This is a genomic window from Patescibacteria group bacterium, assembly GCA_041653535.1.
Classification (GTDB): domain Bacteria; phylum Patescibacteriota; class Patescibacteriia; order JACRDY01; family JACRDY01; genus JBAZFH01.
Map to the genome: position 1 here is coordinate 1 of JBAZFH010000004.1, position 57397 is coordinate 57397.

The 57397-nt window shown below is 39.9% G+C and carries 62 protein-coding genes and 3 tRNA genes (1 of these 65 cut by a window edge); 15 read left to right on the top strand and 50 right to left on the bottom strand.

Annotated features, from left to right (window positions below; translation table 11 throughout):
• Nucleotides 1-330, top strand: a 330-nt coding sequence (locus WC310_04230) for an adenylyltransferase/cytidyltransferase family protein (GenBank protein ID MFA5358994.1), incomplete at its 5' end; no start/stop codon positions are given.
• A 41-nt stretch (nucleotides 331-371) separates the two neighbouring features.
• Here WC310_04230 and WC310_04235 read toward each other — a convergent pair.
• Genes WC310_04235 through WC310_04260 form a run of 6 tightly spaced genes read right to left on the bottom strand, consistent with a single transcriptional unit; the run spans nucleotide 372 to nucleotide 7746 of the window.
• Entirely contained in the window at nucleotides 372-1478 is a 1107-nt protein-coding gene (locus WC310_04235; GenBank protein MFA5358995.1) for a glycosyltransferase family 1 protein, read from the bottom strand.
• Nucleotides 1479-1480: 2 nt separating this feature from the next.
• A complete protein-coding gene (locus tag WC310_04240; GenBank protein MFA5358996.1) occupies nucleotides 1481-2488 on the bottom strand; it encodes a rod shape-determining protein in 1008 nt (335 codons plus the stop codon).
• A gap of 2 nt (nucleotides 2489-2490) precedes the next feature.
• Nucleotides 2491-4353 (bottom strand): DUF4012 domain-containing protein, encoded by a 1863-nt coding sequence (locus WC310_04245; GenBank protein ID MFA5358997.1) that lies wholly within the window; start codon nucleotides 4351-4353, stop codon nucleotides 2491-2493.
• On the bottom strand, nucleotides 4343-5152 hold the full coding sequence (locus WC310_04250) for a glycosyltransferase family 2 protein (GenBank protein MFA5358998.1): 810 nt from the start codon (nucleotides 5150-5152) through the stop codon (nucleotides 4343-4345). Before WC310_04250 ends, WC310_04245 begins: the two co-directional genes overlap by 11 nt.
• A 15-nt stretch (nucleotides 5153-5167) precedes the next feature.
• Nucleotides 5168-6220 (bottom strand): glycosyltransferase family 2 protein, encoded by a 1053-nt coding sequence (locus WC310_04255; GenBank protein MFA5358999.1) that lies wholly within the window; start codon nucleotides 6218-6220, stop codon nucleotides 5168-5170.
• Nucleotides 6217-7746, bottom strand: coding sequence for a glycosyltransferase family 2 protein (locus WC310_04260; protein MFA5359000.1), 1530 nt, complete (start codon nucleotides 7744-7746; stop codon nucleotides 6217-6219). The genes WC310_04255 and WC310_04260 overlap by 4 nt, the downstream gene beginning before the upstream one ends.
• A 287-nt stretch (nucleotides 7747-8033) precedes the next feature.
• Here WC310_04260 and WC310_04265 point away from each other — a divergent pair, with 287 nt between their 5' ends.
• The 3 genes from WC310_04265 to WC310_04275 all read left to right on the top strand — a co-directional run bounded on the left by WC310_04265 (nucleotide 8034) and on the right by WC310_04275 (nucleotide 9669).
• Nucleotides 8034-8723 carry a pseudouridine synthase gene (locus tag WC310_04265; GenBank protein MFA5359001.1) on the top strand — a complete coding sequence of 230 codons (690 nt, stop codon included), beginning with the start codon at nucleotides 8034-8036 and terminating at the stop codon, nucleotides 8721-8723.
• Nucleotides 8724-8800: 77 nt separating this feature from the next.
• Nucleotides 8801-9199, top strand: coding sequence for a hypothetical protein (locus WC310_04270; GenBank protein ID MFA5359002.1), 399 nt, complete (start codon nucleotides 8801-8803; stop codon nucleotides 9197-9199).
• The gene (locus tag WC310_04275; protein MFA5359003.1) at nucleotides 9196-9669 is read left to right on the top strand and encodes a macro domain-containing protein; all 474 of its coding nucleotides are present in this window, start codon (nucleotides 9196-9198) and stop codon (nucleotides 9667-9669) included. Before WC310_04270 ends, WC310_04275 begins: the two co-directional genes overlap by 4 nt.
• Before the next feature lie 188 nt (nucleotides 9670-9857).
• Here WC310_04275 and WC310_04280 read toward each other — a convergent pair whose 3' ends face one another.
• From WC310_04280 to WC310_04290, 3 genes are all read right to left on the bottom strand, one after another.
• A complete protein-coding gene (locus WC310_04280) occupies nucleotides 9858-10412 on the bottom strand; it encodes a hypothetical protein (protein ID MFA5359004.1) in 555 nt (184 codons plus the stop codon).
• 19 nt (nucleotides 10413-10431) lie between these two features.
• Entirely contained in the window at nucleotides 10432-10680 is a 249-nt protein-coding gene (locus tag WC310_04285) for a GIY-YIG nuclease family protein (GenBank protein ID MFA5359005.1), read from the bottom strand.
• Nucleotides 10681-10921: 241 nt separating this feature from the next.
• Complete coding sequence (locus WC310_04290) at nucleotides 10922-12163, bottom strand: replication-associated recombination protein A (protein ID MFA5359006.1); 1242 nt, start codon at nucleotides 12161-12163, stop codon at nucleotides 10922-10924.
• Between the two features lie 135 nt (nucleotides 12164-12298).
• Between WC310_04290 and WC310_04295 the strand changes: the two genes are divergently transcribed.
• The 3 genes from WC310_04295 to WC310_04305 all read left to right on the top strand — a co-directional run bounded on the left by WC310_04295 (nucleotide 12299) and on the right by WC310_04305 (nucleotide 13518).
• A complete protein-coding gene (locus tag WC310_04295; protein MFA5359007.1) occupies nucleotides 12299-12466 on the top strand; it encodes a hypothetical protein in 168 nt (55 codons plus the stop codon).
• A 426-nt stretch (nucleotides 12467-12892) separates the two neighbouring features.
• Nucleotides 12893-12968, top strand: a tRNA-Pro gene (locus WC310_04300).
• A gap of 91 nt (nucleotides 12969-13059) precedes the next feature.
• Entirely contained in the window at nucleotides 13060-13518 is a 459-nt protein-coding gene (locus WC310_04305; protein MFA5359008.1) for a hypothetical protein, read from the top strand.
• 226 nt (nucleotides 13519-13744) lie between these two features.
• Here WC310_04305 and WC310_04310 read toward each other — a convergent pair whose 3' ends face one another.
• The 3 genes from WC310_04310 to WC310_04320 form a co-directional block, all read right to left on the bottom strand.
• Entirely contained in the window at nucleotides 13745-14107 is a 363-nt protein-coding gene (locus tag WC310_04310) for a hypothetical protein (GenBank protein ID MFA5359009.1), read from the bottom strand.
• Nucleotides 14108-14132: 25 nt separating this feature from the next.
• Nucleotides 14133-15485 carry a hypothetical protein gene (locus tag WC310_04315; GenBank protein ID MFA5359010.1) on the bottom strand — a complete coding sequence of 451 codons (1353 nt, stop codon included), beginning with the start codon at nucleotides 15483-15485 and terminating at the stop codon, nucleotides 14133-14135.
• 85 nt (nucleotides 15486-15570) lie between these two features.
• Nucleotides 15571-15852, bottom strand: a complete 282-nt coding sequence (locus WC310_04320; GenBank protein ID MFA5359011.1) for an HU family DNA-binding protein — start codon at nucleotides 15850-15852, stop codon at nucleotides 15571-15573.
• A 318-nt stretch (nucleotides 15853-16170) separates the two neighbouring features.
• Here WC310_04320 and WC310_04325 point away from each other — a divergent pair, with 318 nt between their 5' ends.
• Nucleotides 16171-16671, top strand: a complete 501-nt coding sequence (locus tag WC310_04325) for a GreA/GreB family elongation factor (protein MFA5359012.1) — start codon at nucleotides 16171-16173, stop codon at nucleotides 16669-16671.
• Nucleotides 16672-16740: 69 nt separating this feature from the next.
• On the opposite strand, the gene WC310_04330 is transcribed toward WC310_04325, so the two are convergent.
• The 3 genes from WC310_04330 to typA form a co-directional block, all read right to left on the bottom strand.
• The gene (locus tag WC310_04330) at nucleotides 16741-17292 is read right to left on the bottom strand and encodes an NYN domain-containing protein (protein ID MFA5359013.1); all 552 of its coding nucleotides are present in this window, start codon (nucleotides 17290-17292) and stop codon (nucleotides 16741-16743) included.
• Between the two features lie 299 nt (nucleotides 17293-17591).
• On the bottom strand, nucleotides 17592-18989 hold the full coding sequence (locus tag WC310_04335; GenBank protein ID MFA5359014.1) for a DEAD/DEAH box helicase: 1398 nt from the start codon (nucleotides 18987-18989) through the stop codon (nucleotides 17592-17594).
• Nucleotides 18990-19128: 139 nt separating this feature from the next.
• Nucleotides 19129-20943 (bottom strand): translational GTPase TypA, encoded by a 1815-nt coding sequence (typA, locus tag WC310_04340; protein MFA5359015.1) that lies wholly within the window; start codon nucleotides 20941-20943, stop codon nucleotides 19129-19131.
• A gap of 236 nt (nucleotides 20944-21179) precedes the next feature.
• Between typA and WC310_04345 the strand changes: the two genes are divergently transcribed.
• The gene (locus WC310_04345; protein MFA5359016.1) at nucleotides 21180-21533 is read left to right on the top strand and encodes a hypothetical protein; all 354 of its coding nucleotides are present in this window, start codon (nucleotides 21180-21182) and stop codon (nucleotides 21531-21533) included.
• Between the two features lie 15 nt (nucleotides 21534-21548).
• Entirely contained in the window at nucleotides 21549-21794 is a 246-nt protein-coding gene (locus tag WC310_04350; GenBank protein MFA5359017.1) for a hypothetical protein, read from the top strand.
• Nucleotides 21795-21871: 77 nt separating this feature from the next.
• Here the strand turns inward: WC310_04350 and WC310_04355 are convergent, their stop codons facing one another.
• The 17 genes from WC310_04355 to WC310_04435 all read right to left on the bottom strand — a co-directional run bounded on the left by WC310_04355 (nucleotide 21872) and on the right by WC310_04435 (nucleotide 37452).
• On the bottom strand, nucleotides 21872-23329 hold the full coding sequence (locus tag WC310_04355; protein MFA5359018.1) for an ATP-binding cassette domain-containing protein: 1458 nt from the start codon (nucleotides 23327-23329) through the stop codon (nucleotides 21872-21874).
• A 343-nt stretch (nucleotides 23330-23672) separates the two neighbouring features.
• Entirely contained in the window at nucleotides 23673-24212 is a 540-nt protein-coding gene (locus WC310_04360; protein ID MFA5359019.1) for a CxxC-x17-CxxC domain-containing protein, read from the bottom strand.
• 13 nt (nucleotides 24213-24225) lie between these two features.
• A complete protein-coding gene (locus tag WC310_04365) occupies nucleotides 24226-24672 on the bottom strand; it encodes a response regulator (protein ID MFA5359020.1) in 447 nt (148 codons plus the stop codon).
• Between the two features lie 17 nt (nucleotides 24673-24689).
• Nucleotides 24690-25844 (bottom strand): HAMP domain-containing sensor histidine kinase, encoded by a 1155-nt coding sequence (locus WC310_04370; GenBank protein ID MFA5359021.1) that lies wholly within the window; start codon nucleotides 25842-25844, stop codon nucleotides 24690-24692.
• A 3-nt stretch (nucleotides 25845-25847) separates the two neighbouring features.
• The gene (locus WC310_04375) at nucleotides 25848-26264 is read right to left on the bottom strand and encodes a DUF4395 family protein (protein MFA5359022.1); all 417 of its coding nucleotides are present in this window, start codon (nucleotides 26262-26264) and stop codon (nucleotides 25848-25850) included.
• Between the two features lie 30 nt (nucleotides 26265-26294).
• Entirely contained in the window at nucleotides 26295-27626 is a 1332-nt protein-coding gene (locus tag WC310_04380) for an aminotransferase class V-fold PLP-dependent enzyme (GenBank protein ID MFA5359023.1), read from the bottom strand.
• Nucleotides 27627-27956: 330 nt separating this feature from the next.
• A complete protein-coding gene (locus WC310_04385) occupies nucleotides 27957-28958 on the bottom strand; it encodes a hypothetical protein (protein ID MFA5359024.1) in 1002 nt (333 codons plus the stop codon).
• A 181-nt stretch (nucleotides 28959-29139) separates the two neighbouring features.
• Nucleotides 29140-29706 (bottom strand): hypothetical protein, encoded by a 567-nt coding sequence (locus WC310_04390; GenBank protein ID MFA5359025.1) that lies wholly within the window; start codon nucleotides 29704-29706, stop codon nucleotides 29140-29142.
• 376 nt (nucleotides 29707-30082) lie between these two features.
• A complete protein-coding gene (locus tag WC310_04395; GenBank protein MFA5359026.1) occupies nucleotides 30083-30655 on the bottom strand; it encodes a hypothetical protein in 573 nt (190 codons plus the stop codon).
• A gap of 207 nt (nucleotides 30656-30862) precedes the next feature.
• Nucleotides 30863-31138, bottom strand: coding sequence for a hypothetical protein (locus tag WC310_04400; protein MFA5359027.1), 276 nt, complete (start codon nucleotides 31136-31138; stop codon nucleotides 30863-30865).
• A 64-nt stretch (nucleotides 31139-31202) separates the two neighbouring features.
• Nucleotides 31203-31544 (bottom strand): hypothetical protein, encoded by a 342-nt coding sequence (locus tag WC310_04405; protein MFA5359028.1) that lies wholly within the window; start codon nucleotides 31542-31544, stop codon nucleotides 31203-31205.
• Nucleotides 31545-31550: 6 nt separating this feature from the next.
• Entirely contained in the window at nucleotides 31551-32462 is a 912-nt protein-coding gene (locus WC310_04410) for a hypothetical protein (protein ID MFA5359029.1), read from the bottom strand.
• Nucleotides 32463-32523: 61 nt separating this feature from the next.
• Nucleotides 32524-32982 (bottom strand): hypothetical protein, encoded by a 459-nt coding sequence (locus WC310_04415; GenBank protein ID MFA5359030.1) that lies wholly within the window; start codon nucleotides 32980-32982, stop codon nucleotides 32524-32526.
• A gap of 232 nt (nucleotides 32983-33214) precedes the next feature.
• The gene (locus tag WC310_04420) at nucleotides 33215-33742 is read right to left on the bottom strand and encodes a hypothetical protein (GenBank protein MFA5359031.1); all 528 of its coding nucleotides are present in this window, start codon (nucleotides 33740-33742) and stop codon (nucleotides 33215-33217) included.
• A gap of 562 nt (nucleotides 33743-34304) precedes the next feature.
• Complete coding sequence (locus WC310_04425; GenBank protein MFA5359032.1) at nucleotides 34305-35060, bottom strand: hypothetical protein; 756 nt, start codon at nucleotides 35058-35060, stop codon at nucleotides 34305-34307.
• Nucleotides 35061-35074: 14 nt separating this feature from the next.
• Complete coding sequence (locus WC310_04430) at nucleotides 35075-37093, bottom strand: serine protease (GenBank protein MFA5359033.1); 2019 nt, start codon at nucleotides 37091-37093, stop codon at nucleotides 35075-35077.
• Nucleotides 37090-37452: a hypothetical protein gene (locus WC310_04435; GenBank protein ID MFA5359034.1), complete on the bottom strand. Its 363-nt coding sequence runs from the start codon at nucleotides 37450-37452 to the stop codon at nucleotides 37090-37092. Before WC310_04435 ends, WC310_04430 begins: the two co-directional genes overlap by 4 nt.
• A gap of 149 nt (nucleotides 37453-37601) precedes the next feature.
• Here WC310_04435 and WC310_04440 point away from each other — a divergent pair, with 149 nt between their 5' ends.
• A complete protein-coding gene (locus tag WC310_04440) occupies nucleotides 37602-38915 on the top strand; it encodes a recombinase family protein (GenBank protein MFA5359035.1) in 1314 nt (437 codons plus the stop codon).
• 88 nt (nucleotides 38916-39003) lie between these two features.
• On the opposite strand, the gene WC310_04445 is transcribed toward WC310_04440, so the two are convergent.
• From WC310_04445 to WC310_04460, 4 genes are all read right to left on the bottom strand, one after another.
• Nucleotides 39004-39077: transfer RNA gene (locus WC310_04445), tRNA-Trp, on the bottom strand.
• A 122-nt stretch (nucleotides 39078-39199) separates the two neighbouring features.
• Nucleotides 39200-39364, bottom strand: coding sequence for a 50S ribosomal protein L33 (gene rpmG / locus WC310_04450; protein ID MFA5359036.1), 165 nt, complete (start codon nucleotides 39362-39364; stop codon nucleotides 39200-39202).
• 41 nt (nucleotides 39365-39405) lie between these two features.
• Nucleotides 39406-39481 (bottom strand) — tRNA-Thr (locus WC310_04455).
• A gap of 158 nt (nucleotides 39482-39639) precedes the next feature.
• Complete coding sequence (locus tag WC310_04460) at nucleotides 39640-39882, bottom strand: hypothetical protein (GenBank protein MFA5359037.1); 243 nt, start codon at nucleotides 39880-39882, stop codon at nucleotides 39640-39642.
• 265 nt (nucleotides 39883-40147) lie between these two features.
• Here WC310_04460 and WC310_04465 point away from each other — a divergent pair, with 265 nt between their 5' ends.
• Nucleotides 40148-41482, top strand: a complete 1335-nt coding sequence (locus WC310_04465; GenBank protein MFA5359038.1) for a sulfatase-like hydrolase/transferase — start codon at nucleotides 40148-40150, stop codon at nucleotides 41480-41482.
• A 49-nt stretch (nucleotides 41483-41531) separates the two neighbouring features.
• Here the strand turns inward: WC310_04465 and secF are convergent, their stop codons facing one another.
• Together secF and secD are read right to left on the bottom strand one after the other, a co-directional pair.
• Complete coding sequence (gene secF / locus WC310_04470) at nucleotides 41532-42563, bottom strand: protein translocase subunit SecF (protein ID MFA5359039.1); 1032 nt, start codon at nucleotides 42561-42563, stop codon at nucleotides 41532-41534.
• A 6-nt stretch (nucleotides 42564-42569) separates the two neighbouring features.
• Nucleotides 42570-44291, bottom strand: a complete 1722-nt coding sequence (gene secD / locus WC310_04475; protein ID MFA5359040.1) for a protein translocase subunit SecD — start codon at nucleotides 44289-44291, stop codon at nucleotides 42570-42572.
• Nucleotides 44292-44432: 141 nt separating this feature from the next.
• Here secD and WC310_04480 point away from each other — a divergent pair, with 141 nt between their 5' ends.
• A complete protein-coding gene (locus tag WC310_04480) occupies nucleotides 44433-44804 on the top strand; it encodes a hypothetical protein (GenBank protein MFA5359041.1) in 372 nt (123 codons plus the stop codon).
• 36 nt (nucleotides 44805-44840) lie between these two features.
• Here WC310_04480 and WC310_04485 read toward each other — a convergent pair whose 3' ends face one another.
• The 12 genes from WC310_04485 to WC310_04540 form a co-directional block, all read right to left on the bottom strand.
• On the bottom strand, nucleotides 44841-45713 hold the full coding sequence (locus WC310_04485) for an 8-oxo-dGTP diphosphatase (protein ID MFA5359042.1): 873 nt from the start codon (nucleotides 45711-45713) through the stop codon (nucleotides 44841-44843).
• 232 nt (nucleotides 45714-45945) lie between these two features.
• The gene (locus WC310_04490; GenBank protein ID MFA5359043.1) at nucleotides 45946-46257 is read right to left on the bottom strand and encodes a hypothetical protein; all 312 of its coding nucleotides are present in this window, start codon (nucleotides 46255-46257) and stop codon (nucleotides 45946-45948) included.
• Nucleotides 46254-46721 (bottom strand): NUDIX domain-containing protein, encoded by a 468-nt coding sequence (locus WC310_04495; GenBank protein MFA5359044.1) that lies wholly within the window; start codon nucleotides 46719-46721, stop codon nucleotides 46254-46256. The genes WC310_04490 and WC310_04495 overlap by 4 nt, the downstream gene beginning before the upstream one ends.
• A gap of 5 nt (nucleotides 46722-46726) precedes the next feature.
• Nucleotides 46727-47497 (bottom strand): hypothetical protein, encoded by a 771-nt coding sequence (locus WC310_04500; protein ID MFA5359045.1) that lies wholly within the window; start codon nucleotides 47495-47497, stop codon nucleotides 46727-46729.
• Nucleotides 47498-47531: 34 nt separating this feature from the next.
• Nucleotides 47532-47798, bottom strand: a complete 267-nt coding sequence (locus WC310_04505) for a DUF3850 domain-containing protein (protein MFA5359046.1) — start codon at nucleotides 47796-47798, stop codon at nucleotides 47532-47534.
• 1 nt (nucleotide 47799) lies between these two features.
• Nucleotides 47800-50526: a preprotein translocase subunit SecA gene (secA, locus tag WC310_04510; protein MFA5359047.1), complete on the bottom strand. Its 2727-nt coding sequence runs from the start codon at nucleotides 50524-50526 to the stop codon at nucleotides 47800-47802.
• Between the two features lie 71 nt (nucleotides 50527-50597).
• Entirely contained in the window at nucleotides 50598-50930 is a 333-nt protein-coding gene (gene raiA, locus WC310_04515) for a ribosome-associated translation inhibitor RaiA (protein ID MFA5359048.1), read from the bottom strand.
• An 18-nt stretch (nucleotides 50931-50948) separates the two neighbouring features.
• Nucleotides 50949-51911, bottom strand: a complete 963-nt coding sequence (gene murB, locus WC310_04520) for a UDP-N-acetylmuramate dehydrogenase (GenBank protein MFA5359049.1) — start codon at nucleotides 51909-51911, stop codon at nucleotides 50949-50951.
• Between the two features lie 6 nt (nucleotides 51912-51917).
• A complete protein-coding gene (locus WC310_04525) occupies nucleotides 51918-52172 on the bottom strand; it encodes a hypothetical protein (GenBank protein MFA5359050.1) in 255 nt (84 codons plus the stop codon).
• Nucleotides 52169-53470 carry a UDP-N-acetylmuramate--L-alanine ligase gene (gene murC, locus WC310_04530; protein ID MFA5359051.1) on the bottom strand — a complete coding sequence of 434 codons (1302 nt, stop codon included), beginning with the start codon at nucleotides 53468-53470 and terminating at the stop codon, nucleotides 52169-52171. Before murC ends, WC310_04525 begins: the two co-directional genes overlap by 4 nt.
• The gene (locus WC310_04535; GenBank protein MFA5359052.1) at nucleotides 53471-53932 is read right to left on the bottom strand and encodes a hypothetical protein; all 462 of its coding nucleotides are present in this window, start codon (nucleotides 53930-53932) and stop codon (nucleotides 53471-53473) included.
• A gap of 74 nt (nucleotides 53933-54006) precedes the next feature.
• Nucleotides 54007-54714 (bottom strand): methyltransferase domain-containing protein, encoded by a 708-nt coding sequence (locus tag WC310_04540; GenBank protein MFA5359053.1) that lies wholly within the window; start codon nucleotides 54712-54714, stop codon nucleotides 54007-54009.
• 98 nt (nucleotides 54715-54812) lie between these two features.
• Here WC310_04540 and WC310_04545 point away from each other — a divergent pair, with 98 nt between their 5' ends.
• On the top strand, nucleotides 54813-56369 hold the full coding sequence (locus WC310_04545; protein ID MFA5359054.1) for a tRNA uridine(34) 5-carboxymethylaminomethyl modification radical SAM/GNAT enzyme Elp3: 1557 nt from the start codon (nucleotides 54813-54815) through the stop codon (nucleotides 56367-56369).
• A 23-nt stretch (nucleotides 56370-56392) separates the two neighbouring features.
• A protein-coding gene (gene glyA / locus WC310_04550) for a serine hydroxymethyltransferase (GenBank protein ID MFA5359055.1) crosses the window boundary here: on the top strand, nucleotides 56393-57397 show its 5' portion. 240 nt of this gene lie beyond the right edge of the window; 1005 of the gene's 1245 nt are visible here — the first part of the coding sequence; it begins with the start codon at nucleotides 56393-56395; its stop codon lies off the right edge, out of view.

Here is a 57397-nt window from a genome sequence, read left to right on the forward strand (position 1 = left end):
AAAGTCATGATTTTTGGCACGTTTGACCATCTGCACCCGGGTCATTTGGATTTTTTTACCCAAGCAAAAACTTATGGCGACTATCTGATTGTAGTTGTTGCTCGCGATATCAATGTCAAAAAAATCAAAGGTCATAATCCCGACAAAAATGAAAACGTTCGCCTGCGTGAAGTCCATGCAGTCAAACCGGTCGACAAAGCCGTTCTTAGTGTAAAAAAACAATCAATCAAAAACCCCCTCTGCATGGTGGGGTTTTTTCGTTGGCTTGGCAAACGCCCGCCTGCAACGCTATGCGCGAAGTATTGCGGGCAGGTGAGTTTGCCGTTTTGACGCACTCTCGTGCCTGCCTTGCCGATAGGCGGGCGTCAATCCTATAATTTTTCTATTTCTTTCCAGGTTGCTTCTGCGGTTTTTGACCAGCTAAAGTTTTTCACTCTTTCTAGTCCCCTGTTTTTTAATTCCTCTGCCAAAGTCCGATCAGTTAATATTTTGTTTATTGCTTCGGTGATTTGCTCTGTGTTTTGTGGGTCAACTAGTATAGCGGCGTTGCCTGCTACTTCTGGACAAGCGGTGGTGTTTGAAGTAATTACCGAGCAGCCACAGGCCATGGCTTCTAGTATCGGAATACCAAAACCTTCATAAAAAGACGGAAAAACAAAAGCGCTGGCTGCGTTCATTAGATACGGCACATCTTCTTCTTTTATCCAGCCGGGAAGAATAATATGATCTTTGGCCGGTGAACTGTCTAAGGCGTTTTGGATATATTGATAACCGCGGCCGGGTTTACCGACGAGTAGGAGCTGGGAATTGCGATCTGGGAGCTGGGAAAAGGCGTTGATAATGCCGTGGGTATTTTTTTTGTATTCCAGGCGGCTGATCGACATGATAAACGGTTTGGTCACGCCGTATTTGGCAAGCACCGCTGATGTTTTTTGTTCGTCGTTTATCAGCTGATAGCACTTTGCGTCATAGGCAATAGGAATAACGGCAATTTTATTTTGTGGTACATGATAGTATTTGATAATGTCGTTTTTGGAAACTTCTGAAATAGTGATGATTTTTTTGACAAACATTTTTTGCCACCAAGTGGTGAGGTTTAGATAAAAGCGTCCTTTACGAGTGTAGGCGCGAGGAAAAACTTTGTAGGCGACATCGTGAATAGCCACTACGGCTTTGCCGCGAGAAAGAAAAGGAATGACGTGCGCCGGAATAAAATAAATATTGGGTTTATGCAGTAGCAATTCGACAGACAGGCGAAAATGCGTCCATAAAAACTTGGGTGGCCAGACCAAAATCTTGCTTTTCCAATTTGCCGGCAGTATAGCCAAGTCCCCTGTTAGCGGAGTATCTGAATATAAAACGACCTCCACGGTAGGAGGAATAATTTTTTTAAATTCTTGGATCACGTGCCAGGCGTACCATTCGACTCCGGTTTTTTGGGAACGATTAGCGCGTGAGGCGTCGATTCCGATTTTCATAATTATTTTGTCGCTAAGATACTACGTTTATAACTCTCGAGATTCTCTAGGGCAATACCGGTGCCGCGAGCAACACAAAGTAATGGTTCGTCTGCCACATAAGCAGCAACTCCGGTAGCGCGAGAAACTAACTGATCGATGTTACGTAGCAAGCTAGTACCGCCGCTCATAATAATACCTTTATCAATAACGTCGGCGGCCAGTTCAGGCGGGGTTTTATGCAAGACGTCTTTGACCGCGGCAATAATACCTTCTAGTTCGTTTTGGATAGCGTCAGTAACGTCGTCAGAGGTAACAGTAATGGTTTTAGGTAAACCCGAGACCATGTCGCGACCGCGGATCTCCATCTGAAGACGTTCTTCCATGTATAAAGCCGAACCAATTTGGATCTTTATATCTTCAGATGTTCGCTCGCCTATCGCCAGACCGTATTTTTTTCTAACGTGTTCAGCGATAGCGGTATCCAACTTATTTCCGCCGACACGCACCGAAGTGGAAGCAACGATACCGCCCAAGGAAATAACCGCCATTTCAGAAGTACCTCCGCCAATATCTATAATCATATGACCTGATGCGGAGCCGATAGGAATATTGGCACCAATAGCAGCTACCACCGGCTCTTTAATAATATAAGCAGCACGGGCTCCGGCGGCAATTGTCGCGTCGATAACAGCTCTTTTTTCTGTTGAAGTAATGCCGGCCGGAACTGCTACCATAACTTCCGGACGAAACAAATGTACTCCGCCCAAAGCTTTATTGATAAAATAACGTAGCATCGCTTCAGTGGTGCGATAGTCGGCAATCACCCCGTCTTTGAGCGGACGTTTGGCGATTATAGTATCTGGCGTGCGACCAAGCATTTCCTTTGCCTCAATACCAACGGCAAGAATTTTTCTATCAACCTGCGAAACAGCAACAACGGAAGGTTCATTAATGATAATTCCTTTTTTTGGAATATGTACTAAAACATTGGTCGTGCCCAGATCAATGCCTATTTTCTTGATTAACATAGTTATTTTTGCAGTGATAAATTATTTATTTTCACACTTCTGTCGACTATCAAATCGGTTTCTGCTACCTTTTCTAAGTTACCCAATTTTACTCTAATACTCAGTTTGTGTCCAGTTGTGCCAGGTTGTTTTTGAACAAATAATGTGTACGACCCGGCTGTCAGCTGGTCTTTGATTCGTGGCGGTAGTTTATATTCAAAAATTAAAGATTTGGTCTCGCCTGGTTTAATATAAATAAAAGCGCCAAAAGAGGTTTTATTAAATTCATTGGTAACATCCACTACTCCGGTTTTTCCCGGATCATCTCCACGGTCATTGGTTAACGCGCCGCTGGAGCTGATTAACTCACTACCGGCGGGAACGTAGAGCCTGGTATAGGTACGTAAGGCAGTAGTGCGATAGTCAACTTTTCCATTGTTTGTATAACTGATCGTGGCAATAGATATTAAATTACCAGACTGATCCTCTCTTAAAGTATAATTTATTTTTTTATCAACAATACGGTCGGTTTTTAGAGCCACCATATTAGCATCAATAAACATCAGATAGTCGCCATCGGTTTGTTTAATTTCCCCCGTCCAACCGTTGCTATTATAAATACTTTGTAGATTTTTATTTTGGTCAAAAAGTAAAACGTGTTTTTGTATTAAATTATTTTGAGCGTAGCTCAAAATTTCAAGCCATTTGTCGATCGGCAAGCCGGCAAGTTTGGCGATAAGTTCTGTAGACAGTTCTTCAACAATATCTTTTCGGTTTTCCTTTTTTAATCCCCTTTCAATATAATTTTGTTCGACCTCATATTGCAACAAATCTCCAAAATTAGCGGAATTAAAAACCAAATCTTTGGTTTTTATCGGTCCGGTAATATCAAGTAGCCCAGCGACAAAATCTTGATCAAAAGCAATCACGCCACTAGGGTTTTCTTTACCTCTTTCTTGTTTATAAAACCAAAGCAATTTTTCCGCTGCCGCAGGGAAATCCGGATACCAGTTGGCATCGCGAAAAAACCATTTTTTAGCCATAAAATCCTTAATTGGTTTTGGCGGTTCAATATTAAGATAATCAGCGGCTTCTTTGTCTAAAGCATAAGAGTCGGAAGTGCTGAGACTTGTCAATAATCCGTCTCTGACTTTGGCAATACCGTAAACGCCGATAAATCCCCCTGTTGGTCTTAGCTCGTCGTTATTTTGCATGATTAGCAAATAAGTTTTTGGCGCATCATATCCGGACATTAGAGGTAAGGCTTTGATTAAAGAATCGGTAATTTGCAGCGACGGATTGATCAGGGGTAAAAAATTATTTATTTTTTTTGATAATTTTTCTAATGGTAAGACCAAATTGCTTTGTTTGACGCTTTGCAGCGCAGCGACTGAAGATTTTATTTTGGGATCCAAATCTTTAATCATCGGCAGTGCCAAAGATAGGTTTTGCAAAATTGCTTCTTTTTGTCTGCCGTTTAATTGTTGGTAGGTGTTTCCTTTCGGTACGATCCGTCTCAACTCTTGAACAATAGGTAAAAGATTTTTGCCTGAATCAATCAAGTATTCACCGGCAACGACTATTTGAGAGGCAAAAACATAATTGTCGCGCAAAACAGGAATTCCTTCCATCCAAGCGGTTTTATCCAGAGAAGAATGGATAATTTTCAGATCTTGAGAAATATTATTTATAGATTTTTCCGCGGTGGAAAAATCTTCACTAATAATATCATTTTGTAATTTTAACAGATCACTTTCCAGACTTGGCAGCTGGTCGTTGATACTTTCTATCGGTTGATAAACTTTATAAACAACGCCAACAAAGGCGATTATGATAATTGCCGAAATAACAACCAGGTTAATAATAAATATTTTTTTACTTTTCATGATTTGGTTTCGGCGCGCCGAAATATTTAGCAAAATATTTAATCCAGCTTTTTATATGTTCACGTACGACTCTGCGAGTAATGCCAAAAATTAAAGATGTTTCCGCCGAAGACCTCTGATGATAATGTACAATTTCCGTGCCAGCAAAATAAACCACTTTGTAACCAGCCTCCCAGACACGACGGCAATAATCAACATCGTCAAAATACATAAAAAATCTTTCATCCATCAGTCCGATTTTTTCTTGAGCTGATTTGCGCAACAACCAACAGCCACCTAGCGTCCAGTCAACTTCTCTGTTTTGAGTATGGTCCCAATCCATCATTAAGTAATGAGCAACCTTTTTTTTAAGCCAAGGCAGTTTCCCCAAAATAGTTCGGCGATAAAACGGTATAAAAAACGTGGGAAAACGATAGCAAGAATATTGAAGCGAACCGTCGGGATTGATCAGTTTTGGTCCCAAAATACCAATTTGCGGGTGCTCATCCATATAGTTGATCATTTTACCTATTTCATTAGTTAAAATAACAATATCAGGATTAAGGATCATCAAATAACGACCTTTAGCGGCTTTTATTCCCAGGTTTACACCACCGCCGTAACCGAGGTTTTTTTGCGACTGGATAAATTTAACGCTAGGAAAGTATTTTTTAATCATTTCCCCGGTATTATCACCCGAAGCGTTATCAATCACAATAACTTCATGCTCAAAATCTAACTGTAACAGTATTATCCCCTTCAAACATTGCTGCAATAGTCCCATTGATTTGTATTTTAATATTATGATTGATAATTCCATATTTTAATTTATATGTTACCTAAACCATGGTCTGATATCTCTTGCCGTTATTTTTCTGATTTTTTTTATTTGACGACGTTTGGCTAAGGCTGACGGTAAGAGAATAAAAACCTGACCGATAGTACGCAGTGTAAATGTTTCTAAAAAAAGAATATACAAAAACTTTTTTACTTCATAAAAGAGTATCCATGGCAGATGCAATATCCAGTTACTAAAATAATCATTTTTCAGAATCATCAACCAATGATTGCGAAAAGAATATTGGTTGACTATTTTTGATTTACGTCGTCGGTCGCGAATAGTTGTTAAGTTATTAGCTTTAGCGTGTCCAAAACCGCTTCGGTGATGAGAGCTTTCTGCCGTCGGAACATACAATGCTGGCCAAGCAGCAAGCTGCAATCGCCAAGCCAGATCCACGTCCTCTTTGTACATAAAAAAATCTTCGTCAAAGTATTCGAAATACTCAAAACTTACCGCAAATTTGTAGCTTTCCCTGGCACGATTATTACGCAACTTCACTTCTTCCAAGGCGGATCGACGATACAAAACAAGACTGCCGGAAATACCGAAAACCATTTCCTGTTTATTATATTTATTCGTGTCCTGCTCGCCGGCTCCACGATCGACAAATCGCCGTGCTTTGCTTGCCGTTATACCAGTAGTGTCGATAATTTTTGACCCTGACGTTTCGGAATTATTTGATTCATTATTTATTTTTATTACTTTACCGCCAAAACTGCCATAACGAGGGTGGGTATCGGCTGTTTTAACTATTCTTTCTAAAAATTCTGGCTGCAATATAACGTCTTGGTTAACGAGCAGTACATATTCGCTATCCCAAAATTTAATCGCCTGGTTATTAGCTTTGGCAAAACCCAAATTTTTAAAATTTTGCAAAACAGTAATATTGGGATAATTTTTTTTAATATGTTCCAGTGTCCCATCAGCTGAAGCGTTGTCAACAACGATTATTTTAAAATCTTGAAAAGTTTGATTTAAAACAGATCTTAAACATTCATCAATATAATGGATAGCGTTATAAGTAACAATATTTATTGATATTTTCATAAATTGTGTTTTTTGGGACTAACCCAGAAGCCCAAACGATATTTACCGCCGAGCATCAGACGGGTTTGGGCGTCGATCGCCGGTATCGAACCGAATAAAATCAAAGTGATCGGCAGCAAAACCCATTGTAAAACCATGATCAAATATTTATGACGTGGCGTCTGATCCGGTCTGGGTGGCAGCATAAGCAAATTGGAAATAATCGAAATAAACATGCCGATCATTGCCAGCCCCATTAATTTTTCCATAACAAAAGGGGCGTTTTGAGCAAGAACAGTCGCTTTTTCCTGTCCTTTTGTCAGATACAGCGGCAAACGTCCTAAAATAGTAATAAGTATCGGAACAGTCGCCCAAGAATACATGCCTTCTATCTGATTCCAGATTAAACGGAATCTGGCGCCAAATGGTATTAGGTTTTTTTTCTTTTTTTCTTTAAAATGCCAAAGCATGTACGGGATGTGTTCCGCGCCCCAAGCCCAGCGGCGCTGTTGTTTATATAAACTTTTCAGACTCTGCCACCAAGAATCGCAAGAAACGGTAGTCATTGATACCGGAACAAAAATCGGCGTAACCGAATAATTTCCGTTATAACGCAGGAAACCTTGCAGATAAATCCTGGAGTCTTCAGTAACAATATCTTTTTCCCAAAAATCAACATCAACCAGCATCTGCCAGCTCATTGAATGAGAGGAAAAGGTAAAAAGTCTTTCCGGTCGCATCAATTCGGTCATCAACCAAAAAGTTGTACCAAAAGAAGATATGCGGGTTATCGAGTCGGATTGCCAGATGTTGTTATTGTACAAAGCAATCGGTTGATAGCTGGTTTTCAACCTGTCAGGATGGGTCAGGTATTTGTAAGTAAGGCAGGAAAAGTATTGGGTATGAGCGCAAGTGTCAATATCAAAGGAAGAAACAATAATGTCTTGGTAATCAATGTGCAGTTCTTGATCAATGATTTTTTTTATTTCATGACCGGCGTAGTTGATATTCGACCCTTTGCCCGGCACTTCATCTAACAGATCGACTGGATGGATCGTATAAATAAAACGAAAAAAATTATCGCCAAACTCTTTTTTTATCATCTCGGCTTTTTGAGTAAACGCTTCCCTGCCAACGCGTTCTTCTCCCGCTAAAACAACAATAAATCTATCAAGCGGAAATTTTGTTTGCACTAAACTGGAAAAAGTATTGCGTAAAACCTCAATTGATTCGTTATAAGTGGGCAAAAATATAACATGGTAGATTTTACGCCAATCCGAAATTTCCGCTTCCAGTTTTTTTTGCCAGTCGATTCGGATATCCCGACGATAGTTTTTCCATGATAAAGAAATGTAAAAAATAAAATAACAGACCCGAAAAAGCCAATAAAGATCAAAAACGATAACAAAATAAATAACCCAAAGAGGCCGAACAAAAGATAAAAATATTGCCAAAATAATCGTTATCCAGGTCAGTGTGCCGGGAATAAATTCGTAAAAACGAAATCTGGCGTTGCGTCTTAGTTCGTTTTGATTGCTAGATGCCATAGTAATTAGAATTCTAGCAAAAAATTAGCCTAAAATCAACCGTAAAAGCTGTCTAATTTTTGTTTAAATTTAAACAAAAAGAAAAAGGGCAGACCTTTTTCATCTATTTTGCAGGAGGGGTAAGCCACAACTGATTCAGCGAGTAACGCCAAGAATCTGGCGAGTGCAAAATAGTGTTGGGGGGTGAAAGTTGGTCTGCCCTAAGTGTTTTAATTCGTGCCTTTACCTGAGTATATTTAATAAACATAACCGTGTCAATGTTTTTCTTTTTTGCTATAATAAGACCTATGGAACAAATTAGATTACAAAAATTTCTTTCTACTGCCGGCGTCGCCTCCCGACGAGCTGCTGAAGAGCTGATAAAAAACGGCAAAGTCAAAATAAATGGCATCCTGGCGCAAATTGGTCAAAAAATCAATCCTGATAAAGATAAAGTTGAGGTAAATGATAGTTTGATTACCGCCGCGGAAAAAATGATTTATTTGGTTTTAAACAAGCCAACCGATTATACCACTACTCGGTCGGATCGTTTTGCCAGTAAAACGATTTATGATCTACTACCCAAAGATCTGAAAAATAAAGTTTGGCCGATCGGTCGTCTGGACCGTGACTCTTGCGGACTGATTATATTAACTAACGATGGTGAGCTGACACAACGTCTCACCCACCCCAAATTTGAGCACGAAAAAGAATACTTGGTAAATTTTCGTGGCACTTTGGACGAAGACAAGATTGCTCACCTGGAAAAAGGCGTGATGTTTCGCGGAGAGAAATCCGCTCCTTGCAAGGCAGAGTTGCTTAACAAAAGTGAAGTGAAAATAATCCTCAAAGAAGGTCGCAAACGACAGATTCGCGATATGCTCTCTGCCGTGCATGTGCATGTTACTTTTTTGCGTCGAGTCCGCGAAGGTAGGCTGACAATAGACAGAGTACCGGTAGGAAAATATAAGATAATTAGTAGAAAAAACATCATTTAATTAATATTTTCTTAAAGATTGACAAAAAGTTTTGTCTACTGTAAGTTGCAAATGTACCAACAAAAAAGGAGCAAACAATGCCTGAATACAATCTTGACTGGAAAGAAGAAATGACTCCTGCCAACGTCGAAAAGATTGGTGCCATGCTGCGTCAGTTACTACGGAATAAAACATACGTTTTTGTTTTTTGCAGCGAGATTATTGACTACAAGCCATTAGTTACGGTTGGCTTGCGCTTGGCAGGTGGCGACGCCGGTATCAAATGCTTTGCTTATCCGGAGAAAAATCTGGCATCCATCAGTATCGCCGACACTGGCGGAGTCTTTACGTGCCAACTAGTTCAAAATTTGGAAGACAAAATCACTTTCAAAAAACCCGTCTTCCACTTTGAAAGAAACCAAGTTACGGTGACCCATCGCGCACCCAGCGGCAATCTGATTTATTGGGTTATCGCGGTTCAACCGGATATGATATGATGCATTACGTAACTGGTGATGCGACTGCACCTCAAGGACAGGGACCAAGTGTTATCGTTCATGTTTGTAACGACATTGGTGCTTGGGGTGCGGGATTTGTCCTGGCGATATCCGCCAAATGGTCGGAACCCGAGACCCAATATCGGGCTTGGCACAAAGAAGGCGGTTCTGTCCCCTTTGAGCTAGGCGCGACGCAAATTGTCGCCGTGGAAAAAAATCTCTGGGTGGCAAACATGATCGGTCAGCACAAGATCAAACCGAGAGACGGTGTCCCGCCTGTCCGCTATGAAGCAATCAAGCAATGCCTGAATACCGTGGCGATTTTCGCGAAGGAACAAAAAGCTTCGGTCCACATGCCGCGTATCGGCTGCGGTCTGGCCGGTGGCACTTGGGCCGAAATCGGTCCAATCGTTGAAAAGACTCTTGTTGCGCAAGGCGTTGACGTCTACGTCTATGATTTACCAAAATAAAACATTCTAAAAACCCCGCCATGCGACGGGGTTTTTTCGTTGTCATCCTGAACGAAGTGAAGGATCTCTCCAGAAAAGAAATAAACACGAATATTAAATAAAACGTAATCATCGATGATTACGTTTTATTGTATTTTTTCCTTCGTGGGTAATCAAGAGGGATTCTTCGCTAACGCTCAAAATGACATCTACTTGACGATAATAAAACTATCAACTAGCTTGCCAAAAAGATCAATATCGCTCTCTGTCGCGCTATTAACATAAACATTGATTACCTCATCGCCCTTTTTGAGTATTACCGAGTTGCCAACTACTGGCGATCCCTGGTATTTAGTGCGAATCGCCGGTATGCCATTTACAGTGATATTATCTCGAGACAAATAGTTTATAGCTACGTTGTCTTGCATGTAGCCGAGATATTCATCAGGCGTGCCAGTAAAACTAGACACCTCTACCCCGCCAAGACCAGCTTGACCATTAGCGTCAATCCCAAACAAAGAGTTTTTAGCATTGTACTGGTTAACCGCTGCTTTCCAGGCGGCCGGATATTTGAAACTATATCCGCCGGTAGGGTTGGTAAAAGTCTGCCAGCCTTCATAACCCGGAGCTGGTACGACTGGTTCATTAACATCTACGGTTGCGATATTAGCATTTAGTGTAGCTGTAGGAGCACTGGTTAGCGAACAGCCAGCGAGGACGAAGGTCAGACTCGCCAAAGTGAGGATAAGAAATGTTTTTTTCATAAAGTTATGGTTAATGTTTTTATTTAAAACTTTTTATCAATTCCAGTTTGTCCGCTCTGGGCAACTTCTTTATTCTAGCTTCCTCGCGCGAAGCCGTGGATCTATTGCGAAATTTCCTAGAGTAAACCAGTTTGATCGGTCGGCGGGCGCGAGTGTACTTGGCGCCAAGTCTAGAGCTGCGGTGCTCGGCGACTCTCCGCTCCAGATCCGTAGTGATCCCGGTGTAGAGGGTTTGGTCGGAGCATTTGAGGATGTAGAGGTGGTACATAGATTCAATATTTCACTTAACGGGCGGCGGCTGATCCGAAGTGGCGAGGCCGCTTTAGCGGCCGAGACATTTCGGATAGGCGCTGTTGTGCGAAGTCGCGGAGCGACGAGCCAACAGAGCGCCGTCAGGCGCCGCCCGTTGTGCCGAAGGAGCGCAGCGATTTCGGCACAACTAGCTACTATCTGCAGTGTTTGGGTGATAAGTGCCGTTTTTGGTGTGTTGTGCGCAGTAAACGTACTTTTTACTTTAAATATTTCTTCCCCTTCAACCTCTTCGGCAAATAGTCCTGGATGTCACCGGCATATCCAAAATTGGGATTATATTTGTAGTCTTTACCGTAACCTAGACCCTTCATTAGTTTAGTCGGCGCGTTGCGCAAATGCAAGGGCACTGGGTCGTTTTCACCCTCTTTGATATCTTTTTGTACTTCCATATACGCTATATAGAGGTCATTACTTTTTGGCGCGCGGGCTAGGTACACCGCGGCTTGGGCTAGGATCACGTTACACTCCGGCATACCGATGAAATGACACGCTTGATAAGCGGCAACGGTCTGGGGTAGCGCTTGCGGATCGGCCATACCTATGTCTTCGGAAGCAAAACGCACTAGACGGCGCGCGACATAGAGCGGATCTTCGCCGGCCTCAAGCATGCGACCAAGCCAATAGAGACTGGCGTCGGCATCTGACCCGCGCAGACTTTTGTGTAGGGCAGATATTATATTGAAATGCTGCTCCCCTGCCCGATCGTACAGCAGATGCGAGCGCTGCAGCGAATCTTTGATTTTATCTTTATCTAGGATAATTTTTTTGGTCTGGTCTTGGCTGGTGACGGCTAGCTCAATAGCGTTGTAGGCGGTGCGAGCGTCACCATCCGCCATGGCAGCGAGATATTTGATAGTTTCGGCGTCAACCTTGATCTGGAGCTTGCCGTAACCTTTTTCTTCATCTTTGATTGCTCTGACTATCAGATCGGCGATATTTTGGCCGGTGAGTTTTTCGAGGACAAAAACCCGGCAGCGGGATAGGAGCGCCGAGTTTATCTCGAAAGACGGATTCTCGGTTGTTGCTCCGACTAGGATAATCGTCCCGTCTTCGATATGCGGCAGAAGCGAGTCTTGTTGCGATTTACTCCAGCGATGGATCTCGTCGATAAAGAGAATGGTTTTGCGATTGTAGAGTTTAGCGTTGTCGTTAGCTTTTTTCACCACCTCGCGCAGTTCTTTGACCCCGGTGGACACAGCGCTAAACTGGATAAAGTCGGAGTTGGTCATCTTGGCCACTATTCGCGCCAGAGTGGTCTTACCACACCCAGGCGGACCCCAAAACACCATAGAGGGCACTCTATCGGCTTCTAGGGCGAGTTTAAGCACCTTACCATTAGCGAGCAGGTGTTCCTGACCGGCAAAGTCGGCTAGATTCTCCGGCCGCATTCGGTCGGCCAGAGGGGCATGTTTTTTGAGATTTTGGTCAAATAAATCCATATTTTTGGTTAACCCACGTGCATCTATTGTATTCCTTTCAGGTGGTTTAGTAAACCTATAAACTAAATCAAATATTGACAAATAATCAAAAACGGCTTAAGGTTAAAAATCAATCACAAAAAGGAGGTAGCAATAATGAAATCTGAAGTGATTGGCGCTAGTGGTGATGACGATCTCAGAACTAAACTGGATAACTTTCTTGCCACTGTTGAACCGCAAAAAATCCATTCCACCAACTTGGCGTCTATGACGTTCCCAAACACCGGCGGAAGCATTTTGGTCATGACTATCATCTACGAATAAGCGTTCAGCCCACAAACATTAAACCCCAGAGAAAAGCTGGGGTTTTAAATTTACTTAAATATAAAAAAGAACCGCCCAAGCGAGCAGTTCTGATTGTTTGTTGTAGTGACGACTTAGGGCACCATCACTTTGGTTTTGGGCAAAACGCCGAACCTGTCGCCTGTGGTCAGGTCGGTGGCGTTGATGCCGGACGCTTCTTCGGTCTGATTGCGATGACCTTCTTTCATGCACTCGTAGTCGTCGAGCTAGAAGATCGCTTTTTCGGGCAACTCGCCAAACGGTATTCTGTTGGTCATGCCTTGATCCCCCTTTGTTTTTTTCAAATCTATTTGCTGGTCACTCTACTTTTTATTGCCGGTTTTGTCAACTATACGACCGCAACTTGTTTTTTCTGGCGGTATTTGTTATTCTTTTGCCATATTACAGCGGGGTGTAGCGCAGTTGGTAGCGCGCACGCTTCGGGAGTGTGAGGCCGGGGGTTCGAATCCCCCCACCCCGACCAAAAAAGGTCGTCATTTGAGACGGTCTTTTTTGTTTGGCTGACAAAGTGCTATAATATACGCAGGTGTTTTTTAAAATAAATTAATAAAAATATGATTAAAACAATCAAAATTTTAATTATTATTGTGTTGCTGATTTTTGTCTTGGCGTTAATCTGTCTTAGCTATGTTTATTTTGCCAAACAGCAAGAGACTAATTCCAATAATAACTTGACCGAGGTTGATTCAACCCTGGTTCCCCGCGAAGAGCTTTTTACCAAGTATTTCGTGCAATCAACGCTAACCAAGGAAACGTACACTACTGATGAAAATATTGAAGTTAACTGGCAGCTGCAAAAAAACCTGCCGATCACAACGAAATTTTTGGTAAAACTGGTTGATAAAAATCAGGGAATATTCATTTCCGAAACAGAAGCACTTGATTTAACGAAATACAACGGCGCGAAAATAAAAAATCCGGGAAAAGCTGGCGAATATGAAGCCTGGGTTTATTTGATTGAAGATGGTAGTGTTCAACTTCTTGCCCAGGTATTACCTTTCTCGGTGAAATAGATTGTCATTTCGAACCCTTCGCTTACGCTCAGGGTAAACTCTGTGAAGAATCCAATCCTGCTGTCATCCTGAACGAAGTGAAGGATCCCTCTTAATTACCCACGAAGGAAAAAATACAATAAAACGTAATCGTCGATGATTACGTCTTATTTAATATTCTTGTTTATTTCTTTTCCGAAGGGATCCTTCGCAGGCTCAGGATGACAGCAAGGGAAAAAGCTGTTTCCTACCTCAAAAACCCGCACCATTTGATATTCATAATCGAAAAAACCACCGCTAAAATCAAAACCAGAAGATAATGAATTAACGCCTGTTTTTTTCTGCTAGCCAAAGGAAAGCTAATAAGTGTCAAAACGTAAATACCTAAAATAATTGACACTTCGTATTTAAACCGGTTCCAAATAGTGCCGTCAAAAAATAACACCAGTGATCCGGCGAGATAAAAAAGCCCGGAAAGGACGCCGATCCAATAATACTTTTTTGACAAAAAAGCGTATTTGCCACCGGTAAAACTATCAACGGCAATAGCGGCAATAGCAAGCGCCAGCAGAAAAAAACTGCTGATAATCAAAATGCCAACAACAGACATATTTTTTTTATATTAATTAATCGGTTTATAGTAGTACAACACCTTTTTCTTCTTTTGTTTCTCGTTTAAAGATAATCTGTTCTATGCGGTAGGTGCCAAATTTTGGCGCGTCCAAAAATCCTTCAAAAGCGGCTTCGGCTAACCAACCGGAGTAAATCCAGTCAAAAAGCCACTGGTGAGTATATTTCGGGTCAAGCTGATCCAATCCCCCGCCAATAGTTTCCAACCAGCGTTGGTTAAATTTTTCCTGCGAGCCGATGGGTGGCGCCATGATAATAGGAATTCCCAGTCCGGCATAAAACGCCAGCTCGCTCGGTTTGGTCCACAAAATATCGGTATCGCGCAACAGTTGGTTAAACTTTTCAAAATAAGCATTTTTATCAGGCGCGTAGATAATATTAACATTCTTACCTAAAAGTTTTTTTAGCTTGGTTTTTTCAATGTATTTTTTAAAAAAACAATAAACATCGTTACGAACTCCGGCAACTAAATTAATTTTTATTTTTTGCTCAAATAAATCTTTTTCCAGGCTTTTAAGGATAACTAAACCCAGATCTCGCTGAGCACCGGCGCCGCCGACGGCAAAAGTCAAAGTAAGTAGCTTGCTTTTAAAAGATTTGTTCCCGTCGTGATCTATATAACGAACTAAACTTTGGTGGTATTTATTAATAAAAGTGTGCTTGGGGTCTAAATGATGAACACGCTCCCAAAGATCCTTTTTAAGTATCGACATGTCTCTGCCGCCGATATTTTCCTTGGGCAATGGAAATCCGGTCAGAATAATATTTTTTGCCGGTACGCCGTATAGCTTGAGCCTTTCCGCTACCCTGGTATTGGAAGCCAGATATTTGATTCTGGTTTTTTGCGGTATTAGCGGCGCCCAAACGCGGCTGATATCGGCATCACAAAGCATACAATAGACCTCGCCCTTATATCCGTGTTCCTCGGCAAAAAAAGCCGGCACAAAAAAACTGGTAAGTAACGGCAATTCGGATTTTTGGTTTAATATTTTGATCAAATCCTCCCCCCAGCCATTTTTTATCATTCGATAGATTTGTCTGAGTTGAAAATTTGGTGCGGAAAGATCGCGTTTGGGATAAAAATTTTCAATTTTTTGAAAAGCATTGTCGTAAAAATCAAAAATTGTTTCGCCAATAATCGGAATTTGCTTAGCCCGAGAAACCAATTCATAAAAAGCTCTGCTGCCTTCCCATTTTCTTTTATCCGATCTAGGTATACCCGGATAGTCATTAGCAATAATAATTCCGTCTTTAGCTATTGATTTGAAAGGGTAGGCTGCACGTTGATGACCATAACCCATATTGACGGCTATTACCCACGCTTTATCTCTGTTTTGTTTTTGTTTTTTGCTAGACATATTCAAAGTGCCTATATTATATCATAAAAAATTACAAAAAGCCCCGTCGGATGACGGGGCTAAAAATTTACAGTTTTAACCTAGTTTATAGAATTGAATCTTTGGCAGCTTTAGAAACGCGGAATTTTACTACAGTGCGAGCGGGAATCTGAATGGTTGCGCCAGTGGCTGGATTGCGTCCCTGACGAGCTTTGCGATGAAGCTTAACAAGTTTGCCAATACCCGGAATAACGAACTCTCCAGCACTCTTTACCTGGCTGTATGCCAAGTCGACCATAACGTCAAGAAAATTAGCGACGTCCTTTTTTGCCAAACCGGTTTTTTCCGCTAAAACCGCTAGTGTTTGGCTTTTAGTCATTTTTGCCATAACTTTTTTGTTAATAATTAATTTCTTATTTAGCTGTGGATATTATAGCAAGTTATTAAAAAAAACACCATATTATTGGGGATATTTAATAATTTAAAATTTGCTCAAGAACCTGGCGGCTAAATAACATAAATATGACTTAGCAATATTTTATTTAAATTTAGACCTTTTATTTAATAAATACAATTTTTTTAAGAAAAATCTATCCCCTATAAAAATATATCAGATGATCAGTCGGGACATTATTAATTTTACTCGATATTACTTTAATCATAAAAAAACCTTGCCACAAAAGTCAGAAGTGCTTATAATCGATCTATGCAAGTACCAATAAGAAAACCTGGAAAATATACTCATTCTGCTATCGATCACAATATTACCGAATCTAAATATGAAGAGTTAAGGGCAGAATTAACTCGCTTAAAAAATATTGCTCTTCCCGCCGCTGCCAAGGAAGCGGCGCGTCTTGCTGAACACGGAGATTTTTCGGAAAACGCCGGTTATCAGGTAGCTAAAGGCAAACTCCGCGGTATCAACCAGCATATTATCGAACTGGAAGAAATGATCAAATATGCCAAGATCATCAAGCCGCAAAAAAATAGCGACGTTGTTGGTATGGGTAGTACCGTAACTTTTGAGCAAAACGGCAAACACACAACGTATAAAATACTTGGTTCGGCCGAATCCAATCCCAGCGCCGGTGTTATATCAGCCAATTCGCCTATTGGCGCGGCGCTGCTTGGTCATCGCGTCGGTGATAGCGTCAAAATCCAGATTAAAGACAGGATCAATATTTACAAGATATTAAAAATTGAATAAAAAACCGCTCGGTTAATCCGGGTGGTTTTTAGTTTGAAATAGGATCTAAGTATATGTGTATTATACAGTCTAGACTAACCCTTTGTATTCGAACTTTTTTACCTCTTCTTCTAGTAATAGACGAGAAAGGTTAACATTCTTTTGCATTCCGAGACTCGGTTGGTGGGAGAAACCTACATATTCTATTGCTTTCCCCAAATATTTTATTTTTTTAATTGCCGGTATTAAGTCGGTATCTGACGATATTAAAACAGCGGCGTCGTACATACCATCGTAAGCTCCGATTAGCAAATCTATTGCTATTTGTACGTCCACACCTTTTTCGTGGAATTTGCCATTGTTTTGCATTAAGTAGCCCTTTTTAATAACAAAATTTTTTTCTAATAATTTGTTAAATAGTCGTTGTTGTCCTGCTCTTAATTTTTGACCTCTTTTATCGTCTTTTCCTGCCCTAATAGTTCCTACATAATAACGATAAGAAACAACTTCTCTACCACGAGCTAAATAGTCACACAGACCCTTGTAGTCAAAATCGGTTGTATGCTCTATCTTCAATTCTTTTAATTTAAAATATAAATTACCACCATCAATATAAATCGCAATTTTTTCTTTTTCGGTCATAAAGTTTATAAAAACCCACTGTGTTTCCGAAGAAACAGAGTGGGTGTTTTTAGCGAAAATAAAGTATTCGGTTCAACCTATTATTCATTTCAGGATACTGCATATTACCAAATTCATCCATTTTGTCAATACCCCATATCTTCTAAATGTTAGTATACACGAAAAAGATCATTATTAACATAGCTACTTATAAAATAATTATCCACAGTTTTTAAGGTTATCTTTTTATGGTATTTTATGACAAAATATGTAAAAACACCCTGAATAAACCAAGGCGTTTTTTATATCAAACATTTTTTTTAACGTTGTCCTCGATAGTCGCGGCGAGATACTCGGCGAGGCGCATAATCAAAGCTGTGACGCTGTGATCTGCCGCTTTTACCGCTAAGGCGACCCTCACCAGCGCTTGCACTTCGAGATGGAGTGCGAAATGTTCCGTGGTAAGGACTTTTAGACGAACCTCGGTAGGAATTTCTATCTCCACTAGGACGCTGACGGTTACGGTTAAAACCACCGCTACCAAAACGTCTCTCACGGTCTTCAGGCATAGCAGCTCCGACGCGATGAGGTGGTAGTGTCGGTGTAGTGAGAATGGGCAAAGTTTTACGGATTAGTCTTTCGATTTGCTTAATATCAGATCGTTGTTCTGGTGTAGCAAATGAAACTGCTTTACCAAACTTGCCGGCACGGCCGGTACGACCAATACGATGAACATAATCGTCAAGATTATCCGGTAAATCAAAATTTATGACCAATGAAATATCTTTTACATCAATACCACGGGCAGCAATATCAGTAGCGACAAGCACCTGATATTTGCCGGATTTAAAACCATCCATGGCTTCACGGCGTTGAGCTAATGAACGATTGGAATGAATTTCAATAGCTTTTCTATCCATTGAACAAATACCAGCCGCGATTTTTCTCGCGCCGTGTTTGGTGCGGGAAAACACCAGTACCGTACCGTCGTGATCGGTCAAGGTTTTTTCCAAAAGGCGCATTTTATCTTCTTTACGAATAACAAATACTTCTTGTTCGATATTAGCTGCAGTCTGACCGGATGGCGCTACTTCAATACGAAAAGGCATTTTCATGTGGCGCGCCGCTAATTCTGATATGGCTTTGGCAATAGTGGCAGAAAACATCAGTGTCTGGCGTTCTTGTGGGGCAGCGGCCAAGATTTGTTTAAGCTGAGGTAAAAAACCAATATCAAGCATTCTGTCAGCTTCGTCTAGTACTAAGATTTGAATTTTTTCCAAAGAATAAGTTCTCTGTTGCATATGGTCGATTAATCTGCCCGGGGTAGCTACCACAATTTGCGGATTGCGGCGCAACTGAGCAATCTGTCGTCCAGACGGTTCGCCACCGATGATTACAGCAGTTTTTAGTCCTAGACTGCGACCGACTTTTTGCAGTACTTCATCGACTTGCAAAGCTAGTTCACGAGTCGGTACTAAAACCAGCGCTTGGCCTTTACTTTTAGCTAAACGCTGCAAAATTGGCAAACCAAAAGCCAAGGTTTTACCCGTACCGGTTTGAGCAATACCAATAACATCTTTTCCTTCCAAAATAGCAGGGATAGATTGATGTTGAATCGGTGTGGGGTTGGTGAATTTGTTGTCGGCTAAAATAGCTAACAAACTTTGGGCTAGACCTAGGTTATTAAAGCTAGGCGCCACTTTGTGTACTGGTGTCATAACAAAAAAAATTAGTGACCCGCATTCTGCTTTAGGTCACCGTTATATGACACAAGAAGAGTTTGAGTCCGTAAGCGCTTTATTTAGACGCTTTTGATTAAGATGCAACTATATCATAATATAAAATAACTGTCAAGCTTTAACTTTTACGAGATGCCGATTCTTTCTTTTTTGCCTCTTCCTTGTTCAGAATCATTTTACGAATCCTGACACTTTTTGGAGTTACTTCCACTAGTTCGTCCTCACCAATGTATTCTAAAGAGTCTTCTAGATCCATGGTCCTTGGCGTATTGAAATGCTCGGCACTACCATCACCCTTGGATCGCATGTTAGATAAATGTTTAGATTTACAAACATTAACCCAGATGTCATCAATACGGGCATTTTGACCTACTACTTGTCCAGCATAGACATTGACGCCAGGACCGATAAAGAAAACACCGCGGTCTTGGACGTTCAGCATGCCGTAAAGATTGGTTTCGGCAGTTTCACAGGCTACCAGAGAACCTCTGTCGCGTTCTTGCCAGCTACCTGGATCAGGTTTGTAACTATCAAACATAGTATTGATTAGTCCCAGTCCCCTGGTGTCGATAAGAAATTCCGAGCGATAGCCAAAAAGTCCTTTGGTCGGCACTAAAAATTCTAGATAAGTAATATTGCCTTCGGTTTTCATTTCCTTTAGTTCACCGCGACGGGAGCCAAGTTTTTGGATCACTGCTCCGGCATGGATTTCCGGTGTTTCAATAAAAATCATTTCAAAAGGAGTCAGGGTTTTGCCATTTACTTCTTTGGTAATCACTTGTGGGCGCGATACTTGTAGTTCATAACCCTCGCGACGTAAACGTTCAATAAAAATTGCCAAATGCAGTTCACCGCGACCAGATACTGTCCAGGTGCCGTCCGGTTCGTCGTTGACGCGCAGCGCCATATCGGTTTCCAGTTCTTTGTAGAGCCGAGCGCGGATTTGACGAGAAGTAGTGTACTGCCCCTCCCTACCAGCAAAAGGCGAATCATTGACGCGAAAAATCACTTTGACGGTTGGTTCTTCGATAGAAAGTAATGGCAAAGCAATGGGATTATTTACATCAGCAATAGTTTCACCAATAGTTGCCTCAGGAATACCGGCTAGCGCTACTATGTCGCCCGCTACGGCTTCGGTTGTGTCGATACGACCAAGCCCCTCAAAAGTCATCAGGGCAATCAGTCGACATTTTTTTTGTATCCCAACACGGTTGATATGCATTACTTCTTGACCGGCGCGCAGTGTGCCGTTGTGCATTCGGCCGATAACGATCCGACCGCGAAAATCATCAGCGGCAAGAGTGGTAACAAGTAATTGTAATGGTTTAGTGGCATCACCAGAAGCCGGAGGAATGTTTTTGAGAATAGTATCAAAAATTGGAGCAATGTCAGTCATCTTGGATAGATCGGAATCAATTCCCGCTTTACCGTCACGAGCAGCGGCATAGACCACAGGAAAATCAAGAGTTTTGTCATCAGCGCCAAGCTCGACAAATAGGTCAAAAGTTTTGTTAAGAGCGTAGTTGCATCTAGCGTCTGGTTTGTCGATTTTGTTGATCACGACAATGATTTTCAGTTTCATTTTCAACGCTTGTTTGAGAACAAAGCGGGTCTGAGGCATTGGGCCTTCCTTGGCATCAACTAGCAGCAAACAACCGTCAGCCATAGTCAACACGCGCTCGACTTCACCGCCAAAGTCAGCGTGACCAGGAGTATCGATAATATTAATCTTGGTCCCCTGCCACATCACCGAAGCGTTTTTGGAAAAAATAGTAATGCCGCGTTCGCGCTCTAGCTCGTTTGAATCCATAATCAAATCATTGCCGGAAATTTCCTTGTCCAGTTTGGTTTTTGATTGGCGCAGCAGCGCGTCCACTAGCGTGGTCTTGCCGTGGTCAACGTGAGCTATGATGGCGACATTACGTATATCCATAAAATATGATGATAGGAGGTTATGAGGATAAGATAATAAAAAAAAGCTTTTAACCTAATATCCTAACATCCTATCCTCCTGCCTTCCTAATATGAATAAAAAATTCCCGCACCGGGGAACCTTGTCAGACTGATTCCATAAAGTAACGCCATTTTAACATCCTAATATATTTTTGTCAACTATTTTTATCTTATTTTAAATATTTTTGTTATTTCTATTGACTTTATTTTTATAATATGATATATTTAAAAATCAAGATTTTTGACAAAAACAAAAACAGGAGGATGGAGTCGATGAAAGATTACGGTGAAACGATTTTGGTTTATTTTTTGACCATTATTATTTGTGTTGTCGCGGCTTGTCGCGGCATCATGGTCGAGCCGCAAATCGCAATCCGCTCCCTTGAGAAACAAGGGTATGTCAACGTCCAAATCACGGACAAAGACTGGTTACTTGTCGGACTTCGCGGTTGCAGCGGCAGCGACGCCGCTAAATTCTCGGCGCGGGCGACAAACCCCGCCGGACAAGAAGTTGAGCTTAATGTATGCGCCGGATGGCCGTTTAAAAACGCCACCGTACGCACCGACTAATCGGGGGGTGCCTCAATGAAAAAAGCGAGTTTGACGTTTCAAGAAAACGTCAAAAAGCTATGGGGTAATCCCATAGCCGTGGCTAAAGAAGCATTTTACGAACTTTTTTTTCGTCACAACGAAGAGGTCGGTCTTGATTATGCCGACCAAATTCGCCACGCCATGCAAATCGGCGTCATGGCGGGAGAGATGACCGACGGTCATCCCGAAGCGTTTGTCCAACGCTTCGAGAATGAAATTCTCAACGGCGAGAAAGAGTGAAACACTTTTTTTCTCGCATTCAAAAAAACCGCCAATATAACCGAAAAGGTTGAGGCGGTTTTCTTTTTGTTAAAATTTTATATCTTATCTAGCTCCAAAAACTCATCAAACTTGATCTCTTTAACAAAATCCGGCATGTGGCTGATCAGTATCATCGCGCCGTCATATTCGTTGATAGCTTTGGCAATCACCGGTAAATGACGAAAGTTGATGTGGTTGGTAGGCTCATCAAGGACTAGTAAACCCGGCTGCATCAAGACAAACTTGGCAAAAGACAGCAGTCCTTTTTGGCCTTCGGACAGATCGCTGATTTGGTGACCCATTAGGTTGCCGGTGATCAGCAGATTGGCAGCAACAGAGCGCATATATTGGATATCGCCACGACCGGACTCCTCCAGACTACTTTTCAGCGAATCAAAAACAGTAGCGTTAAAGTCTAGCGCTGAAAAATCTTGGCTATAATATCCTACTCTGATGCCATCCATAATTTTGGTGCCTTCATCGGTGTTATTAACCAGCGCTCGCAGTAGCGTACTTTTGCCAATACCGTTTGGTCCGGTGATGAGTAGACGCGACTTTTGGCGCAATACTTTATTAACCGGCTTAACTATTGGCTCATGGTTTTTGATAATTTTTACGGATTTGATAGTAACTATATTACCAACAATATCTTGAGCTGGGATGCTAAAATCATGGATACTTTTATCTTCTCGGCGAACTTCGACTTTGTTTTCTTCCATTTCCAAGGTTTCTTCTTTTAGTTTAGACGCCAGCTTTCTCATCTTACCGCCTTTGTTGGCAAAAAAGTTTACCTTTTCTTTGTTATCCTGGATTTGCTTTTCCAGCTGGGCGTTTTTCATCTGTTCGCGCTTGATCCGGTTTTGGATTTCTTCGACCACAGTGTAGTAGTCACCGACATAGGTTTCTATTTTTTTGGTAAAAAAATCTAGATAAAGCACGCCCTCGGTAAAAGAGTTAAGAAAATCCGCATCATGGGAAATCACCACCACGGTTTTTGGATACATTATTAAAAAAGTAATCAAATGATCAATACCAGCCTTGTCCAAATTATTAGTTGGCTCATCTAGTAGTAAAATATCCGGATCTTGAATTAGAGCAACGGCTAGGAGTAGCCGTGCTTGCTGTCCACCGGATAGTTCACCCACTTTTCTGATAGTAGGAACATCGAGGTTAACCGCATCGAGCGCTTTGCTGATTTTACTTTTGATACTCGGCGGAACCACCTCAAAAGCTTTGGTAAAATATTCCTCCACCGTCATATCAAAGTCAGCTCGTTCCACCATTTGAAAAGCAGTACCAATAGTAGCGCCATTGGTGATATTTACGCCACCCTCGTTTGGTTTTAGTTCTTTTCGAATTAGAGAAAAAATAGTGCTTTTACCGGCGCCGTTTTGACCCATGAGAGTAATTTTTGATCCAGCGTGTACGCTAAAACTAGCCTCTTCCAGCAAATATTTTTTATCCGGATAAGCAAATGATACTTTGTCGAAGCTAAGTATTACTCCTTGTGCCATATCTTTTACGATTGTTGGGATATTCTACACTGCTTTTCCCTTTTTGGCAAGATTAACCAAGCTGTTATCAGTATTATTTCAAAAAATATTAAGTTACTAAAATTTTGGGGGCTTGGGAGTGGAAGCTACGCCAAAGCCGAAGCCCCGAGAGTCGAACGTCAGTGAGCGAAAGGGGCGAGGCGAGCTTAGGGACGATAAAACGTTAGGGTAATCGCGCTTTTGGAGCCCCCAAAGCTTTTTGATTACTTTTTGCAGCCAAAAAGTAATCGCTGCCCGCGCAGGGCACGAGGTAAAATAAAAAAAACCAACCGTGTAGATTCACGGTTGGTTTTTGATCAATATCTTATTTTTTCTTTTTCTTTGCTACCTTTTTAACCACTACTTTAACTGGCGTCTTCTTTACAGTTTCTTTAGCCACAGCTTCGGTTTTTGCCAACGGCTTTACTGTCGGGTTTAGAGCTTTTAGGATTTGGTCTAGCTTGCTGTTTATAACAGCAAGTTGGTCTTTATACTGATCGCCTTTACCGCCACCGCCACGAGCGCCACCTCGATCGCCTTTATCAAAACAATTGCTGCAGTAAACCGGTTTATCACCCGTTGGTCGAAATGGCACTTGGCATCTACTGCCACATTTAGCACAAACAGCGTCAAACATTCTTTTGTATTCACGGTTAAAGCGCTCTGATCCTCGATTGAAACCCTTTCCACTTTGGGTGCTAAAACATTGATTGCAGTAAACTGGTTTGTCGCCGGTAGGGCGGAAAGGCACTTCGCAATCATTACCGCACTGACTACAGACAGCGTGATACATTTGCTGTCTACCACCGCCAAAGTCGCCTCGCTTACCGCCACCGGACCGCTTATCTCTATTAAAATTACCCATACTTTTTTTATCTTTAGTTATTATTTATTTTTTTTCTTTCGCGGTCTTTTTTGATAATTTCGGCAATAGTATCCAGAACTTCACGAGGCGAACAATCCCGTTTAAAAATAAAACCAGCCGCACCCATTTGTTCGCTTTTGACCCGATCTTGATGCGTATCCAGATTGGTAAACATTAATACGGGAATATTTTTAGTCAAAGGATCCTTTTTAACTGCTGCCAAAAATTCCCACCCTTGCTCGGCGATTGTGTTTTCCGGTTTAGGAATAATAATATCCAGTAATACCAAATCTGGTTGTTCGGTTTTAACTAACTGGAGGGCTTCGGTAATATCCTTGGTGGTCAAAAAATCATAACCGTTTTTTTCCAGATAATCATGATAAATATTAACCAACGCTGCCTCGTCTTCCACTAAAAGAATACGACCTTTATCTGATTTCATTACGCCGGTTAATTTCATATATTTTTAAAATTTTGTTATTTTTTATCAAAGATAACAATTTTTTTCTCCCGATTGACCGGCTCGCCTTGGTCTGGAGTTATTTTTTGATTTTTATAAACTGGCAGGGTAAAACCAAATATTGAACCGTTACCCTTACCCTCGCTAAGACAAAAAATTTCTCCAAAATTTCCCTCAATTATTTTTTTAGCAATAAAAAGTCCCAAACCACTACCATCTGGACGCAAATCGGTCGCAGTATTACCGCGAGAAAATTTTTTAAACAGTTTCTTTTTGTCTTCCGCCGAGATGCCAACGCCAGTGTCACGAACCTTGACTTTTAAATATTTATCGCCTACTAGTTCGTAACTAACCGTTACTTTGCCTTTGCGGGTATAATAGATAGCGTTATCTAAAAGATTAGATATCACGTGGGTAATCTTTTTATGATCACACCAGACTAAGGGAATTTTAAAATTTGGTTTTTCCACCCCGATTTCCAACTTTCTTTCCGTCGCTAACTGCATTTTTTGTTTTTCAGGAATTAATAAATTAACGACCTCGGCAATATCGGTTTTTTGCGGATTCATTTTCATTCGTTCCCCTTCCAGTTCATAGGCGTTCCAAAAATCGGCAACGGTTGAGCTGATTCTCTCTAGACCGGACTTGATTGGTGGCAATGCTTTTTTGGTCGTACAGAAACCCTCTTCCATCATGGAAAAATACCCCTTCATCACTGACAGTGGCGTATTTAATTGATGATTAACCACCCGCAAAAAATCACTTTTCATTTCCAATAACTCTTTTAAATATTTAGTTTGTTCATCGACTTTTTCTTCTAATTTTTCAGTTAAATCCTCCAGTGCTTCTTTTGCTTGCCGTTCAGAAAAACTCGATTTAATTATTTTTTCCGTGCTATTGTTGAAAAAATATCCATAAACAATAACAAAGGTAAAGATGGCGCCGACCACTAACGTCGAAATTCTCCCCTCGATTAAAAAAAAGGCGAACAAAAAAACAACTATCAATATCAAACTGATTACCTGATAGCGTAAAAAAAGACAGTTGCGAAATTTAAAATCGCAGTGCTGACAGCGTCGATAGGGAGCATAATTAAGATTTTTTACCAGCCAACAATTTTTATTGAGATAACCAGACTCCCCTACTATCATTTTTTCTTTAGAGTCTTTCACTGTTTATTTATTAAAAAGTTTTTTAAATAAAACATACATCATCGTAGCTACGCAAAAACCGACAAAGCAGGCCAGAAATATCAGCAAATCTACCACCAAGATATAAATCCAAGCGGCATCAACAAATTTATCAAAATAAATAAAGCCAAAGCCGATCAGTAACAAAACCCCTGTCATGCCGGCGACAAAACCGAGCTCGGCACTGTCCTTTTGAGTTAATGCTAGGCCGGCCTTTTTAGGTCCTAGGGCGTGAAGCTGATAAGCAATATTCAGTTTCAAAGATAGCGCTCCCAAAAGTATCAAGACAGCGGCTGCCAAAAGCAACCATTCGTTGCGCATCAAGAAAGAGATTAAAACTAAAACTCCGTAAGTGGCGCGAGAAAATCTTAACGACTTGTCATAGATCGAACACTGCATCATACTTTTTTTAAAATTAATTTTGTTTATATTTTATTTATTATTTTCAAAATACTTTTTGACAGCCAGACAGGCTTTTCTTACATCCTTGATGTCATTATAGATGTAAAAGCTTAGTCGACAACTCGCTGGAAGACTTAATTCGTAGTAGTGATGAGCCAGGGTCGCACAATGGCAACCTGCCCTTGATTCAACCCCTAATTTGTCTAGATTTTCGGCAATCTCAAATGGTGTTACCCCCGGATAATTAAAAGACACTAATGATGTTCTGCTTTCAGGATTTTTTGGACCATAAATATTTAGCAAAGGAATACCCTCTAATATCTTTATTGCCTCACCAATCAAAAAACTCTCGTGAGACTCGATATTATCCATAGCTTTTTTGACATCGGCGGGGTCCAGCTGTTTATCAGTCATGAAATAGTGATATTTGCCGGGGTTTAGGGAAAAATCTACCAATAGCCTCACTGCTTGAGCCGACAGTATCGTTCCTAAAATATTTGGGGTGCCGGCCGTAAATTTCCAAGGTAGCGCGTTGTATCCTACCTTTTCCGGAGCAACATCTCCTTCGGCAATCATGTCTCCACCGTAAAGAAACGGCTTCATTTTTTCTAGCAGTTCTTCTTTGGCATATAGTGCGCCAACACCAAATGGTGCCAGCATTTTATGAAAAGACCAAGCCAAAAAATCAACATCCAACTCTTTAACATTGATAAAAGTATTGGGAACCGCCTGAGCGCCATCAACCAAGAGATAGGATTTTTTTTCTCCGTTTGGCTGAACATAACCGCTAGAGTCCGCTATTTCTCTTATTTTTTTGATCGGGTTTTTCGTCCCCAAAAAATTTGACGCTGCCGTGCAGCAAATCAGTTTAGTTTTATTGTCTACCAAAGATTTTAGATGCTCCAGATCGAGTTTTCCTGTTTCTTTATCAAATTTGGCCAATCGGCACTTTACGTTAATCCCAAATTTTGGTAATATCTCTTTGGTCAGTCCATACCATGGCACATAGTTTGAATTATGCTCCATGTATGTAGTAACCACATTATCCCCGTCTTTAAAGTCAGTTAATAAAGAATACATTACCGAGTTGATCGCTTCGGTCGTGTTCCTGTACAAAATAATATTTTTCCTAGACGGCGCACCAATAAACTGCGCGATAGTATCGTAAGATGATTCAAATATTTTAGTAGTAGCAATGGATGATTTTGACTGTCCTCGATGGACATTATCATATTTGATAATAAGTTTTTCCAATAACTTTAATAATTGAATAGGTGCTTGGGTGCTAGCTGCATTATTAGAAACGATTCTTCCGGATTTTATCGCTGGAAAAAATTTTCTTATTTTTCTGGTATTAATCATAAAATTATTATTTCGTAAACATGCTTTTTTACAGCTAAAACAGCTGCTATTAGTATACCTTAATAGCTGTTTACTGGCAATATTAAATGACTAAAAAGTGCAAAAGTTTAAACCGTTCTTGATCTAACAAAAAAAACCACCTGACAAAAGACGAAGTGACTTCTTGACAGACACATCCAGTCTAATACCTAATCATTGGAGATCTTAAAAAGAGTGAATTTAGCTGATAATCATTAAGTCTGTTTTACATAATTTCCATTCCTGTTTTTTATCAGAATTATAATACCAACAATAATCGCAAGAAGTCCAAGAAATCGTCAGCCAAGACTATTATATTTTAGTTTCAACAAAAATCCGTTCGTCCGGTGTAGCGCATTGCGGCGGATTCGATTTCATTATCGCAAAACCGGCTTCAACACAGGAATTATAGTCGGTTATTTGTTTCAACAGATTGTCGCATTTTTCCCCACTGACAATATCGCTCATTATTATGCACTTTTCAATTTGATCCGATAAACTCTCTTTTTGAGATAAATCCCGTTTGATTGTTTGAACAATCTTATCAACGGTGGCGTCAATATCAAAAACTTCTCTTTCGCTGACACAAGCTTTATTTTGTTCTTCGTCATAATTACCACAGTTATAATAACGAAGTGAAAAACTAACTTCAATAAGTTCATCGTCTTTGAACGTCGTATAGATATACGACGCATAAACACTCCCGGCGGCACCTTCATATTTAACATTTACGCAATATTCTCTATCATCAACCAATCTTCGTCTGGTTATTTCAGACATACTACTCACTTCCATTGGTGTAGTTTTACAAAAATATGTTCCTGTTTTAATTTTGATAACCGGCGGCCATTCTGTTTCGCTGATATACTTTGTCAGCAGCTCTCTGGGATATTTAAACATTATACCTTGATCATTAGTAGTTACGGTCCATAGATCATTGTTTGTTTGAAAATTATTCTTATTTTCGGTAATAGCCCAGATTATATAGAACCGACTGTATTGACGTCTAGTCATAACGGCATTACTGTCGGAAGATTTATAAAAATAACCTGACCCCATCTGTTCGGTAAATTCATAACCTTTATTCTTCAAAAGGCTGTCAGCAACCTCCCAACCGCCCTTGTTTTTGGTTAAATATTTATTATCAGAGCCGGACAGCTTGACTATTTTTGATTTGCCGAAAGTTAACTCGGTAATTCCTTTGATCTGCGGCCAAGGATTGCCTTCCTGAAAAATAACCGGGGAAAATAAATTATAAATCAACGCCCCCAGGGCAAAACTGACGATCGCAATTATTATTGTTTTATTTCTCATAGCGTTTTACTTTGATATTTTAATAAATTTTTAAATAAATATTCAAAGGTGGTTATCATATTATACAAAAATAAATCAGCCCGCACTAGTATTGAAACCAGCGCGGGCTGAAGAGTCGTGAGTCCAAAGAGCTAAGACCAAGGGTCAAAGGAGACCAAAGGTCTTAAGCCCTAAGGGCTAGTTACTTGGCGGGAACCGCGGCGGGGTTACTGTCGTAAATGCAGCCGCCGACCCAGGCGAAACTCCAGTGCCACTTGTAACCGCGCCATTTGAGGAAGCGGACGCAAAGATCGCCGTCCGAATCACGGTAGATGGTGCCCCAGAAAAACACCGTCTTTCCCTTCCATTCCTTAGGAATAAGGTGAGGATTCTTCAGATAGAAATCGAGCAAATTGGCATTGTAAGCCGAACGGTCTTTGATTTTCTCGCGAAGCTGATTGCCGACAATAACGCCGGCTTCCTTCTGGACTTCGTCAAGATACAGCACCACCTTGGTCGGGTCGAAGGTGAACTGCCCGCCCTTGATATGCTCGACCACTTCCCAGTAATCAGGCACGAATGGGTCAATATCGAGGTCAACGATGTGTTTGACCTTCACGATTTCCGACTTTCCGCCGAGGACGAACTTGAACTGCTTAAGTGCGTCCGCGTTGGAACGCAATTTGGTAACGTCGTCGGGCGTATACCCCGCCGCTTCCAGTGCGTCTGCCACCTGATTCATCTGACCAATCGAATACAGCGTAGACATCGTCTACTCCTTTCTTGTGGACATGTTCCTTACGAACCCGTCCGTTTTAAAGGTTACGCTATAAACTGCCAAATGCAGCCATAGCCAGAAAATGCCTAATTTTAAGCATCTTTTGGCTATCGCTACCTAAATATGACAAGTATTTTAATTGTAAATCCAAATTAAAAAACTAATAATATAATGTATTAAATTTTTAATATCTTGTCAATTTTACCATAGCTAAACATGGGTGGTAGGAATTTCGCGTCATCTGCCCACTAACGAACTCCTTGTTCTGACCACCAGACACTCCCGTGCTAGTTCGGAATGCCTGTCTATCGCCTCCGATTCGCTTGTGACCGTTTGATTCCTTTAATACATCAAAAAACTTTCAACCCTAAATGGTAAAAGTTTTTTGGCAGGCGTACTCGGTCTGGTACCCAGTGGAATTATGAAATATTTCAACACCGCACTCGGACTGTCCATGCTTCCCGACGGCAGCTTCACCGTCACCATCGTCAACAAGGATTAAGCGGCCGAATTCCTGCGCGGCCTGGCCGTCCGGGTTGGAACTGGTCCGGACGCAATACCCTTCGTTCATCAAGCGAATGCCGCGCACATCGAAATAAGTGCCTATACCCCAAATCACCTCCTCCATGGACGGAACGCGTTCTTTGAATAAAAGAAGTCGTCTCTGCTCCTTATAGGTCTTGAAGCGCGAATCCGGCACCCCGTCCTTGCGGAGCGCGAGCCATTTCACCTTGCTGTCATCGCCGACCTTGCCAGGAAGCAATATGTAGTTGTGTTGCTTCAGCCACTGAAGAACTTTGGCGGCGGGCATGGTCTTGGCGAGACGCTGAAGTTGCTTCGGGGTGTAAGTGATTGACTTCACTTTAGCAGCAACGACTTCTTCCGGAGCGATGAAATCGTCGCCCAAAATCTGGCGCGCTGAAGCCTGTCCTCTCGTCATGACAAATCTCCCTTCTTGAATTCTTGCTGCTTCAGAATTGAGGCGAGCGTTCTAGAAACTAAATTTAAATTATTAGCATCCAAAACACTTGTCTCAGATAAATTAAAGAAAGGAGTTGATTTACTATCTTATTTCAAAATTAGCTTGATGTCAATAACTAAAAACCGAGCTAAAAGCCCGGTTAAGATAAGATTATCTGGTTTGTTTTTATAACTTTTTCATTGCCTCGGCAAACTCCTTATCGGTCGCTGTTTCTCCCTTAAGCACTTCACAGTCTTTGCCTTGCCAATACGGCTGTTGATTCATGTTTTTTCTGGTAATCTTTTCTGCCATCTGGCGATCACCGCCGATTTGGCTCATAAAAAACTGAACTCCGCCCTCAAAAATTTCTTCGCAAGTTTTGACACTGCCGTCGGCGTTAACGCAGTAAAGACAAAACTTGGCATTTTCATCACCACCAGCAAAGTCTTCTTTTTTTCTCAAATGGCATTCCGCACGATTCGCAATATTTTGACATAGTTTTATAAATTAATAATAAATAAATAATTTAATTAATTTTGATTTGTCTTTTGTATCCGTCTATCAAATACAGAATTCCCGGAATGATAGGCACGACCAAATTAATACTAAGATTTGCCTCTGTCAAAAGGCCGACAATTAATCCGATTGCGATTGAGATGATTATCAGCCACCCGGCAACCTTGGGATATTTCCAACCCAAAGCCAAACCGATAAAAACCAACGGCATCATGGCCAAAGCGACATTTTCCCATAATGAATAATCGGGCTTGGTAAATGGTAACGGATTACCATAGCCGAAATAAAATGGCAGAGCGAAAATCAAGATGCATAATGCCAATATCCTAGCTGTCCATTTGACTATTTTCATAACGGTTTATTTTTTAATTTTAAAGATTAAAAATATTTGAATTAGTATCAGCAAGCCGAAGAAAAAAACCAAATTAATTCCGGCTGGAATCCAAAATGCCGGCACAACCTTTTCAACTTCATAAACCGGTAAATTAAGCAAGTTTATAAAATCATTTGTGGTGTGCTTCAAAAAAGTCATTACAAAAGAAGTGAACAGAGCTAAATAATAACCCAGCGTCCAGTATTTCGAGTAATATTTATTGTTGTAAAGCAAATAAGTTAATATAAATAAAATAAAAATAGCCACGCTTAAACAATGAGTTCCTTCTTTTTTAAAAACAAACTCTCCAAATAAGGGGAAAGCGCTTTTAAAAAATAGCAGTAAGTAAAAAAGTAGAATCCAGAAAAAATTTAGCAATATTATTGTTAGTTTTCCAGGAGATTGTTTTGCAAAGTAACTTTCCACATCCGAACTTTTGAATAACTTTATAGTATTCGGATTTTTATAGAATCTTATTAAGAAATAAGGCAATACAATAAAAAACAATAAAATGAATAGTAAGATTATGAATAGCTGATTCGGTTCAAACACTTTTAAGAGATCAAAAGAAAATAGAACGCTTGCCAACAGCGCCAAACCCAATATTAATAGCGCTCTAAAGACGGCAACAGATAAATTATACCCCCATTTTTTTAATGAAATATTGCCAATTCCCAGAGGAATTCCTAAGCATGCCAAAACAAAATAAGCCATTGCATTAAATATTATAAAAGCGAACATCAAACTTCCGAAGCCAAATCCATCATAGTGATAATTTCCACCCTCAGAAAAAGCATAAAAACTCGTGAATTCGACCGGGACAAAAAATAGAGAAAATAATCCAATTACAAGAAATAATATCCCTGTAATTTTTATTAACGCCTTTCTTTTATTCATAAAATTTTTTGTGCAATTTTAGCAACCCTCTCGGTCTCACTAAAAACATTTTTATCTAATTTTAGCAATATTTTTTATTTTCACGAATATTCTGGGATATAATATCCATATACTCTTTCTCTTCATTTTTATTCATCCGAATAAACTCCTCGCTTTTTAACCATTGCCCACCATATATTGTTTTAATTTTATCTAAGGCAATATCAATATTATCCAAAGTAAATACTAAAATTGATTTTGCCTGCGGAAAAAATTGCCAAATCGTGGGATCAATAATATAAACTTGATTATCGACGGTTATTACCGCCAATATATCGTGTGATTTTTTAGTACCGCAAACATTAACGCCTTTTATTATTAAAATACGATTAGACTTATCTAATATTTTTATCCAGCCGGCAACTAAACGTGACACTTCACTGCAACTATCGACCAATAAAATACCAGGCTGGTTTTGTTGGTCGACTGACAATAACTGAATAATTCGTTTTTGAATTTTTTTAATCAAATCTTTATTCATAGATATATTATACATTAAAGATTTTTGAATGTATATTTGTAAAAATAACCCGGCGCCTCACTGAGAGACACCGCTACTGAAAGAAGGAACGAGCTTTGAAAAGAGAGAAATTTTGTCCTGCCTGAAAAGCAAACTTGTCTTAGTGGAAAGAGAATTAAAATTAGTTAGCTAAAAGAAAAAGCACCCGCAACTTGTGAACCAAGCGGGGTGCCAATACGTGTTCAGAATGAAACTACAGCTTCCGAGCGGCGGCGAGCAGGACAAAGCCATGCTCTTTGTAGTCGTCGGGACAGTAGTTGACGTCCATGCCGGACTCAAGGTAGGGGCCCACCCGGACATGGGTTGCGGGCTGGCCGTCCGGGTTGGAACTGGTCCGGACACAATACCCTTCGTTCATCAAACGAATGCCGCGCACATCGAAATAAGTGCCTATGCCCCAAATCACCTCCCCCATGGACGGAACGTATTCTTTGAACGAAAGAAGCCGTCCCTGCTCCTTATAGGTCTTAAAACGCGAATCCGGCACCCCGTCCTTGCGGAGCGCGAGCCACTTCACCTTGCTGTCATCGCCGACTTTGCCAGGAAGTAACATGTAATTGTGTTGCTTCAGCCACTGAAGAACCTTGGCGGCGGGCATGGTCTTGGCGAAACGCTGAAGTTGCTTCAGGGTGTAAGTGATTTGCTTCGCTCTAACGACTTCTTCCGGAGCGATGAAATCGTCGCCCAAAATCTGACGCGCTAAATTTTGCCCTCTTGTCATGATAAATCTTCCTTTCTTGAATTCTTGCTGTTTCAGAATTGAGACGAGCGTTCTAGAAACTAAATATTAGCGCCCAAAACGCTTACCTCAGATAAATTAAGGGAGTTGATTTACTATCTTATTTCAAAATTAGCTTGATGTCAATAACCAAAAACCTCTGTGGTGAAAGTCGGCTGAATCACGCATTTTCGCAAACCAAAAGAGCCCCAAATGCATCATGCATTGTTCGGGGCTCTTTTTCTTTTTATCTTAAAGTGCGACGCCTCTCGGTCGCTCGCACCGTTCACAGTCTGGCAGGCGTGCCCGGTCTAGTACTGAATTATTAGAGGTTTTGAAAGGATTTTTAGGGTGGTTAGATTCTAGCGGCTATAGGGCTTTAGGTAGGCCCAACGGCCGGGGAAAATGGCACAAATGGAACACGAAAAGGGGGTTTTAAGCTGTGCCATTTTTGAGACACTGTGTCTCGTTTGGGGTAAAATTTTTGGCTAATTTCTGTAGGAATGAGACAAATGAGACAGTCCTTAAGGGTTTTGGGATGTGTCCCATTTAAACAAACTAAAGCTTATGTTTTTTCTTTATTGATATTAAGTATTTTTTCCATTTTTTCCATTATCCTCTCTCCACGCTCTATGCTTGTCTTTGGGTTTGAAAATGCATAAGTATCAGACGTAAGCTGTTTCCAAAATCTTGGATTAGATACTTCTGAAATAAAAGTAAACTCTAAAGTGCTATTTAAAACATCTAGGGTAAGATTTAGCGGCGCTAATAATCCACAAAAAGTTGCATCTTGATCGCCAGAATTAAAAAATCCACCTATACAGAGCGGGGCCGTCCTATGAGGAACAGTGTGCAAAATACTGACATGGCTAAACCAACTACTTAAATTTCCCCACATTTGAGCAATGGTTGGGTTTATTTCCTTTACAATATTGATACTTTTTTTAGAGTCAAATTTTTTTGGATTGTTTCTTAAAACTTCAAGTTTTTCTGGATTAGCATGTATATCGTAAGCTGCACTAAAAATCTCCAAAACATTCCTAATGAGCATTTGTGGCTCTTTACTATATCCACGCCTGAATAATTCCAACGCTGATAGGTAGGTGTTTAGAGCTGTCCAGAATAAAAGTGCGCTCTGGAAATCAGCGTCCGATATTTTTGATTGATCATCCCGGTTAATTATATCGTGTAATATTTGATATGAAATCGCCATTTCTTCAGCAAATTCCGATAATTCTTGGCTATATATGGCATCAAATTCTTTCGCAATACCATTACTCGTTGAGTGTAACTGATTTAAGATTGTATCCTTTAAAATCATACAAAATAAAACGTTTACAAGTTTCCTACCGGAATTTTTACTAAATCACTATTAGAAATACCGAGGCTATAAAATCGCATAAGATTATAAGCGGCATCGCCGTCTTTCATGTAATGACGATACCCGGTTTTTGGATTCACATACCACGCTTCACCGTGTTCCTCTACTTGTAACAGTATCTTGCCTTTGAGATTATTAAAAGTTGATGGATAAGCTTTATTTTCCCCCTCTTGAGGTAGTTTAGCTAAATTGGCATTCGTGATGCCCAAACCAAAATTTCTCATCATTTGGTATGCAGTTGCCCCGTCTTTCATGTAATACCTTTTACCGTCCGTCGGATTCACATACCACGCTTCGCCGTGTTCCTCAACTTGTAATAATATTTTTCCGCTGAGTTTATTACCAGCTTCACTTTCTTTTAAAGCAACACTCTTACTAGGGGTGACTTCGAAAACAGCAAAATGATAAGCATCAGTTAAGGATCCATTTTTATCATAATAACCAGTAAAATCAAAGTCATACTTTTGACCAACCCCTAAACCGGTTGCAACTATATAATTATCGCCCCAATAACGAAACTCTTTTCTATTACCATCTCTGATACAGCTGATATAATGACCCTTATTACCATAAAAATATTTTTGGTCACAGTCGTAATACCAATTTCCCGCCTTATAACCTCCGTCTTTCCTAAACATAACAAGTTCCTCCTCGATAAATCCGCTGCTCTTAGTTGAATCCCATTCAATATATAGATTATTCGTCGTTAAATTAAATCGCTGAATGTTTTTTGAATCTAGGTAAACTACTTTAAGTAAATCGCCCTTATATCCGTTGTCATAAGAATAAATATAGAATTTAGTAGGTCTATTAGCCAAAGATTTCGCAGCGGTAGACTCGTTGGAATCTATGGTTCCTAGATTATCCGAGGTATTAAAGTAATATGTCCAATATACCGGATTTGAAACATTCCCCGCCTTATCTTTTGCCTGCACCTTCAAATAATATATACCCGCGTCTGTTAAACTTTTTCCCGATCCTAGGCCCGCATACTCAGTTTTGTTTATATATTGGCCTTCTTCAGTCGGTTTAGCGTTAAAATCTTTACCTACATAAACATAATACCCGTCAATTCCGGACGAATCAGAAAAATCTTTCCACGAAAAGTATGGATAGTCAGCATTCCATGAATTCTCAAAGTTAAGATGTATTTCGCAATTCCAGTCTGCGCAAACGGTGGCCGTAGCATTTTGAGTATCTGGAGGTGTTAGATCGCTACTATTCAAACTAACCTGTTGGTTAATAACCGGCGGATTATAATTATCAATTTTATTTGCAAAGTCCGTACCCAAAATACCTGAGAGCCACTCTTTTATTTTATCGACACTCAAGATAAAACTCAGCGAATTTAGCTCACCCTTAACTACTGCGGTGGGTATACCCACAAAGTTTCCGCTAAAGTTATACGCAGAACCTCCGGAATTACCATGCTCTAATGGGGCGGTTGTTTTTATATAATTTCCATACATACCACTCATAACCCCATTTACATAAGTTAACGTATTTCCACCTATTGATGGATATCCTATTACTTCAATCCCATCCCCTAAATTTAAAGAGCTGGAATTATAACCCCAAATATCTATATAAGGATAGGTTTTGTTTGTAGAATTTTCTAAATATAAAATTGCGGCATCCATATCATCTGTCGTAGTATAATACTTCACTTCAGCTAGATTGGGATTTGTCTTAGTGCCAAAATTTGGCTCTTTATTTATCGACTCGGTAAAACCAATAAAACAAGAGTTGATAATTTTACCATACTGATCGGAAACCACATGTTTATTTGTCAAAATAATACCCTTAGAATCGATTATAGTGCCGGAACCGCTAAACCAATTACCATAATTATCAGGACAGACTATTTGTACTTCGGCATTAATCTTGTCTTGAGTGATCGCCAAGGAAAAATTAATTGGAATTAGCCCTAAAACGAATGTTAAAATTAAAAAATAATAGGTAATTTTTTTCATAATTTTATTTTTTTAAGATTATTTTTTAATGAATTGCTTATATCTGTTTTAGGTATATACCAATTATAAGGAGCGATAACCTTAAATTGATTTATTATCTGAGGTAGTACTCTTCTGGCAAAATCTTTTTTTGTTTCTGCCCTAACATTAATACCAATTTTCTCTATTAAATACGGCTCGACTCTGCCGTTATTATGATCTTTCCAAGAAGAGATAAATTTTCCAGCACAATCTTCGCATACAAAATGCAAACCATCAGAAATAACTAAAGGATGATTTTCATGATTCTGTGTTGAAAGCGGTGGATAAGCCACAACAACCAACTTTTTGATTTCGTTTTTACATTTACAAACAATCATAATAAAACTAATAAATATATCTAAATCATAACAAATTTAGAGGAAAATTGGAAGTTTTACTTACCTACAGTTTACCAACTGGGCGCTCTGGACTCCCTAGCGCCATTGCGTCATCAATGTTCATAGGACTAACTAATAACCTTAAACCTATGGAACCAAGCCCCAACCAAGCCCCCATTAATCAACCCCAGCCCGCCTCCCCTGTCCGTTACTGCCTTTATGCGAGGAAATCAACCGAATCGGACGAACGGCAAGCATTATCCATAGACGCCCAAATTAAGGAAATGCTAAATGTAGCGCAAAGAGACGACTTGCAGATAACGGAAATTCGACAGGAATCCCACTCGGCCAAGGCCTCGGGCCAACGGCCAGTTTACAACAAGTTAATTGAGGACGTTAGAAGTGGGCTGTTTAATGGCATCCTGACTTGGGCGCCGGATCGGCTAAGCCGCAATGCCGGCGATCTAGGAAGTTTAGTGGATCTAATGGATCAAAAATTATTAACCGAAATCAGAACCTACAACCAAAAATTCATTAACTCCCCTAACGAGAAATTCCTGTTGATGATTCTTTGCTCGCAAGCTAAGCTGGAAAACGATAATAAAAGCTTAAACGTCAAAAGAGGATTAAAAGCACGAGTGGAAATGGGTTGGCGGCCCGGCAGTTCGCCGACTGGCTATTTGAACGACAAAAATATTGATCATAAATGTCAATTACTTCTTGACCCGAATCGAGCCCCGATCATTAAAAAGATGTTCGAAAAAATCGCTTACGAGGGCTGGAGCGGCCGGAAGCTTTATTACTGGCTGAAAGAGGAAGTTAAATTCACCACCAAGTATAATAAGCCGCTGGCCTTGAGTAACATCTATCTGCTCCTGCGAAATACCTTCTATACCGGCAAATTTGAATTCCCGAAGCATAGCAACAACTGGTACTTAGGCAAACACCAATCAATTATCAGCCAAGCGCTATTTGATAAGGTACAGGAACGGTTAAAAAAAGACGCTAACATAAACCCGTGGGGAGCTAAAGAGTTTGCCTTTACCAAACTGATTACTTGCGGGCATTGCGGGAGCGGCGTTACAGCGATGGAAAAATTTAAGAAAACTAAAAACACCGTTCACCGCTATGTCTATTACGGCTGTACCCGAGCCAAGGATCGGAGCTGTAAATACCGCTATGTGCGCGAGGAAGAAATAATCAGCCAGCTGATTAAGATTATCGGCCAGCTGGACTTGGACGAACTGGAAGTAAGAGAAAAGATGAAAAATGAAATTGACCGCTACAATAAATTTCAAGGAATACTGGGCTTGAGTAAAAATGGCAAACAGGTTGATCTGGATTTAAAGAAGTATGTTATTTATCTCTTGAAAGAAGGAACGAGCTTTGAGAAGAGAGAAATTTTATCCTGCCTAAAAAGCAAGCTGGTCTTAGTGGAAAGAGAATTAAAATTAGTTAGCTAAACGAAAAAGCCGCCCCAATTATTGGGATGGCTTTTCCTTTATCTACATAGCGCAAGAGGCCTCTCGGTCGCTTGCACCGTTCACAGTCTGGCAGGGGCGGTAGGAATCGAACCCACGCTAACGGTTTTGGAGACCGTAGTACTACCACTATACGACGCCCCCACAAGAATAAGTAGTCTAGCAACGCCCCAATTTCTTAATTTCTAATATCCAATCATTGGTGTGATAAAAACCAAATTAGAAATTAAGAAATCAGGAACGTCAAAAAATAAACCATTAAATCATTATTTCGTTTCTTTATGCGGAGTATGTTTTTTACAAGTTTTGCAGTACTTGGACAATTCCAAACGGGTTTTGATAGTTTTTTTATTCTTGTGCTGTCGGTAGTTAACCTTTTTGCACTCAGTACATTCAAATTTAACGTACTTGTCATCAGTTCTTTTTGCCATAAATTTTATTGATTATTTTAGATAAATTAAATCTGTTTTAATGGAGCCGATGGTCGGAATCGAACCGACAACCTACAGTTTACAAAACTGTTGCTCTGCCAATTGAGCTACATCGGCTCAAGTTATCATAGGCGCGACAAATCGCTGCTCTTGCCAGCCAATTAATACTAGTTTTGACCCAAATGTTAATAAGTGTGTTTATTTTAAAGTATTTTAACAAAAAAGTCAAAGGTTACTTTTTAGCTTATTTTATTTGCGAAAAAAGCTATTTTATTCTACAATCGTGCTATTATGTTGCCAACAAAGGATGCCATTCTAAAAATTTCAATGTTTTTCCTAATCAGCGTCTTGATTATTTTTTCTTCAACAATCTTTGTTTTTCTGCCATCATTTTTTTTATCCAATAAATTAATCTTGTCCTGGTCATCAATTATTCCGTTGATAATAAAACAATTTTTCATCTTTGCCGTTATTTTCTTTTGTCCTTTGTTTTTTCGAAAATCTTTTATTTTACGCATTATCTTTTCTTTTTCCGCCGCGATTTACTACCTTTCAGTTTATTTTTTAGTAGCTTATTGGGCGGTAACAGGCAATGCTTTTAATCCTTATTTTTTTCTTGACTCATTTAACGAAATTTTTAAAACGGGAGAAAATATTTTTAGCTTTCCCCTTATATTGACTTTTTGCGCAATCGCAATTTTGTTTTATCTTTTTAATCTGTTCTTTTTTTATGTTTTTTACAACCTTGTTCATGAAATAAACCAAAACGGTTATTTTTCTAAAATGTTTAAAAAATTAAAATATGTTGTGATTGCCGGATTAGTGCTAAATCCCTTCCTTCCCCCTAATAACGGCTATTTGTCTTTTCAATATCAAATAATCGAATCTACCTATCACGCCAGAAAATATTTTTCTGCCTATACTCCTGTTATTGAAGACTTCGAAACCAATTCGACTGAAAGCATATTCATGCTTCAGCTTGAGTCAACTAATGCTATAGTACTAGAAGGTCAAATGCCAAAAATAAACGAAAAAAAATATGACGATCTTTATGCGCCATATTTTTATCAGGCAGCAAAAGACGGCGTGCTTTTTCCTTATTTTTGGTCTAATAGTGTAACCACCGACAGAGCCCAGGAAAATATTCTTTGCGGACTGGTAAACAATATCGGCGCCCCGCTATCCTACCACCCGGAAAAATTGACCGCTAAATGTCTGCCTAATATTTTAAATAATAATGGGTACAAAACCATTATTTTTCGCTCGGACGATCTTTCATTCCATAATATGGGAAACTTTTTTCAAGCGATGGGTTTTTCCGAAATTCATAACAAAGACATAATGAAACCGGACGATAAAAAATATATTTGGGGATATGACGATTGCATCTTTTATCAAAGAGCTTTTGAATATTTGAAAGAAAATTATCCTGACGGGAAAAAACTATTTGTTTATTTTGAAGTTTCCTCTCATCACATACCATGGACACCGTTTGATTCGTATACTTTTACTCACAAATTCGTTACACCAAGCAACTACGCTGAAACCTACATCAACTCTTCCCTGCAACAAGATTACTGTTTCTCGCGTTTTTATAAAGAATATCAGGATTATAACAATGGCAAAAGCCACCTTTTTGCTTTTGGCGACCATTCTTGGCCGGTTGGCATCAATAACGGCAACACCCTGCCTCACTACGGATCGTACAACGAAAATTTTTTAACTATGATGGCTTATATACCGCCAAAAAACGACCTGACAACTTTTTTTATTGACAAAATTGTCAGTAAAAATAATATTTACAGTGAAACCGATATCATCCCCACCATCTTTGAACTATTAAATAACAATACTTATCAAAATTCGCTGGTCTTTGAGCTCCAAAAAAACAAGCAAAAAGAAAACTACGAAAACTGTCATATCTTAGTTCAGCCATATGATGGCGGTCAAATAGTCGTGGTAAACGGTTTAGAAAAATATATCTACTATGTCAGCAAAAAACTAGTTTTAAAATTTGATCTAAAAGATGATTTTTGGGAAAAAAACCCGGAGATTGCAGATATTGATATTTCCAATAAGGAATTCAAAGAAAAATATTTTTGTCAGAGATTCAAATAAACTAATCCAAAAAACCCCGCTATAAAACGGGGTTTTTAAGCTACTTAATTTATTTACTGAACTTTTTTATCAAATTTTGCCAGGTTACCAGCAATGAACTAGCGACAAAAATAGATGAGTAGGTACCAAAAAATACTCCGAATATCAACGCTAAAGCAAAAAACTTGATTGAAGCGCCACCAAAGAAAAATATAGCTAGTAGCGTAAACATTACCGTCATTGATGTGTTGATTGAACGAACAGCAGTCTGATTGACAGAAATATTGACCGTTTCCTCAAAATCACCTTGATAACGATGAAGATTTTCCCTGATACGATCAAAAACAACAATTGTATCATTAACTGAGTAACCAAGTACTGTTAAAACGGCGGCGATAAACGGGGTATTGACTTCCACGCCGTAAAAATGACCGAGAAGAGCAAACACTCCACAAGTTATTGTCACATCATGGACCAAGGCAATTACCGCAGTAATACCATATTTCCAAGACTGGACCGGACGACCAACTTTACGAAAAGACCAGGCGATATAAGCAATAATCGCGATGATAACCAAAATTATCGCGTAAAAACTTTTAGTTTTCAATTCCTGACCTATTGTTGGACCGACTGATTCAAATTTTTCCTCTTGAAGACTTGCCTGATCAGAGACTCCGACGGGAACCGCTTCAATATTAACATTACCAATTTCTTTATTACTTTCAGTAACTACTTCTATTTTTGGCTGGCTATCCTTAGCACTGTCCACGGTCGTTGCGTCAGTAACGACGTATTTATTTTTTAATTTATTCAGAATTTCTTGATGCTGTTCTTCGGTAACGTCTTTGAAACGAAATATAAATTCATTATCCCCCACTGGCTGGACGGTAGTATCAGCCATATAATCCAATTCTTTTAGAACACTCGATATATCTTCAACGCTCGGTCGACTAGTATTTTGAAAAGAAACCTGCATCAAACTACCGCCGGTAAAATCAATGCCCGATTTTAGCCCCCACATCGAGAGAAACACGACTGAAGCTATTACTAACGCCAAAGAAAAGGCGTAATAAAATTTTCTTTTGCTGATAATTTTATACATATAATATTATTGTTTCTCGCTTTCGCTATTTTTTTTACGATTAAAAAGAAAATGCCAATTTTCTACCCTGCCAACAGCAATGGACTTCAAAAATCCGCGAGTAACGACAACGGCGGTAACTAGTGAAACCAAAATTCCGATTGCCAGTGTCAAAGCAAATCCACGCACCAAACTAGTAGTAAACCAAAACAACACGGCACAAGTAATCAAGGTAGAAATATTACCATCGCGAATTGACGACCAGGCGCGTTTAAATCCCTCGTCGATAGCTGAATTAAGCGGACGACCGGCACGAAACTCTTCTTTCATTCTTTCAAATATCAAGACATTAGCGTCAACAGCAATGCCGAGTGATAAAATAAACCCAGCGATACCTGATAAAGTCAGCGTAATACCAAACATTTTGAATATACTAAGCACTAAAACGCCGTAAATCAATAAAGCGACAACTGAAAGCAGTCCTGGTAAGCGATAAAAAATAATCATAAACAGCGCCACGGCTAAAAGACCAACCAGTCCGGCAAATAAACTTTTCTGGACAGAATCTTGTCCCAAACTCGCACCAATCGTTTGTTGGGACAAAAGAGTCACCGGAACAGGCAAAGCGCCGGCATTCAATCTCTGAACCAAAGTTTTTGCTTCAACTAAAGAAAAATTACCCGTGATAACCGCTTTGCCGCTTGGGATCTCCTCGCTTACTCGGGGTAAAGAGATGGCTTCGCCATCTAAAAAAATACCCACGGTTTTGTCAATATTTCTTCGAGTAATATCAGCAAATAAAGTTTTTCCTTCGTCATTAAACTCTAGAGCCACGGTTGGAGAACCGGTATTCGGATCAAATTCAACAGCCGCTTTTTTTAGCTGCTTGCCGGTCAAACCGGTATATTTCCAATTTTGACTAGAGGTGCTAACATCGGCGCTACTTTTAGTCTTAATCAATATATGACTCGCCTTCACTTCCAAATCTTCTCCCTGCCCACGCTCATCTTCTTTATAAACAATGTGATACCCAAAAACCGTTTGAACCAATTGTCTGGATATTTCTCCTTTTTTTAAAGTGTCAAAAACCGCCGTGTCGAACTCGGTAACATATGTTCCGCGTTTAGCCCATCCCAAATCACCGCCTTGGGTTGCCGATCCAGTATCTTCCGATTTTTCTTTGGCAATGTCGGCAAATTTGGAAATCGAAGAATTTAAAACCTCATTTAAAATACTCTCGGCAGTTTTTTTAGCTTCTTCGTTATACTTAGCTATTTCCTGTGCCTGATCTGTCTGTAATGGCTGACTGGAGTCCTCTTCTTTAAATTCAAGTAAAGGCGTTTCGCCAATCATTTTAATAGCTTGGTTTACATCCTTAACGCCAGCCAATTCAACAACGATTCTATAATCCTTTCCCGAACCGCTGATTTGAACTACCGGTTCAGCCACCCCAAAAGCATTGACGCGTCGTTCAATAACATCACGAGCCCCGGCGACAGCGTCAGCTTCCGATCCGGCAGGCACCTGCGAAACATCAGCCTGATAAACCAACTGCGCTCCACCCTGTAAATCCAAGCCTAAGCCAAAAGGAATGTTCCAATAATGAGGCAAGGTAATGCCTAATTTGGAATTCAACCAATCAACGCTTTTATTAAAAGGAGCCGGATATACTAAAAATCCGGCAAAAACTGCCATGATAATTATGGCTAGTACGGATAAACGTACTTTTGATATATTTGATATTTTCATATGACTGCGCTTTATTCTACGCTTTCTAAATATTTTTTGCAAGAAAGTACTTACTATTGACAAAAATAGAACGATCTGATATAGTGTAATGATAGAAAATTGACAGGTGACAAGCAATAACCAAAGCAAAGGGGTTTTGCAATGACAAAAAAAAGACAAAAAAATAGCGGCTTATACGGTTTTTTGACCCTACTGACTTTTTCCGTAATTGTATCTGCCTGGTATCAAATGCCCAAAACCTTGCCAAACGTGGTCATACTCGCCACATCACTGGGGCTGTTTACAACTTTGAATGCGATGCTCTGGACAGAAAAAGAGTTTATAAAAAATATAAACCTCCGCAAGATAAGCGAGGTCATTTCCTTAACACTCGTATCGGGTGTTATGCTCAACTGTGTATTTCTTAATCACGAAAAGCCATGGATGGCGGCGATCAATTTAATCATAATAACCCTGAGCATCTATGGTATCGTAAAAAAAATCCCGAAAATTGTTCACCCCCCCCTTACCTAAAACCACCCAAAAACCAGGAAGCCTTTCCTGGTTTTTTTAAAAACTATCCACTTCATTTAATTCGTAGCTTAAAACATTGTCATCAGCATCAAAAATAAACTTGCCGGTAAATTTTTTGTCTGCCAAAAATAACGGCAACCAATATTTGTCATCCGGCCACATAGTCTCAAAAGGTAACTCGTTAATATCAAACCACTTTGGCAGCATTTCCTCGCTTTCGCTTGGACTACCGACGATTTCCGTGCCTTTAAAAATATGCACGGTTAACATCTTGCCGTTATTGTCAAAATCAATCACGCCTCTTTTCTCGATCGTCTTAACGGTTACCCCAGCTTCTTCTTGTAGTTCGCGATGCAATGCTTCTTCAATAGTTTCTCCTTCGTGCACCTTGCCGCCAAAGCCGTTCCAACGACCGGCGCCGAAACCTCTTTTCTTCATACCCAGAAGTATTTTATCTGCTTCCATTATTAAACACAAAGTCATTATTTTACCGGTCGTCGTCCAAAAATTATTTACTAACGCTGTTTCCCAAATTTGTTTTGCCGTTATCTCATCAATACCAAAATTTTTTAATTGCTTGATAACCTTTTCCTCTTTTTTGTAATTACCAACATAATTAGATACGTTTTCAGTCAAACCGGCATATTTATAGATTTTACCCCACACTGCTTTACGTTCCATGAATTTTTTTACTGATTCACCGGTGTACCGCCAAACATCTTGATTTAACCCAAACCGCCAGTACAACCACAATTGCACAAAATGAAGAATGTCTTGCCATTCTTCTTTTATATCTTTCTTATTAAATTTTGCTATTGCTTCTGCCAACTCTTTTACTTCCGACAAAACCCGAATAAACCCGACTCTTTTACCAGAAGTATAGTCTTTAACATATTTACCGATCTTCATTTTACTTTCAATTTTAGCTAAATAATGTCTGACAATTTTATCTAAAACGTTTTTATTGCTAAACTAAGTTTAGTACATCGCTTATAAAATTATTGTAAACTAGCCGTCGATTTCGGGGGAAGTGATTGTACTTCTCAAACACGCCGCCCCGAACTCAGGGTCAAGTGTGACCGTCGACGGCTTTATTTTTTATGAAATTATTTAAATCTAATTGCTACCAACCCGTATTTTTTTATCTTTTCTTTGTAGCCAGGAAAGCTATAATACATTTTTTTTCCAGATCATTAGCTGTTTTGATAAAAGGATTAATGTCTTTAACTTTATACTTTTTTAATAACGCCGCTATACTGGCGACGTAATCAGCCGTTTTAACAACTTTCTCAACCTTGCCTTTACCACAAACTAAAACCAGCTTATCGCCCTCTTTTATATTTTGAAATTTGATCGTAGCGGCACGAGTTTCTATTTTTTTAGTACCATCGCAAATAGCTTCAAATATATCGCGATTGACCGCACGAAATCTCAACCGTCTTGTCAACATCATAACTTTTTTTCAAAAAAAAGTTTTTCCAAAACCTGATTAAATCCAGGCAAAAGCTTTAGCTTCTTTACTTCTGCTATTTTAAGCCATTTATAGTCCCGTGCCTCCCAATCCAGCTTAACTTTGTCGGTTTTAACTTCCACCAAAACTGGATGAACCACCCATGTCTTCTTGTATTTTGGCGCCTCCTGATCAACTATCTCTCCGAGCTTAATACTTTTGATCATGTTTTCGTTCATACCAAGTTCTTCCCTTATCTCGTCAACAACCTTTTCTTTTAGGCGTCTATGATCGTCAAGAAAACCAGATATGCCGTTCCAGTATCCGGGATAAAAATTCAAATCTTTGCTGCGCTGCACTAGTAATATTTTATCTTTGTATTTTAAAACGCAATTAATCACCGGAGCGAAGCGGACATGAGTAAAATCTATTTGTCCTGGTTTTGGTTTAAACTTTGATTTTGGCATATACTTTATTTTTTACTGCCAATAATTTGAAACTGATCCCCAATTTGTATCTTGGATTTTTGTATTCTTACTCCGAATCTAATCGCAAAGTCATCGGCGACCCTTTCTCTTAAAGATGCAAAATATTTATCCGCGCCTGACGGAATGGTATTTTCATGAATTTTTAAACCTCTATCCTTCGGTATCGCATTAACTATTTCTTTAGGAATATTTAAATTTAACAAATATTTTTCCATTCTATCTCTTACTCCAGCCGCTTCTGAAAAATCGTTTTTGGCAAGGGTGTCAATAGCGCTAAATAAAGACTCCAATTTCTTGGAAAAATCAATTGATAAGAAGGTTTCCTTAAATCTTTTTAAGGCGTTCCATTCCAACTCAGACACTTCCGATATTTTTGATTTTGTTATTTCAAATTTAATAAGAGGACCAATTCTACGCTTAATTTCCCTCTCGTCACCCCGCCTAACTTCCGTTACCACGTTTCCGTTCAGCTCTTCTAAAACAATTTCGTCCCTTGCGCTAACATCACAATTAGATATTAAAACAAACAGAGAAACCAGCTTAGACCTAAACTCCTCAGCCATATTAAAAATTGAATCGTTTGCTTGGTCAGTCGGAAAAAATATTTTAATTCTATTTTTTGCCCCCCATTGATTTAATTCGAACTGCTCAACCTCCATCCTCTCAATAAGAGGATTAAAATAGCGCCCTTCTGTCACTCCAGAAGAGAAATCAACACACGAAGATATTTCAATACTAACCTCTTTATTTTCCATGACAATTTTTGATCTTCAATGCTTGTTCGCAGAATTATTCTAAAGAAATAATTTGAATCCCCTTCTCTTTTATCCGCTCTTCTGACCAAAACAATTTATCTATCTTGAATTTTCCAACATAAGTCACTTTCTTTTCAATTTTTCTTCCAGTATATTCTTTCGTTTCGGGATTCCATTCTTCAAGTATAAGTACATCGCCTTCATTGATTTCAAAATCGTTGAGACGAAGCTCATATTTCTTCTTTCCAGAAGCTACCGCATCAAAATATTCTGGCCAAATTTTTTTCTTGATTATTGCCATATTATTTCCCATGACACTTCTTATACTTTTTACCCGAACCGCAAGGGCATAAATCATTACGACCGACTTTATCCCCTTCTTCATTTTTCATCTTACCGCTCACGGAAACCGGTTGTTTTGACTCACCCGGTTTTATATCACCAGAAAAAGCGGAAACGTTTTCACTGGCGCCGAACAATGAAACGCCCTGCCGATCAAGTAAAGAACGACTAAGCGACATACCGGCGCTGACCTTGTATATACTATAAACTATTTGCTGTTGAATCGCGCTCAAGAGCTGCTTGAACATTAAAAAAGCTTCTTTTTTATATTCCAGCAACGGATCATGCTGACCATAGCCGCGCAGTCCGATACCACGACGCAAATGATCGATTGCATCAAGATGTTCTACCCATAAAGTATCAATACTGCGTAAAATTATTCCTTTTTCCACATCACGAATTGCATTTACGTTGCCGCTGCTTAAAGTCGTTATTTCTTTTTCTTGTTCGTTGTATTTATTAACCGCTAACTCGTATAAATAACCACCGATCGCTTGCCGCGCTTCATCGCCATGCAAACCGCTCTTCTTTTCTCTTTCTTCAATATCAGTTAATTTGAGGCGAACATCAATACCAACTGAAAAAATAGAATTGACTGTTTCATATATCTCTTCGAGATTCCAATTATCAGGATAATCTTCGGCGGTATGAAATTCTACCACTTTTTCTATTTCGTTTTTAACCAAAGATAAAATTTCATTTTTTAAATCAGTTTTTGCCTCCAAAGCTTCACGGCGGCGGCGATAAATAGTTTCGCGCTGTTTATTCATTACATCGTCGTATTCAACCAAATGTTTTCGAGTGTCAAAATTATTACCCTCCACCTTTCTCTGCGCTGCCTCAATCGAGGAGTTAATCATTTTGTTTTCAATCGGCATATCGTCGGGAACTTTGAGGAACTCCATCATTCCTTTTATCCTCTCCGGACCAAAAATACGCATCAAATCATCTTCTAGAGAAATACAAAACTGAGAAACTCCGGGGTCCCCCTGACGACCGGAACGTCCGCGCAATTGATTGTCGATTCGACGCGACTCATGTCGCTCAGTACCTAAAACCAGTAAACCGCCCAGAGCAACAACTTTTTTATGTTCCTCTTCCCACTGAGTATACTGTGCTGAATCTTTTGTTGGCGGAGCACCTCCCAAAATAATATCAACGCCGCGACCAGCCATATTAGTTGCCAAAGTTACCGCTCCAACCCGACCGGCGTCAGCGATAATCTGCGCTTCCTGCTCATGATTTTTTGCGTTCAAAATCTGATGCGATATTCCCTCGCGCGACAGCAAATCTGAAAGTATTTCGTTTTTTTCGATAGAAATAGTACCGATTAAAACCGGCTGACCTTTTTCATTCAACTCCTTCACTTTTTGCACCACTGCGGAAAATTTCCCCTTTTCGTTTTTATAAATCAAATCATTCATATCATGACGCACCATGGGGCGATGAGTCGGAATCGGCGTAACATCAAGATTATAAATTTTAGCGAATTCCTCGGCTTCCGTCGCCGCCGTGCCAGTCATGCCGGAAAGTTTTTTGTACATGCGAAAAAGATTTTGAAAAGTAATAGTGGCAAGTGTCTGACTCTCTCGCTGAACATTAACACCCTCTTTGGCTTCTAATGCTTGATGCAGTCCTTCGGAATATCTTCTTCCCGGCATCAATCGACCGGTAAACTCATCAACGATTATTACTTCGTCATTACTAACCACATAATCACGATCACGTTTAAATAACACTAAAGCTTTCAATGCCTGCTCTAAATGATGAACCGTACTGATACCGCCTTCGGTATAAATATTTTCCATACCTAAAGCTTTTTCCATCTTTGTTATCCCGCCTTCAGTCAATGTCGCTGCGCGCAATTTTTCATCAATATTGTAATCTTCGTTTTCTTTCAACTGACGAACCAACTGGGCAAAGCGATAATACTGATCAGTTGATTCTTCAGCGGGAGCAGAAATAATCAACGGTGTCCTCGCCTCATCAATCAAAATTGAATCGATTTCATCAACAATAGCATAATGCTGTTGCCGCTGTGACATTTCGTCTAAAGCAACTACCATGTTGTCGCGCAAATAATCAAATCCAAACTCATTATTAGTACCATAAGTGATATCGGTGCGATAAGCTTCTTGACGCGAACTTTTTCGCACGCGATCCAAATAATCTTCCGAGGTGTTTTCCGGATCGTAAATATAAGAAATCAATTGATTTTGCAAAATACCAACGCTGAGTCCCAAAAAACTGTACACCTGACCCATCCAACAAGCATCACGTTTAGCCAAATAATCATTTACCGTAACTAAATGGACACCTTTTCCCTCTAAGGCGTTTAGATAAGCCGCTAACGTGGCAACTAAAGTTTTTCCTTCCCCGGTTTTCATCTCCGCTATTTTTCCTTTATGCAGAATATAACCGCCAATCAACTGAACATCGAAATGACGCATCCCCAAAGTTCTTCTTGATGCTTCACGCACCGCTGCAAAAGCCGGTACCAAAATATCATCCAAAGTTTTACCGGTCGCCAACACTTCTTTAAACTCAACGGTTTTATTCTTTAACTGCTCGTCTGTCAATGCCGCAAATTCCGGTTCGATAGCGTTAATCGCCGCTACAATATTTTTTTGTATTTCAGCGACTTCCTTGACATTGGGATCGCCAAAAATTTTCTTAAAAATAGACATAAAATAACAAAATCCCCACTTTTTAATTAAGTAGGGAAATTGTATCAAAAATATAGATAAAAAGCAATGTTTTATTTGTTTTTTTTGTCTCCGCGCCTGACCTTATCCGCCTTTTTTTCTTTAAATTTTTTTAGTTCCAACGCCATATGATCTTTAACCTTATCGATAGACTTATACAGATCTTTGGTTACTTTTTCCACCCGAAGTAATTTACCCGGCACTAAAACGTTAAGCTCGGCGCGATAAATCTGCCCCTTATGATGATGATGAGTGGTCAGTTCGACTTCGGCTTTTACATCCAATATTCCGGAAAAATATTTTTCCAGCATTACGGTTTTTGCCTCGACGTATTTTTTTATCGCCGGAGTTAATTCAATGTTTGTCGCCTTGATGTTGAGATTCATATATTTATTTTTATTTATTTAAAATCCCAGATACTGGATCTCTTCTTCGAGTTGTATACCCAGCCGATCGCGTACTTGCTGTTTAATCAAGCTAATAAGCCCAATAACATCTCCAGCGACAGCGGTATTAATATTGACTATAAAATTGGCGTGCTTAGTAGAAATCTGCGCGCCGCCGATAATTTTTCCTTGTAAGTCCAACCGAGAAATAATATATCCGGCTGGTATCTGTCCTGACTTGGTTAAGTCGGCAAATTCTTCGTCAGTGATGTCAAGTTCTTTTTTTATCATCTCAACACTGGATTGGGTCAGTTTAACATTTTTAAAAATTGATCCGGCGCATGGCTTGTCCAATGGCTGTTTAGTTGAACGCTGCCACTGATAATCGCGCATTTGTTTTTCTGCCGTTACAACGTCTCCGCGAACCAATTTAAACGTAACGCTTAAAATAGCATAATTTTTTTCTTTAATCAGACTACCGCGATATTCGAAATGACAATTTTTAGCATCCAGCTCTGCCGCCGATTTTCCGTCAAATATTTTAACGCTTTCAACAATTTGTCCGATCTCATTACCCCAAGCACCGGCATTACCACGAACAGCTCCGCCGACTGTACCAGGGATACCAGCAAGAAATTCGGCGCCGGTCAGATCGCTCTCTAAACATTTATTTACAAAAAAACCAAGATTTAATCCGGAACCAGCCACGACTTTTGTGCCTTCCTGAAAAAAATCAATGTTTTCATTTTTTACTATCAAACCGTCAAAACCATCATCGGAAACAAGAAGATTGCTGCCGCCGCCCAAAATAAAATAATTCATTTTTTCCTGCTTAGCCCAATTAATTGCCTCGACTATGTCTTTTTCCGATTTGGCAACAAAAAAATATTTTGCCTGTCCGCCAATTTGAAAAGTGGTATACGATGATAAACAGATATTCTCACGAACACCGTTTAATTCTATTTTATTTTTTGTCGGCATAATATTCTAGCGTTTTCTTCCGCTAGGCAGTCTTTTGCCTTTATGGGTTTCATTCCAACGACCCTGAAAAACTTTGTTCATCTTTTCTCCTATTGGGAGCGCGTCATCTCCGTACATTTTATCCCACTTGTCCCCAATTTCACTGTCATCGCCTTCCAGTTTTTCGTCTTTTTCCTGCGCCTCATTATCATGATCATGAGGCCCGCAAACCGCCTCCGAAGCTTTAAGTTGTTCCTGTCCTCCAAAGTTAAGTAATATCATATATTTTCTAAAAAATTCACACCTACTTGCCAATTTTCTCCGGCACCAATAGTCATGATAACATCGCCGGTTTTGGCATTTTGGCGCAAATATTTGGTTACATCATCTATTGTACCACGGTAAGAAGCATTGTGAGAATTTTTGTCAATTTCATCCACTAGCTGTTTCGTCGTCACCCCGCCGTGCTCTTCGCGAGCCGAGCCAAATATATCCAAAACGATTACTTCATCAGCATCGGTAAAAGATTCGCCAAACTCTTTTAGCAGTGCCTTGGTACGGGTATAAGTATGAGCCTGAAAAACCGCCCAAATTTTTTTGCCAGGAAATTTTGTTCGGGCAGCTTTTAGTAATTTCTGAATTTCTACCGGATGGTGGGCAAAATCGTCATAAACTAGTATTCCGTCTTTTTCACCGAGAAACTCAAATCGTCTCTTTGTGCCTTTGAACTGCGACAATACTTCCGCCGCTTTATCTATGTCTAGGCCAAGCTCTTTAAGTAAAAGTAAAATCGCTGTTGCATTCCAAATATTGTGTTCGCCCGATAATTGCAAATTAATTGTCGGTAAACCTTTTTGATTTTTATGATATTCTATAACTCGACACTTAGCTTGCCTGATTATCTCAGCCACATTTGCATCATCAACAAAAGCAATAAGCAGTCCGTCGACCGGTATTCTTGCGACAAAGTCTTTAAAAACCTGATTGTAAGCGTTTTGGTCGGCAAAAAAATCCGGATGATCAAAGTCAGCCGAAGTTAAAATTACAGCTTTAGGACTATAATACTGCAATTTATTTTGATATTCGTCAGCCTCAACTACCAAGTATTTACCCTGGCCAAATCTGGCATTACCACCAAGTTGATCAACGGCTGAGCCAACTATTACTAGTGGATCTTGTCCTAATTCCTGTAAAACATAGCCCAGCATAGCTGTCGTAGTTGTTTTACCATGAGCGCCACAAACAGCAATACCGTAGTGATCTTTAAAGAGTAAACCAAGGCTCTGCGGATAACTCAGCATTGTCATCCCCTTTTCTTTGGCAAATTTAAACTCTTCATTTTTTTCGTTATAGGCTGTGGAATAAATAATTAAATCAATATCATCGGTGATATTCCCTGCCGCAAATGGCGACAAAACCTTTATTCCATCTTTGGCTAAGACTTCATCAGTAAAAAAAGTTTCGGGTATATCGCTGCCCCAAACATTTTTGCCAATTTTCTTCAGCATCTGCGCCATGGCGGTCATACCAGCACCCTTGATACCGAGAAAGTATATATTTTGATAATCTTTTAGGTCCATTTATTTTGTTACTATTTTTTTAGCCTGTGCTTTTTCCTCGTATTTTTTGTACAGCACGGCATTGGCGTCCTTAATATTTTCGATCAATTGATCCAAAAGATAGTTTAAATCTTTTGCGTAACTCGTATTATCTTCCTTTTTATCTTTAATACTTAAAATAATATTGGGTACACTTCTTTGACCATACTCAGAAACATTGGTCATGGCTAAATTTAGCCTACTAACTATCACTTCTTGATTTTCCGTAGTTTGCCCAGAATCCTTAATTAAAGCCAAACAATCGCTATAACACCTGTAGACGGGCTTAAAAAAATATTCAACCACCAACTCAACATCTACTTCGGGATTTAAATATTCATTTACGTTATCCCGCCAATCTTTTATAAAATCATCCCAGCCCCATTCTTCGGCCGGCATTTTATTTTGAATAGTGCTAAATTCAGCGCCTCTAAAAATTGTCATATCTATACTCTTATCTCTATATTCTTGTCTCTTGTCTCTTGTCTCTTGTCTCTTGTCTCTTTTATTATACCTTATTATTTTTGACAAACCAAAACTAGATTATTGCCCGCGCCCCACCAAGACTTTTTACCATTTTTTTCGTAATAAGCCTCAACCACCTTAAATCCAGCGCGACGAACCAATTTTTTTAGCTCATACAGAGTAAAAGCGTAATAGTATAATGGATACTCACTATCTTGATCATGAAAATAAGTAACCACGTCGCGAAAAGATCCTTTTTGCTTTTTCGCTTTACCGCGCAATAAATATTTCCAAACTGTTTTTTGTCTTATCGATAACCGCCACAGGTTCCAGTTGGTCATTATCAGGTAGCCATCTTTTTTGAGAGCTGCAAAAATATTGCCGAGTGTCTTCAATCTCAAGTCTTTATTCGGCAAATGGTTGATAACCGCAATAGCAAAAACAACGTCAAATTCTTGCCCGAAATCTAAATCTAATATATCCTTAACTATAAACCGACCACCGGTAGCGCCAGCTAGCTTTATCAGGTTGTCACTAGAATCAATCCCAAGGTAATCGACATCTTTTCCTTGCAACAAATCATAAAGGCGACCATTACCACAACCGACATCCAAAATCTTGTTTTTTGCCGTAACATATTTTTCTGCCAGCCGCTCGATAGTCGGCCATTGTCTATTTCGAGTATTAGAAAACTTTTCCGCAATAAGATTGTAAGTATTGCGATTATCTGCCAAAACGTCTTGTGCTAAAGATTTTTTCATAAATACACAGAAATAGAGAAACTAGGAAATTAAAAAGTTGACGACGCTATAAACAAATTTCTTTATTTCTTATTTTCTTAACTTCTTACCGTCATTTCATGTCTATCACCACCAAACAACTTATCAAACACCTTGCCCGGCAAACCTTTTCTACTCGGGTCGATTTTGATATTGCCAAAAGAACCTTTTGCCGCCGCCTCAAAATACCAACACCTACCTCCGTAGAACTACTAGCAGTTTACCGAAAAATGGTAAAAAGTAAAGAAATCAAAAAAAACGCCAATCTAGAAAAATGGTTCAAAAAACGCGAAATCCGTACTTTATCCGGCGTAGCTCCAATTGCCGTCCTAACCAAACCCTACCCTTGTCCGGGAAAGTGTTTATATTGCCCTAATGAGCCCCAAATGCCCAAAAGCTACCTGTCCAACGAACCAGCGGTAATGAGGGCTATTTTGACCAAATTTGACCCCTATACGCAGGTTCAGACTCGCTTACGAGCATTGACTAAAAACGGTCATGAAACTGATAAATGTGAGCTGATCATTATGGGTGGTACTTGGAGTTATTTACCAGCCAAATACCAAAATTGGTTTATCAAACGTTGCTTTGATGGTCTTAATGGCAAAAAGGCAAAAAATCTAACCCAGGCGCAAAAATGGAATGAAAAAACCCTGCATCGCTGTGTTGGGCTTACCCTAGAAACTCGACCGGATTATATAAACGAAAAAGAAATAAAAAAATGGCGCGAATTTGGCGCCACTAGAGTTGAACTTGGAGTTCAACACCTTGATGATAAAATATTAAAGCTAAATTTGCGCGGCCATGGAATCGACCAAGTCGTCAAAGCAACCGCGTTTCTGCGTCAAGCTGGTTTCAAAATTACTTACCATATGATGCCGGGACTGCCAGGGTCAACTCAAGCTAAAGACCTGAGAGTATTTAAACAGCTTTTCACCGACTCACGTTTTCAGCCCGATCAAATCAAAATCTATCCTTGCGTGGTTGTTAAAGCTTCACCGCTATATAAGCTATGGAAACAAGGTAAATACAAGCCTTATTCGGATAAACAGCTTTATCAGTTGCTCAAGGATATCAAAAAAATCATTCCGCCCTATGTTCGTATTACTCGTTTGATCCGTGATATACCTGCCGAAAGCATTGTTGCCGGCAACAAAATCTCCAATCTGCGCCAAATGTTAGAGCAAGACAAAACCGTTTCTTGCCGCTGTATCAGATGCAGGGAGATCAAAAATCAAAAGTCAAAAATCAAAAGTCAAAAATTGTATAAAATTAATTATAAAGCGGCCGGCGCCGATGAATACTTCTTGTCTTTTGAAGATAAAAAACACGACATCCTACTTGCCTTTCTCCGTCTGCGCCTGCCAGATAAAACCGAAAAAAACTTTATTTCAGAAATTGACGGCTGCGCTATGATTCGTGAAGTCCATACTTACGGCCAAATGATACCAGTAGGTAAACATGGTAAAACCTCTCAACACCTTGGCTATGGCAAAAAACTAGTTGCTGCTGCAGAAAAAATCGCCCGCGCCAAAGGCTTTGCCAAAATTGCCGTTATTTCCGGTATCGGAGTCCGTTCGTATTATCAAAAACTTGGTTATATCCAAACCAGTACTTATTTGATAAAATATCTATAAATTAATCTTAATTTTTATATTTTATGAAATTTATCGCAAAGCAAGACCCGGAAATCTATCAAGCACTTAAAAAAGAGCTGGCTCGTCAACGTGAAGGACTTGAGCTTATCCCTTCGGAAAATTTTGCCTCAGAGGCAGTTTTGGAAGCACTCGGCTCAGTCCCCACCAACAAATACTCAGAAGGCTACATCGGTAAACGTTATTATGGTGGCTGCGAAAATATCGACGTTATCGAAGGACTAGCTATCGAACGTGCCAAAAAATTGTTTGGCGCCGAGCACGTAAATGTTCAGCCGCTCTCTGGCGCACCAGCTAACATCATTGTTTATTCTGCACTACTCCAACCCGGTGACACAGTACTTGGTATGGATTTGTCTCATGGTGGACATTTGACTCACGGACATCCCGTTACTTGGATGGCAAAAATTTTTAACTTCGTTCGCTACAAAACCGACGCCGAAGGAAAGATTGATCTAGCCAATCTTCGACAAATGGCAATCGAACACAAACCAAAAATTATTTTGGTTGGCTACTCAGCCTACTCTCGAGAAATCAAATACGAAGCGATCAAAAAAATCGCCGATGAAATCGGCGCTATCACCATGGCTGACATCGCTCACATCGCCGGACTGATCGCCGGCGGTCAGATGAACAACCCGGTTCCGATTTTTGACGTCGTCACCACCACCACTCACAAAACTTTACGTGGACCGCGCGGCGCGATGATTATGTGTAAAGAAAAATTTGCCGCTGCTATCGACAAAGCGGTTTTCCCCGGACTACAGGGCGGTCCTCACGAAAACAATATCGCGGGTATTGCCGTTGCTCTAGCTGAAGCCGCCACACCTGAATACAAAGAGTATGCAAGACAAATAAAAGCTAACGCTAAAATACTGGAAGAAGAATTTAATCAACGTGGTTACAAATTATGTTTTGGCGGAACAGATAATCACATGCTCCTGATCGACGTCACACCAAAAGGTGTTGGTGGCAAACAAGCGCAAATTGCTCTTGACCAAGCCGGTATC

Bases quoted from the DNA above. Each gene is read 5' to 3' on its own strand.
- WC310_04420 (MFA5359031.1), bottom strand. From the start codon at position 33,742: ATGACAAGAGGGCAAAATTTAGCGCGTCAGATTTTGGGCGACGATTTC.
- WC310_04430 (MFA5359033.1), bottom strand. From the start codon at position 37,093: ATGAAAAAAATTACCTATTATTTTTTAATTTTAACATTCGTTTTAGGG.
- WC310_04425 (MFA5359032.1), bottom strand. From the start codon at position 35,060: ATGATTTTAAAGGATACAATCTTAAATCAGTTACACTCAACGAGTAAT.
- WC310_04265 (MFA5359001.1), top strand. From the start codon at position 8,034: ATGGAACAAATTAGATTACAAAAATTTCTTTCTACTGCCGGCGTCGCC.
- WC310_04525 (MFA5359050.1), bottom strand. From the start codon at position 52,172: ATGATATTACTTAACTTTGGAGGACAGGAACAACTTAAAGCTTCGGAG.
- WC310_04255 (MFA5358999.1), bottom strand. From the start codon at position 6,220: ATGAAAATATCAATAAATATTGTTACTTATAACGCTATCCATTATATT.
- WC310_04490 (MFA5359043.1), bottom strand. From the start codon at position 46,257: ATGATGTTGACAAGACGGTTGAGATTTCGTGCGGTCAATCGCGATATA.
- rpmG (MFA5359036.1), bottom strand. From the start codon at position 39,364: ATGGCAAAAAGAACTGATGACAAGTACGTTAAATTTGAATGTACTGAG.
- WC310_04390 (MFA5359025.1), bottom strand. From the start codon at position 29,706: ATGTCTACGCTGTATTCGATTGGTCAGATGAATCAGGTGGCAGACGCA.
- secD (MFA5359040.1), bottom strand. From the start codon at position 44,291: ATGAAAATATCAAATATATCAAAAGTACGTTTATCCGTACTAGCCATA.
- WC310_04480 (MFA5359041.1), top strand. From the start codon at position 44,433: ATGACAAAAAAAAGACAAAAAAATAGCGGCTTATACGGTTTTTTGACC.
- murB (MFA5359049.1), bottom strand. From the start codon at position 51,911: ATGCCGACAAAAAATAAAATAGAATTAAACGGTGTTCGTGAGAATATC.
- WC310_04350 (MFA5359017.1), top strand. From the start codon at position 21,549: ATGAAAAAAGCGAGTTTGACGTTTCAAGAAAACGTCAAAAAGCTATGG.
- WC310_04380 (MFA5359023.1), bottom strand. From the start codon at position 27,626: ATGATTAATACCAGAAAAATAAGAAAATTTTTTCCAGCGATAAAATCC.
- WC310_04285 (MFA5359005.1), bottom strand. From the start codon at position 10,680: ATGTACCACCTCTACATCCTCAAATGCTCCGACCAAACCCTCTACACC.
- WC310_04505 (MFA5359046.1), bottom strand. From the start codon at position 47,798: ATGGCAATAATCAAGAAAAAAATTTGGCCAGAATATTTTGATGCGGTA.
- WC310_04440 (MFA5359035.1), top strand. From the start codon at position 37,602: ATGGAACCAAGCCCCAACCAAGCCCCCATTAATCAACCCCAGCCCGCC.
- WC310_04315 (MFA5359010.1), bottom strand. From the start codon at position 15,485: ATGTCTAGCAAAAAACAAAAACAAAACAGAGATAAAGCGTGGGTAATA.
- WC310_04435 (MFA5359034.1), bottom strand. From the start codon at position 37,452: ATGATTGTTTGTAAATGTAAAAACGAAATCAAAAAGTTGGTTGTTGTG.
- WC310_04235 (MFA5358995.1), bottom strand. From the start codon at position 1,478: ATGAAAATCGGAATCGACGCCTCACGCGCTAATCGTTCCCAAAAAACC.
- WC310_04375 (MFA5359022.1), bottom strand. From the start codon at position 26,264: ATGATGCAGTGTTCGATCTATGACAAGTCGTTAAGATTTTCTCGCGCC.
- WC310_04355 (MFA5359018.1), bottom strand. From the start codon at position 23,329: ATGGCACAAGGAGTAATACTTAGCTTCGACAAAGTATCATTTGCTTAT.
- WC310_04260 (MFA5359000.1), bottom strand. From the start codon at position 7,746: ATGGCATCTAGCAATCAAAACGAACTAAGACGCAACGCCAGATTTCGT.
- WC310_04245 (MFA5358997.1), bottom strand. From the start codon at position 4,353: ATGAAAAGTAAAAAAATATTTATTATTAACCTGGTTGTTATTTCGGCA.
- WC310_04410 (MFA5359029.1), bottom strand. From the start codon at position 32,462: ATGAATAAAAGAAAGGCGTTAATAAAAATTACAGGGATATTATTTCTT.
- WC310_04280 (MFA5359004.1), bottom strand. From the start codon at position 10,412: ATGAAAAAAACATTTCTTATCCTCACTTTGGCGAGTCTGACCTTCGTC.
- WC310_04240 (MFA5358996.1), bottom strand. From the start codon at position 2,488: ATGTTAATCAAGAAAATAGGCATTGATCTGGGCACGACCAATGTTTTA.
- WC310_04335 (MFA5359014.1), bottom strand. From the start codon at position 18,989: ATGACACCAGTACACAAAGTGGCGCCTAGCTTTAATAACCTAGGTCTA.
- WC310_04500 (MFA5359045.1), bottom strand. From the start codon at position 47,497: ATGGAAAATAAAGAGGTTAGTATTGAAATATCTTCGTGTGTTGATTTC.
- secF (MFA5359039.1), bottom strand. From the start codon at position 42,563: ATGTATAAAATTATCAGCAAAAGAAAATTTTATTACGCCTTTTCTTTG.
- typA (MFA5359015.1), bottom strand. From the start codon at position 20,943: ATGGATATACGTAATGTCGCCATCATAGCTCACGTTGACCACGGCAAG.
- WC310_04360 (MFA5359019.1), bottom strand. From the start codon at position 24,212: ATGGGTAATTTTAATAGAGATAAGCGGTCCGGTGGCGGTAAGCGAGGC.
- WC310_04250 (MFA5358998.1), bottom strand. From the start codon at position 5,152: ATGGAATTATCAATCATAATATTAAAATACAAATCAATGGGACTATTG.
- WC310_04465 (MFA5359038.1), top strand. From the start codon at position 40,148: ATGTTTAAAAAATTAAAATATGTTGTGATTGCCGGATTAGTGCTAAAT.
- WC310_04295 (MFA5359007.1), top strand. From the start codon at position 12,299: ATGAAATCTGAAGTGATTGGCGCTAGTGGTGATGACGATCTCAGAACT.
- raiA (MFA5359048.1), bottom strand. From the start codon at position 50,930: ATGAATCTCAACATCAAGGCGACAAACATTGAATTAACTCCGGCGATA.
- WC310_04485 (MFA5359042.1), bottom strand. From the start codon at position 45,713: ATGAAGATCGGTAAATATGTTAAAGACTATACTTCTGGTAAAAGAGTC.
- secA (MFA5359047.1), bottom strand. From the start codon at position 50,526: ATGTCTATTTTTAAGAAAATTTTTGGCGATCCCAATGTCAAGGAAGTC.
- WC310_04495 (MFA5359044.1), bottom strand. From the start codon at position 46,721: ATGCCAAAATCAAAGTTTAAACCAAAACCAGGACAAATAGATTTTACT.
- WC310_04345 (MFA5359016.1), top strand. From the start codon at position 21,180: ATGATATATTTAAAAATCAAGATTTTTGACAAAAACAAAAACAGGAGG.
- WC310_04290 (MFA5359006.1), bottom strand. From the start codon at position 12,163: ATGGATTTATTTGACCAAAATCTCAAAAAACATGCCCCTCTGGCCGAC.
- WC310_04305 (MFA5359008.1), top strand. From the start codon at position 13,060: ATGATTAAAACAATCAAAATTTTAATTATTATTGTGTTGCTGATTTTT.
- WC310_04405 (MFA5359028.1), bottom strand. From the start codon at position 31,544: ATGAAAATAGTCAAATGGACAGCTAGGATATTGGCATTATGCATCTTG.
- WC310_04415 (MFA5359030.1), bottom strand. From the start codon at position 32,982: ATGAATAAAGATTTGATTAAAAAAATTCAAAAACGAATTATTCAGTTA.
- WC310_04270 (MFA5359002.1), top strand. From the start codon at position 8,801: ATGCCTGAATACAATCTTGACTGGAAAGAAGAAATGACTCCTGCCAAC.
- WC310_04535 (MFA5359052.1), bottom strand. From the start codon at position 53,932: ATGACAATTTTTAGAGGCGCTGAATTTAGCACTATTCAAAATAAAATG.
- WC310_04540 (MFA5359053.1), bottom strand. From the start codon at position 54,714: ATGAAAAAATCTTTAGCACAAGACGTTTTGGCAGATAATCGCAATACT.
- WC310_04275 (MFA5359003.1), top strand. From the start codon at position 9,196: ATGATGCATTACGTAACTGGTGATGCGACTGCACCTCAAGGACAGGGA.
- WC310_04545 (MFA5359054.1), top strand. From the start codon at position 54,813: ATGTCTATCACCACCAAACAACTTATCAAACACCTTGCCCGGCAAACC.
- WC310_04365 (MFA5359020.1), bottom strand. From the start codon at position 24,672: ATGAAATTAACCGGCGTAATGAAATCAGATAAAGGTCGTATTCTTTTA.
- WC310_04460 (MFA5359037.1), bottom strand. From the start codon at position 39,882: ATGCGTAAAATAAAAGATTTTCGAAAAAACAAAGGACAAAAGAAAATA.
- WC310_04385 (MFA5359024.1), bottom strand. From the start codon at position 28,958: ATGAGAAATAAAACAATAATAATTGCGATCGTCAGTTTTGCCCTGGGG.
- WC310_04310 (MFA5359009.1), bottom strand. From the start codon at position 14,107: ATGTCTGTTGTTGGCATTTTGATTATCAGCAGTTTTTTTCTGCTGGCG.
- WC310_04320 (MFA5359011.1), bottom strand. From the start codon at position 15,852: ATGGCAAAAATGACTAAAAGCCAAACACTAGCGGTTTTAGCGGAAAAA.
- murC (MFA5359051.1), bottom strand. From the start codon at position 53,470: ATGGACCTAAAAGATTATCAAAATATATACTTTCTCGGTATCAAGGGT.
- WC310_04330 (MFA5359013.1), bottom strand. From the start codon at position 17,292: ATGACCGAAAAAGAAAAAATTGCGATTTATATTGATGGTGGTAATTTA.
- WC310_04395 (MFA5359026.1), bottom strand. From the start codon at position 30,655: ATGACGAGAGGACAGGCTTCAGCGCGCCAGATTTTGGGCGACGATTTC.
- WC310_04325 (MFA5359012.1), top strand. From the start codon at position 16,171: ATGCAAGTACCAATAAGAAAACCTGGAAAATATACTCATTCTGCTATC.